Origin of the sequence: Caballeronia sp. BR00000012568055, assembly GCF_029439455.1 — a bacterium.
Taxonomy (GTDB): domain Bacteria; phylum Pseudomonadota; class Gammaproteobacteria; order Burkholderiales; family Burkholderiaceae; genus Caballeronia.
Map to the genome: position 1 here is coordinate 1 of NZ_JAQFVG010000304.1, position 48,310 is coordinate 48,310.

The window sequence follows — 48,310 nt, forward strand, 5'->3', positions numbered from 1 at the left end:
GCCAAAAAAACCGCTAAATCGTCCGCGCAGGCAGAAAAGCCGGCGCGCGTCGCGAAAACATCGCTGAAAGCGCCAAAGCCGGTGAAAGCCGTCAAGGTCGCCGCCGCTGAAGACGACGATGCACCGCGCGCCTCGAAGCATCGCGCGCGGTATCGGATGGACAGTCATTCGCGTCGTGGTGCCGTGCACGCGGTTGCGTACCAGCCGCGTGCGACGTCGGTCGGTCAGGCGTTCGGCCTGCACGAGACGCCCGACAGCCTCGCGCTGCGTTCGAGCGTCGCGTACGTGGTCGATCAGAACACGTCGGAAACGCTGTTCGACAAGAATTCGCGCGCCGTGGTGCCGATCGCCTCCATCACCAAGCTGATGACGGCGATGGTCACGCTCGACTCGCATCTGCCGCTCACCGATGAAATGACGGTGACCGACGAAGATCGCGATTATGAGAAGTTCACCGGCTCGCGTTTGGCAGTGGGTTCGGTGCTGAATCGCGAAGATATGCTGCATATCGCGCTGATGGCGTCGGAAAATCGCGCGGCGGCGGCGTTGTCGCGTTATTACCCCGGTGGCCGTCCGGCGTTTATCGCCGCGATGAATGCGAAGGCGAAGTCGCTCGGCATGACCGACACGCACTTCGAGAACTCCACGGGTCTCACGAGCCTGAACGTGTCCAGCGCGCGCGATCTCGTGAAGATGGTGAACGCGGCGTATCAGTATCCGATCATCCGCAGGTTCTCGACGGACCGGAGCTATGAAGTCAATACCGGCAAGCGCAATATTGCCTACAACAGCACGAATGCGCTGGTGCGCAATCAGTCGTGGGATATCGGCTTGCAAAAGACGGGTTTCATCAACGAGGCGGGTGAGTGTCTCGTGATGCAGGCGACCGTGAATGGCCGTCCGGTCGTCATGGTGCTGCTGGATTCGTACGGCAAGTACTCGCGTTTCGCCGATGCAGGCCGTCTGCGTTCGTTCCTCGATACGCTCGGCGAGCCGCATATCATGAGCGCGGATATGGGCAGCAGCGCCAATCCCTGATTGCGGTTGCTTAGAAGCGAAAAAGCCGGATTCGTTGAAGGACGAATCCGGCTTTTTCTTTGCGCTTGGGTTTCAACGATGCGCCGTGTGGTGCTGCTGCGCTTCCGCTGCGGCCTGCTCGGGGTGATAACCAAGCGAGCGCGATATTTCCAGCGCCGTGTGACTCAACTGCTTGAGCCACGCATCCTGCAAACGATCCGCCGGCGCGGACAGCGACAATCCGGCGACCAGCCGCCCGGTGTCATCGTAGATGCCGGCTGCGATGCAGCGTACGCCCAGTTCAAGCTCCTCGTTGTCGCGCGCGCATGACTGCTGGCGCACGAGCAACAACTCGCGTTCGAGTTTGCTCAGATCCGTGATGCTGTTCTGCGTGTGACCGGAGAGACCTGTCCGCATGGCATAGGCGCGCACGCGGGTGGCTTCGTCGGCGGCGAGAAAAAGTTTGCCGACCGATGTCAGATGCAAGGGCGCGCGTCCGCCGATTGCGCGCACGACCTGCATACCGGATCGCTCGGAATAAGCTCGCTCGATATAAACGATTTCGTCGCCCTGACGCACGGACAGATTGACCGTCTGGCCTGTTTGCCGATGCAGCTCGCGCATTGGCGGCATCGCGGCTTCGCGCACGGAAAGGCGCGCTTTGACCAGATTGCCAAGTTCCAGCAGACGCATGCCGAGACGATACGTGCCCGGATCGGAGCGATCCACGAGGCGGCACAGCACCATATCGTTCAGAATGCGGTGCGCCGTCGATGGATGCAGGTCCGTGCTCTGCGAAAGCTCTTTCAGGCTGACGGGATCGGTGTGATCGGCGAGGGCATCGAGAAGGCGCATCATGCGCTCGATGACCTGAATGGAGGTTTTGGATTCCGGGTTCGTATCGCTCATCGTGGCCATCGGTTGATGCGGGTTGATGCGTCAAACAGCGGAAATGCAATTGTATCTCATAATGTGAAAAAGCGAAGGGCGAACAAAAATGGCGTTTTGGCCTATGCCATTTGGACGAGTCGTCAGCACGAAGATTTCGCGGATAATCGAGGTGCGTTCACATCAATTTATAAAAGGAAACGCCCACAATGCGAGTCGGTTTATTCGTCACTTGCTTGATCGACATGATGCGGCCGGAAATTGGCTTTTCGGTCATCAAGCTGATCGAGAAGGCAGGTTTTCAGGTCAGCGTGCCGGACGCGCAGACCTGCTGCGGCCAGCCGGCATACAACTCGGGCGACCGGCCATTGGCGCGCGATCTTGCTGAAAAAACGCTGCGCGAATTCGAGCAGTTCGACTATGTGGTGGTGCCTTCCGGTTCCTGCGGCGGGATGATCCGCGCGCATTACGGCGACCTGTTTCGTGATGATCCCGAGTTGATGGGCCGCTATGCGCGCCTGCAACCGCGCGTGTTCGAGCTGACGGATTTTCTGGTGAATGTCGCGAAAATTCAGCTTGAACCGGGCGCGTTCGAAGGCGCGGTGACGTATCACGATTCCTGTTCCGGCCTGCGTGAACTCGGCGTCAAGGCGCAGCCGCGTGAACTGCTTGCGCAAGTCGGCGTCACGGTCAACGAGATGAAGGGCTGCGAGCATTGCTGCGGCTTCGGCGGCACGTTCGCGGTGAAGTACGGCGACATCTCGACGGCGATCGTCGATGAAAAATGCGCGAACATCAAGGCGAGCGGCGCGGAGACTGTCGTGCTCGGCGATCTGGGCTGCATGCTGAATATCGAAGGCCGCCTGCGCCGCACGGGCGATACGTCCACGCGCGTGCTGCATATCGCACAAGTGCTCGCGGACGACGTACCGCGCAACGCATCATAAGAGGCCGACATGCAAGTCCAGACGATGCACTTCAAGGCGCGCGCCGGCAGCAAACTCGCCGATCAGCGCTTGCAGCAGAACCTCACGAAGTTATCGACCAAGTTTGTCAGTGCGCGGGCGAGCGCGGTGCTCGATATCGACTTCGAAGCCACGCGCGCCGCGTTGAAAGAGCGACGCAATCGCGCGCTGGATAATCTCGACGTGTGGCTCGATACCTTCGAGCGCGAAGCCACGCGACGCGGCGCGACCGTGCTCTATGCTGAATCGACGCAGGATGCCGCGAAGCTCGTTGCGGAGATCGCGCGCAAGCATGAGGTGAAGAAGGTCATCAAGACCAAGTCGATGGTCTCCGAGGAGATGCAGTTGAATCGCGTGCTCGGTGAAATGGGCGTGCAGTCCATCGAAACCGATCTCGGCGAATACATCCTGCAGATCAACGACAACGAACCGCCGAGCCACATCATCGCGCCGGTCGTGCATAAGGATAAGGACGAGATCGCGGACCTGTTCGCGAAGACGCACAACAAGCCGCGGCTGACCGATATTCCTGAGATGACGCGAGAGGCGCGTGAAGTGTTGCGGCCGCATTTCATGTCGGCGGATATGGGCGTGACGGGCGGCAACTTTCTGATCGCGGAAAGCGGGTCGGTGGCGGTGGTTACGAACGAAGGCAACGAAGGCATGTGTACGGTGATGCCGCGCGTGCATGTCGCGGTAACAGGCATCGAAAAGGTCTTGCCGACGCTCGAGGACCTCGCCACCGCAATGCGTCTGCTGCCGCGTTCGGCAACCGGTCAAACCATCTCCAACTATTTTTCACTGCTCACCGGCCCGCGCGCGGAGGGCGAGAAGGACGGACCGGAGCACATGTATTTCGTGCTCGTCGATGGCGGGCGCACCGGGCTGATCGGTGGCGAGTTTCAGGAGATGCTCCGCTGTATCCGATGCGGCGCGTGTATGAATCACTGTCCGGTGTATCAAAAGATCGGCGGACATGCGTATGGATGGGTGTATCCGGGACCGATGGGTTCGGTGCTGACGCCGGCGTACGTGGGAATCGAACGTGCGCTCGACTTGCCGCAAGCCGCGACGCTGTGCGGCGAGTGCAATAGCGTGTGTCCGGTGGGAATTCCGTTGTCCGACCTGCTGCGCAAGCTGCGCGAGAAGCAGACCGAGCGCCAGTTGCGGCCACGAAGCGAAAGGCTGGCGCTGGCGGCATGGGGTTATCTGGCGAAGCGGCCGACCGCCTACGCGCTGTTCACGAAGCTCGCGGTGCGCGTGCTCGAACGCATGGGCGGCAGCGGAAAGTCGATCTCACGATTGCCATTCGGCGCAGGCTGGACCGGCACACGCGATATGCCTGCGCCGGTCGGTCGAACCTTCCGCGAGTTGTATAAGGCGCAGCGTTCGCATATCGGCTGATTGGCGAACGAGTGCGCTGGATTTAATGCTGTAGAGGCTGCACCGACCCATTCCGTTCGATGCCGCGATTTCCACCGCCGCCGCCACCGCCATTCTGCGCGGCAGGCGCGGGGGGACGGCCTGGCGGCACGCCACCGACCGCGCGTGGCAGTGGCGCACCACCGCCGCCGGCTTGCGGAGGCGGTCCACCCGCTGACGGACGTCCACCGCCTTGCTGCGGTGGTTGTCCGCCATAACCACCATGACCGCCGCCCGGCGGCGGCCCGCCCGGACCACCCGCGCGCGGCGGAGGCGGTTGACCATGCCAACCATAGCCGCCCGGCGGACGACCACGCCAGCCGGGACCATCGTCCCAATAACGATTCGGTCCCGGACCGTAGTAGTAGCTGCCGCCGCCGAACACGACGCCGGGTTGCACCACGGGCGGCGCGCCGTAGTAGCCGTAGCCCGGATCATCGTAGACGGGTGCGTAGCCGCCGCCATAGTAGCCGGGCGCATCGGGATAGGCCGCGCAGCCGCCCAGTGCGAGGGCGGAGGAAACGAGCATTACACCAGCAAGCGCGGATTTCATGATCTGATGGAAAACGGTTGAACTATTAAAGATTCAGACAGCAATCGCGTGTCGAAGTCCCGACAAGTTTGTAAGGTTTTATGACGGCGAGATTCGTCAGTGGAAATACTTGTTGTCGGAAGCGCAACAATCCTTTGTTCTTAGGCGGCTTTTTAACTTCAGTGAAAACGCCTATTATCCTAAATATCTGATAGTGAGGCTCTACTCACAAAGAACGACGTTTCGATACAAAGGCGGTCCCATGAAAAAGACAATATCGACCTGGTGGCCTGTGGCCATACTTCTTCCGATCGCACTGACGATCTGCATGCACGCGCACGACGGCGCATCCTTGAAAAAGCCGGATGCGCATATGGGCGTGTCCAGCGTCAGCGCGGAACTCGCACGCGCGATTTCGTACGGTTTGATCGACGATGCAAGCGCTGCGCCAGCGGATAAAACGCTCTGAAGCGCGCTTCAGCCGACAGAATCAGCAGCCGGCAAGCAAAAAAAATGGCGCCCACGAAGGGCGCCATTTTTATTGGCAAAACGCAGCGGATCGATGCGCGCTTACTTCAGCACAGCGGCAACCGCGTTGGCGACGGCATCGAGGTTACGCGTATTGAGCGCAGCTACGCAGATACGGCCCGTGCTCACCGCATAGATGCCGAACTCTTCGCGCAGACGATCGACCTGCGCCGACGTCAGGCCCGAGTACGAGAACATGCCGCGCTGCTTGCTGACGAACGAGAAGTCGCGATCCACGCCGCTTGCGATCAGACGCTCGACCAGACCATTACGCATCGCGCGGATGCGATCGCGCATTTCGCCGAGTTCCTGTTCCCACGTCGCGCGCAGTTCCGGCGATGCCAGCACGGCCGCGACCACCGAACCGCCATGCGTCGGCGGGTTCGAATAGTTGGTGCGGATCACGCGCTTGAGTTGCGACAGCACACGGCCCGATTCTTCCTTGCTCGTCGTGATGATCGACAGCGCGCCGACGCGCTCGCCGTACAACGAGAACGACTTCGAGAACGACGACGACACGAACACGCTCAGTTCAGCCGCAGCGAACAGACGAACCGCCGCAGAATCAGCGTCAATGTTTTCGCCGAAACCTTGGTACGCGATATCGAGGAACGGCACCAGATTCTTTGCCTTCACCACCTCGACGATCTGCTTCCACTGCGCATCCGACAGATCCACGCCCGTCGGGTTATGGCAGCACGCGTGCAGCACGACGACTGTGCCCGCTGCATAGCCGTTTAGCGCGGCGAGCATTTCCTCAAACTTCACGCCGTGCGTGGCTGCGTCGTAGTACGGATAGTTGACGACTTCGAAGCCCGCGCCTTCGAACAGCGCGCGATGGTTTTCCCAGCTCGGATCGCTGATGGCGACCTTCGCGTTCGGGTTCAGACGCTTCAGGAAATCCGCGCCGATCTTAAGCGCCCCCGTGCCGCCCAGCGCCTGCGCCGTGACGACGCGGCCCGCTGCGATCAGCGGCGAATCGTTGCCCAGCAGCAGCTTTTGCACGGCCGAGTCATACGCGGCGATACCGTCGATCGGCAGATAACCACGCGGCAGCGCGGCATCGACACGCGCTTTTTCGGCTTCGCGCACGGCGCGCAGCAGCGGAATCTTGCCTTCTTCGTTGGTGTAGACGCCGACGCCAAGGTTGACCTTGGTCGTGCGCGTATCGGCGTTGAAGGCTTCGTTCAGGCCCAGAATCGGGTCGCGGGGAGCGAGTTCGACGGCAGAGAAAAGAGACATGATGTATCGGCTTGGAAGCGGCAGAAGAGAAAAGACGTACGGCAAGGACGCGACTGCAACGGGCGCCTTTGGCAGAAACTCAGTCGCACATTGTAGCGAATTCGGGATAGGCAATTCGACCAATCTTGTGCGAATGCGCGTGCTTTTTGGCCCTTTTTCGTGCGTGCATGCCATAGACGGCGCCAAAAATGGGCGCGGATCAGCATGCTTGAGATCGCGTCTGATCGCCTCATCTTTGACGCTCAAGCGCCGCAAGCGGACGATATGCGCCAGCCGCTAGAATAGGTGTTTGCTCCCGGCGCAGACTTTCGATCTCTCATGTCCGACACTCTCATCGAATCTCCCGACGAACTGGACGAGTCGAAGTTCATCACTTTCGACGGCTCGCCGTTCCAGCTTTATCAGCCGTATCAGCCGGCGGGCGACCAGCCCGAAGCCATCGCCAAATTGTGCGAAGGCGTGGACGATGGACTCTCGTTCCAGACGCTGCTCGGCGTGACCGGCTCCGGCAAGACTTTTACGATGGCCAACGTCATCGCGCGCCTGGGCCGTCCGGCCATTGTGTTTGCGCCGAACAAGACGCTCGCCGCGCAGCTTTACGCGGAGTTCCGCGAGTTCTTTCCGCGCAATGCGGTCGAGTACTTCGTCTCGTACTATGACTACTACCAGCCGGAAGCGTACGTACCGCAGCGCGATTTGTTTATCGAGAAGGATTCGTCGATCAACGATCACATCGAGCAGATGCGTCTTTCCGCCACGAAAAGCCTGCTGGAGCGGCGCGATGTGGTGATCGTGGCGACGGTCTCGGCGATCTACGGTATCGGCAATCCGTCCGAGTACCACAAGATGATTCTGACGCTGCGCACGGGCGACAAGCTCGGCCAGCGCGACGTCATCGCGCGGCTGATCGCGATGCAGTACACGCGCAATGAAGCCGACTTCTCGCGCGGCACGTTCCGCGTGCGCGGCGACACCATCGATATTTTTCCGGCGGAACACGCGGAAATGGCGGTGCGTATCGAATTGTTCGACGATGAAATCGAGTCGATGCAACTCTTTGATCCGCTCACTGGCCGCGTGCGCAATAAGATTCCGCGCTTCACCGTCTATCCGTCGTCGCATTACGTGACGCCGCGCGATACCGTGATGCGCGCCGTCGAAGCGATCAAAGACGAACTGCGCGAGCGGCTCGAATTCTTCTACGACCAAGGCAAGCTGGTCGAAGCGCAACGTCTGGAACAGCGCACGCGATTCGATCTGGAGATGCTTCAGGAACTTGGCTTTTGCAAGGGCATCGAGAATTACTCGCGGCATTTCTCTGGCGCGATGCCCGGTGAGCCGCCGCCGACGCTTGTTGACTATTTGCCGGCGGACGCGATCATGCTGCTGGATGAATCGCACGTGTTGATCGGCCAGTTGAACGGCATGTACAACGGCGACCGCGCGCGCAAGGAAAATCTCGTCGATTACGGGTTCCGGCTGCCGTGCGCGCTCGACAATCGGCCGTTGAAGTTCAACGAATTCGAACGCAAGATGCGGCAGGCGGTGTTCGTGTCCGCGCCGCCCGCCGATTATGAAAAGGGCAAGGCAGGGCAGGTCGCCGAGCAGCTCGTTCGTCCGACCGGTCTGGTCGATCCGGAAATCGAAGTGCGTCCGGCGCGCTCGCAGGTTGACGATGTGCTGTCCGAAATCAACGCGCGCGTCGCCGTTCACGAGCGCGTGCTGGTCACGACGCTGACCAAGCGCATGGCCGAACAGCTCACCGAATTCCTCGCCGATCACGGCGTCAAGGTGCGCTATCTGCACAGCGATATCGACACGGTCGAGCGCGTGGAAATCATCCGCGATCTGCGGCTCGGTACGTTCGATGTGCTCGTCGGTATCAACCTGCTGCGCGAAGGTCTCGACATTCCTGAAGTCTCGCTCGTCGCCATTCTCGATGCCGATAAGGAAGGCTTCCTGCGCGCGGAGCGCTCGCTGATCCAGACCATCGGCCGGGCGGCGCGGAACGTGAACGGCAAGGCGATCTTGTACGGCGACAACATGACCGACTCGATGAAGCGCGCCATCGACGAAACCGAGCGGCGGCGCGCCAAGCAGATCGCGCATAACGAAAAAATGGGCATCACGCCGCGCGGCGTGGAGAAGCGCATCAAGGACATCATCGATGGCGTGTACAACGCCGACGAAGCGCGCGCGGAACTGAAGGAAGCGCAGACGCGCGCCAAGTTCGAGGATATGAGCGAGAAGCAGCTTGCCAAGGAAATCAAGCGTCTTGAAAAGGCGATGATGGATCACGCCAAGAATCTCGAATTCGAAAAGGCGGCGCAGACCCGCGACCAATTGGCGCTCCTGCGTCAAAGGGTTTTTGGTGCGAACGTCGGCGATCACATCGCTAAGTAGGTTAAATGTAAGGTGTATCGCTCGGAAGGGGCGGCGAACCGCGAGGTTTGCCGCCCTTTTGTCTGCCTGAAAGCTACCTTCGATCCGGCTTAAACCCTTACTGCGCTTAGGTCTGAAAGCTCGCCCAAATTGTTCCCGATTTCGAACGATGTTAAACTGATGGAAATTGAGAATGGTTCGTATTAACGTTCGCAGGCTTGCGTAACGTAGCCGTCCGCCGGACTCACAGAAAAGGCAGCGAAGCGTGGCGATGCCTTGAGTGCCGGTATTTCCTGAAGGGTTCGCGACTCGACAAAACGAGCGCGCGGGCGATAACAACAAGGAGTTTCAAGATGGGTTCAACGTTGGTGCGCGGTCTGGTGGCCGTCGCAGGTCTGAGCGCGATGATGGCGGCGTCCGCTGCCGAGTATCCGATCGGCAAGCAGCATATCGAAGGCGGCATGGAAACGGGCGCAGTCTATCTGCAACCGATCACCATGGCGCCGGAAGGCATGATGCGCAAGGCATCGGACTCGGACATCCACTTGGAAGCGGATATCCACGCGGTCAAGAACAACCCGACCGGTTTCGCCGAAGGCGATTGGATGCCGTATCTGCAAGTGACGTATGAACTGAGCAAGGTCGGTTCGACGCAAAGCATCAAGGGCGATCTGATGCCGATGGTCGCCAACGACGGTCCGCACTACGGCGACAACGTCAAGCTGTTCGGTCCGGGCAAATATCACCTGAAGCTGCATGTCTCGCCGCCGTCGCAGGAAGGCCATATGGCGTTCGGCCGTCATACCGACAAGGAAACCGGCGTGGGTCCGTGGTTCAAGCCGTTCACGATCGAGTACGACTTCCCGTTTGCGGGCATCGGCAAGAAGGGCGGGTACTAAAAGTAGAAGTCCGGTCGCGCTTTCGCTCTCGAGTGCAGAGGCGGGCGCGGCCAATCTCAGGAAGTCCGAATGAAATTCAAAAAGCAGTTGATCGCGCTGGCGGCCGCACTCGTCGCCATTACGGCTCACGCCGCCGATCTGCCCACGTTCAAGCTCGAAATGAACGACGGCAAGCTGAATCCGGCGCGTATCGAAGTGCCGGCGGGGCAACGTATCAAGATCGAAGTCCATAACATCGGCAAGGGCGCGGCCGAGTTCGAAAGCGTGCAGTTGCGCAAAGAGAAGGTGCTCGCGCCGGGCGCGGATTCGTTCGTGGTGATCGCGCCGCTCGATCCGGGCGAATACAAGTTCTTCGACGATTTCCATCAGGAAGCGCAGGGCGTGATCGTCGCGAAGTGATTTTCAAAGCTGCGTTCGAAACTGGACGAGCGCGGTTGAAATTGAAGTGCAATCTGGAGGTTCTGAAATGGGGCAGGTCCTTTTCATCGTATGGCGTGAGAGTGTCGAGGCGCTGCTCGTCGTCGGCATCTTGTACGCATGGCTGAAGAACGGCGATCAACAGGCGCGCCGTGGCCTGCCTTATCTGTGGGGCGGCGTGGCGATCGGTCTGATCGCGGCGATCGCGCTGGGCGCGGCGCTGGTCGGCTTCACCGAAGTGCTGTCGGGCAATGCGCAGGATTACTTCCAGACCGGCATGGTGCTGATCGCGTGCGTGCTGATCGTGCAAATGGTGCTGTGGATGAAGAAGCACGGCCGCACGCTCAAGAAGGACATGGAATCGTCGCTGCAGAAGAGTACGCAGGACGGGCATTTCTGGGGCATCGCGGTGCTGGTCGCGCTGGCGATTGCGCGTGAGGGCAGCGAAACGGCGGTGTTTCTGTACGGCGTCGGCTTCGGACAGTCGGGTCATGTGGATGCATCGCAGTATCTGGCGATTCTCATCGGCTTCGCGCTGGCGCTGCTGACGTTCTATATCCTCCAGCTTGGCGGCAAGATCTTCTCGTGGCGCTCGTTCTTCCGCGTCACCGAAATCATGTTGCTCTTCCTGGCTGCGGGCTTGTTCGAAACCGGCGTCGATAAACTGATCGATATGGAAGTGCTGCCGGTGATCGTCAATCAGGTGTGGAATACTTCCGCACTGCTCGACGATTCGAGCACCTTCGGTTCGCTGGTCGCGACGCTGACGGGTTATCGCGCGCATCCGGCGGGCATGAATCTGGTGGCGTACGCGGTGTACTGGATCGTCATTTATCTTCTGCTGCGCCGGACCAATACCCAGATGGCGCAAAAACAAAAGGCGGCAAGCCGTCCAGCATGAGTTCCGTTTTGCAAAGACCCAGCCGGCTTCAACAAGCCGGCAACTGGATGCAACGTCACGGCAGCACGATCCGCGGAATTCAGTGGGTCGTCGTTGCCGTGTATGCGTTTCTGATCCTCGTGCCCGCCGTGATGCCGCTGCCGGATGGCTCGGCGCATCTGTGGAATAACCTGACGCTCGCGGCGCAGTTCGTGTTCTGGGGCATCTGGTGGCCGTTCGTGCTGCTGTCGATGGTCATGCTCGGCCGCGTCTGGTGCGGCGTGCTGTGTCCCGAAGGCGCGCTGACCGAATTCGCCAGCAAATGGGGACGCGGCTGGGCGATTCCGCGATGGATGCGCTGGGGCGGCTGGCCGTTCGTCGCGTTCGGTCTCACGACCATTTACGGGCAGATGGTCAGCGTCTATCAGTATCCGAAAGCGGTGCTGCTGGTGCTCGGCGGATCGACTGTTGGCGCGATGATCATCGGCGTGTTGTATGGCCGTGAGAAACGCGTGTGGTGCAAGTATCTGTGTCCGGTGAACGGCGTGTTCACGCTGCTCGCGCGTCTTGCGCCGTTCCACTTCAAGGTCAGCGAAGACGCGTGGCGCAAGTCGTATAAGGAAGGCGAGCACGGTCATCGCGTGATTCCGATCAACTGCGCGCCGCTGGTGCCGCTGCGCAATATGAAGGGCGCGCAGGACTGCCATATGTGCGGCCGATGCAGCGGCCATCGCGATGCCATCGCGCTGACGTGGCGTTCGCCGGCGGAAGAAGTCGTCAAGCTCGGTGACAAGGCGAGCAATCCGTGGGATACGGCGCTGATTCTGTACGGTCTGCTCGGTATCGCGATCGGCGCATTCCACTGGACGGTGAGCACGTGGTTCGTCGATCTGAAGCAGTATCTGGCGGGCTGGCTGATCGATCACAACATCCTCTGGCCGCTCGATACCAACGCGCCGTGGTTCCTTTTCACGCATTACCCTGAACAGAACGACGTCTTCTCGTGGCTCGATGGCACGATGATCGTCGCGTATATCCTGGTGACGGGCTTCGTGTACGGCACGGCGTTGCTGGCGTTGCTCGCGGCGGGCGCGCGCATGCTCGGCAAGTGGGACGCGAAGCGTCTGCATCATTTGACGCTGTCGCTGATTCCGCTTGCGGGCGTCGGCGTGTTTCTTGGTCTTTCGGCGACCACCGTTTCGCTGTTGCGCGCGGAACAGGTGCCGCTGGGTTGGGTGACGGGTTTGCGCATCGGTCTGCTCGCTGCGGCGAATCTGTGGAGCGCGTGGCTCGCGTGGCGCGTGACCGGCCGCTATGCCGCGACACTTGTTCCGCGCCTTCTCACGATGGTATGGTTTATCGCAGCACTGGCCGTCGCCGACAGCGCCTGGTGGCTGATGTTCTGGGGCGGCTTCACCCGATAAACCCTGCTGCGAGATTCCACGTGAGATCCAAACCCGTACTAACCGACGACGACGTCAAGGCGATGGCCGCCGCTGCCGAATCGCATGCACGCGAGCACAACTGGAACGTGACCATCGCCATCGTCGATGACGGCGGGCATTTGCTGCATTTGCATCGGCTGGATGGCGCGGGCGCGAGTACCGCTGAAATGGCGACGGGCAAGGCGCGTACCGCTGTGCTCGGCCGGCGTGAAACGAAGGTGTATGAAGACACCATCAAGCAGGGCCGCACGGCGTTTCTCAGCGCACCGCTGACCGCCATGCTCGAAGGCGGCGTGCCGATTTTCGTCGGCGCGGATATCGTCGGAGCGGTGGGCGTGTCGGGCGTGAAGTCGGAGCAGGATGCGCAGATCGCCAAGGCGGGGATTGCGGCGCTGGGTATCGAAAACGCTTAAAGCCGCAGCAAACAAAAGCGGCATGTTTTCATCGCGAAAACATGCCGTTCGATATCCAGGCAGGAACCAAAAAAAGCGGCTTCGCTTGCTATCGACGACTGGCTGGTGTTTGCACGAAGGGGTCTAAATTCTCGCGTGCAAGTCGTCCTCGCTGGCTAATGCCAAACACCTCTTGGTGAGGTGGTCCCCACAATACACGGTACTACTGCAATTCGTTTCTGCTCACTTCGTCAGCTCATTTGGTCAAAATCAGCTTTCCGAGACGCGTGGCGCGCAACTGGTAGGTCTCCCCGTTGTGCATGATGCTCACATGGCTGCGTCCTTGCAGCAGCGCGTCGCTTTTGAGCGAGCGCTCGCTGGAGGCATCGGCTGTCACGGTTGCCGTCGATGCGCGCACCGTTGTGATGGCGGCCGACTTAGGGCGGGTAATCGCTGCGTCCCGAGCAACCGGGCGGCGCAGCCTGAGCGTGGAGGTTCGCGTCGTATCGGTCATGTCGAAGAATGCGTTCGTTGATTCGATGGGCCTATAGTAAATGATAACTATTCCTATTTGCAACAACACCTTTCCGATCAACGCGCAACATCTGATAGCTAAATCCGATGCTGCGGCGAAGCATTCACTCCCCGCAGCGGTTTCTTCGATGCTCAGTGCAACCGGCCTTCGTTCTTGCGTCCGTGCGCGTACTGGCGAATGAGCCGCACCGTATCGATATCCGATTCGCGATACGCCGATTTCACGATTTCTGACGTCTGCAATTCATCCTGCGTCGGGTTCGGGTTATCGGGCAGGGTGGTGCTGTAGGTGAAGCGCAGGAAAAGTTGCAACGCATCGGGCTGTTCGATCGCCATCGTCAGCGAGCCGCCGACGTAGTCTGCGGTCGGCAAGATGTCGTATCGCACGCGATCGCCGGGCGTCAGCGTCACGCGATCCCGCACGACGGCTTGCCCGTAATGCAGCTCGCGCTCCATCACATCGCCGTCGCGCGAGAGGATGGTGCAGCTATCGAGACCGATCACGAACAACTGTGGCTGTTCAGCACGCAGCACGAGCCCTTCCCACAGTTGATCGCGCGTGAGCGAATCGACCAGCGGGTTGGTCGGATCGTTGATCTGGATGAGATGTTCGAAATTCAAGACTGCGGTTTCCTCTGTTCGTTTCGTTTAGCGATGTCACGACCGGACGCCGGCATCCACGCGCGAATCGATGCGAATCGTGCCCGACAAAATCTTGTGCACCGGGCACGCATTGGCGATTTGCAATAGCCGTTCCCGCTGCTCGTCGTCGAGCGGGCCGGTAAGCGTGATTTGCCGGTCGATGGCCGTACCTTCCGCGCCGGTCGTCATCGAAAGCAGCACGCCGACCGCTTCGAGCGGCCAGCCTTTGCGCTTCGCATACATCCGCAAGGTGATGTTCGTGCACGCGCCCAGACTCGACAGCAGCAGCGAGTTCGGCGTCGGTCCCGTGTCCGCGCCGCCGAGGCTCGCGGGTTCATCGGCAAGCCAGGTGTGCGTGCCGTCTTCGAGACGAACCTGAAAGTCGGCATTGACGCTGACGGCGGTGACGGACGTTCCGGACATGCGTGGCTCCAAAAAATTAAGGCGCGGCGGAACGGTCATTGTGACGCAATGCATCCGTTCCTGCCGCGCCGTTTCGCTTTATTTCGATTCGACCGCGTGTATGTGTGCCACGCTCAGTGCGTGATCGCGCCCATCCGTCCCGCTTGAAAATCGACCACGGCCTGACGAATTTCGTCTTCCGTGTTCATCACGAACGGGCCGTAGCGCACGACCGGCTCTTGCAGCGGCACGCCGCCGATCAGCAGGACTTCCACTGCTTCGTCGCCAGCGGCGAGCGTGATGGTATCGGCATCGTCCTTGAACAGCACCATTTGCTGCGCACGAACCGGCTGCGCGTGCGGACCATACAAACCAGTGCCCGATAACGCATACGCGAACACGCGATATTCCTTTGGCACGCGCGTCTCGACCTTTCCGCCCGGCTGCAACGAGAAATGCTGATACAGAATCGGCGTACGCGTTTCGATCGCGGCCTTCACGCCGAGCGCTTCGCCCGCGATCACTTTCACGCTGACCTTGCCGTCCTCGCTCGTCGCCACCGGAATGCCCGCCGACGGAATTTCCTGATAGCGCGGCGCGATCATCTTGTCGCGCTTCGGCAGATTTACCCAAAGCTGCAAACCATGCACGCGCCCGCCATTGCGGGTGAATTCCTCGCCCGGCATTTCGCTATGCACGACGCCCGCGCCTGCGGTCATCCATTGCACATCGCCGGGGCGCAGCGTGCCGGAATGGCCTGCCGAGTCCTTGTGGCCGAACTCGCCTTCGAGCATGTACGTCACCGTTTCGAAGCCGCGATGCGGGTGATCCGGCGCGCCTTTGGCTTCGCCGGGCGCGTAATCGATCGGTCCCATTTCATCGAGAAGCAGGAACGGATCGAAGTCCATCAGCATGCGAGTGGGAAATGGGCGATGCACGACGAAGCCGCCACCTTCGACGGTGCGGATCGCCGGAATGATGCTGGAAATAGAGCGGCTCATGGCAATGTTCTCTCGTCTGACAAATGTGTGCCCCGAAGGGGAATAGCGATAAATTTGAAACACAGAGCTATTATATGGGCCGGATTTGAGGCAAAAAGACGCCGCGGCGCAATGGATTGTCCCGCTGGCGTTAACAACCAATATCGAACACAAATAAGAACAAACCACGTCACCTACGAGCGCCCGATGAAAGCCGACTCGCACGACCTCAATGATCTGATGTACTTTTCGCACGTCGTCGAGCACGGCGGATTCTCGGCGGCAGAGCGCGTGCTGGGCATATCAAAGTCGCGGCTGTCGCGGCGCGTGTCGGAATTGGAGGCATCGCTGGGCGTGCGGCTGTTGCAGCGCTCCACGCGCAAGCTGGCGCTGACCGAAGCGGGGCAGTTGTTCTATCAGCACTGTCAGGCGATGCTCGCCGAAGCCCGCGCCGCCGTCGATGTGGTGCAAAGCCTGCGCGATTCGCCGCGCGGCACAGTGCGCGTGAGCGTGCCGGTGACCATCGCGCAGACGTTTCTGTCGATGGTCATGCCCGATTTCATGCATCGCTATCCTGAGGTGCGCGTGGTGCTGCGCGTGACCAATCGCGTGGTCGATCTGTTCGAAGACGCAATCGATGTCGCATTGCGCGTGCGCTCGGAACCGCCCGCAAATTCGAACATCGTCGCGCGCCCGCTGTGGCGCACCGAGCAGATGCTGGTCGCCGCGCCTTCGCTGCTCAAACCCAACGCGCCGCCGATGACGCCCGCCGAACTCGCGCAATACGACACCATCGACGTGCCGTCCGCCGATGGCCGCCATGTGTATCGACTGATCGCGCCGGATGGCACCAAGCACGAATTCGAGCACGAGCCGCGTCTGGTCACCGCCGATCTTTCCATGATCCGCGAGGCGGTGATGCGCGGCGTCGGTATCGCTGCGTTGCCGGAGATGATGTACGGCGCGCCGCTCAGAACCGGCCAGCTTTCGCCCGTGATGCCGGGCTGGACGTTTCCCGCGCCGCAGCTTTATGCGGTGTTTCTGTCGCGACAAGGCATGGTCCCTGCAGTGCGCGCCTTCGTCGATTTTCTTGTCGAGTCGATCGGCAACGGACAACACTTCCCAGGAGAATGTCCTGTTCACGAAAGGCCCGAACGTGAGATGGTTTCATCGCATTGAGTGGTGGCATTCGTTTATGCCATTGAAGCGCGCGTTTGCGATGGAGAGATTCAATCGCGCGAATCTTGAACGTAAAAATATGCGGCAGTAGACTGAAGCTCCTTTCGCTAAGGAGCTCCTATGCGGAAACTCACGGCTACTCTGATAGTTAGCCTGATAGGGTTGATCGCGCTGTCCGTATCGAGTACGGCTGTCGCATGTGGCGATAACTCGAGCTATAACTCATCTGGCTCGAGTCCGAAGTAATCGCCTCGCCCGAATGCGCCGAGTGCGCACGAAAAAAGGCCTTCATCTGACGACGAAGGCCTTTTACTTTTTGCGGCTTTAAAGCGACTTTTTGATGCGGATTACTTCGCAGCGCCGCCTTTGGGCTCGGTGACGAAACCGATCTTCGTCAAACCGCCTGCCTGCGCCGCCGACATCAGATCGGCGACCTTTTCATACGCGACCGTGCGATCTGCGCGCAGGTGAATCTCCGGCTGCGGATTCTGCTGCGACGCCTGCGCGATACGCGCGGCGAGCGCGGCTTCATCGACCGGTTGATCGTCCCAGACGGTGGTGCCGTCGGCCTTGATCGCGACATCGACATGCGCGGGTTTTTCGTCCTGCGGCGCGCTGCTCGCGTGCGGCAGATCGACCTTGACCGCGTGATGCATGGCCGGAATGGTCACGAGGAAAATGATGAGGAGAACGAGCATGACATCGACGAGCGGCGTCATGTTGATCTCGCTCATCATGCCGTCGTCTTCATCGCCGGCGAAAGGGCTCATGGCCATGGTGCGTGCCTCCTTCGCTTACGACGATGCAGACGCGCGCGTGGCGAGACGCAGGCTGTCGTTGCTGCCGTTCTTCGCGCGCTTGGCCGACGAATTGAGCTTCGCGCCCGTCACGAAGAACGCGTGCAGACCGTGCGCGAAGCGATTGAGCTTCGTGACGATGCTCTTGTTCGCGCGGGTGAGCGCGTTGTAGCCGAGCACGGCGGGAATCGCGACGAACAGACCGAACGCGGTCATGATCAGCGATTCACCAACCGGACCCGCGACCTGATCGATCGAGGTCTGACCCGTCGCGCCGATGGTCAGCAGCGCGTGATAAATCCCCCACACCGTACCGAACAGACCGACGAACGGCGAAGTCGAACCGATCGACGCCAGCACGGCGAGACCCGCCTGCATGCGTCCGATGCTTTCGTCCATCACGTCCTTCAGGCAGCGCGTGATCCAGTCGGACACGTCCATGCGGTCATGCAGATGCGGTTGCGTCTGCGTGTGATGCTCGGCCGCTTCCTGACCGGCCAGCGCCAGCGCGAGATACGGATTGTCCGCCGGGCTCGACGACTGCGCGCCGAGCTTCTTGATGCCGTCGTTGAAATCGTCGGAGTGCCAGAAAGCGAGTTCGGCGTTCTTGGTCAGACGCTTGAGGCGCACCACATTCCACGCCTTCACGACGATCACCGTCCACGAAAGCACCGACATGATGACCAGCGTGAGCGCGATGGCGCGCGTCACGAAGTCGCCTTGTGCCCAGACGTGGGCTATCCCGTAGTTCTGCATTTCTTATTTCCTTGTATCTAAAAAATTGGCGAAATCAATCCGATTCAATCCGATTCGATCAGTCGGTGAGATTGAAGACAAAAGGCTGGATCGCGGGCGCCGCGATGGCCACACCGTTCTGCTTGTATGGATTGCAGGCGCTGCTGCGCGCGGCGTCGAGCGCCGCATCGTCCAGGCGCGACGATCCGCTGCTCTTTTGCAGCGTGATGTTCTCGATCTTGCCCGTGACGCTGACCGTCCAGCGAACCACGGCGGTGCCGGTTTCGCCGCGTCGGCGGGACATCGCCGGGTATTCCGGCTGCGCGATGCTGCACGTGATGCTGGCGACGTTCTTCGGTGCCTGAATCTCCATCGTCGGCTTGCCGATGGCGGGCGCGGCGGGCGGCGGCGTCGGTTGAGCGGGCGCGGGCGGCGTCGGATCCGGCGCGGGCGCCGCGATCTGCGATGGCGCTTCGGTGACCGGCATCGGCGTGGGTTTCGGCTCGACCTTGGGCTTGATCTTCGGCTTTGGTATGGGCTTTTGAATCGGCTTGGGTTCAGGCTTGGGCGGCGGCGGAGACTCGACCGCGACCGGCTGCGCAGGCTGCGGCGATTCGCTGATGATCATCGCCGTGATCGGCTTGGCTTCGATCGGACGCGGCAGCGGTTTATCGCGCATGCTGAGCGCGAAACCGAAAAGCGCGATATGCAGCGCCAGCACGATCGCGCAGGCCGCGATTACGCGCGAATTGCCGTTCCTGGTCGGCGCGGCAGGAAAAGTAATGGAAGAGGTAGTCGGGGCCTGCATTCTTATTGGTTGCTTGTCGTGCGGGGGTTCTTGATAACGCTGCCATTCAGAAAAAACGAAAGCGCGGGCTTGGCGCGGAATTTACCGGACGACGTCATTTTCGGAAAATCAGCAGGGAGATAAACTAGGTAGTCACGAAACCGATCAGCAATTCCATCTTTCCCTCCAGGGGTAAAGGGGCTGCATGGCTGGCTAGTGACCGGGTGCTCGAGGGTAACCTGGCTTGCGGAAGGCAATCAAACGACCGGACGGCTCATGCCGTGGCGTCGGCGAAATACCGCGAATGGCACTGCAGAACAAAAACGTCAGGCTGCCTTGCGCTCGTAGAACGTCAGCGGCGCAACCGACACAGGTTGCTCGACGCCGCAGCGCGACGCGCACACGCCGCTTTGTTCCATGACATCGCGAACGCTTTCTTCACACTTGCCGCAGCACATGGCCACGCCAAGCTCGAATTGCAGTTCGTCGAAGGAGTTCATTCCTTCGGCGATGGCGGCCCGAATTTTTCGATCGGAAACAGATTTGCAGACACAGACAATCATGGTCGTTCGCGATAGCCTACGTTAATGCGAATTATTATCATTCAGTATGGAAGGCTTTGCAAGCGGAGGTCTGTGTTTTTTGTAACACATGCAGCACGTTAGCGAGCTTATTGCTAGCAAGCCAAGGCGGGCGGGGGAAAACGGCCGATCGTACGCTTTTAAACGCGCGAAAAACCCTCAGGCGATGTCGGGTTCCGCGAGGCGCGTACGGCGCGAGGGAATACTGACGTGCTCTACCGGCGCGTCGATTTGCAGGAGGGAAGCGGCGAGTTGCCGCTGGGATTCTCCGTCGGCGGTGGAGCAGAAACGCGGCACGTTGTCCGTGTCGGGCGATGCCGCGTGCTTCAGCGTATGCGCATCGAGCAGGCGATCGAGCTGTCGCGCAATGGCGACGCTCGTATCGATGATATGCAGCCGTTCGCCCGCAATCTCGCGGATCGCGCGATCCAGAAACGGGTAGTGCGTGCAGCCGAGCACGAGCGTGTCGGCGTGGGCATCGAGCATGGGCGCGAGGTAGCTTTCGAGCAGCGCCATGAGTTGCGGCGATGACGTATCGCAGCGCTCGACGGCCTGAACCAGACCGTGCCCCGGCTGAAGAATAAAGCGGCAATCGGCGGCGTAGCGATCCAGCAGCGACTGAAAACGCGCCGAGCGTAGCGTCACTTGCGTCGCCAGCACGCCGACCACGCGCGACTTCGAAACCGCCGTCGCCGGTTTGATGCCCGGTTCCACGCCAACCAGCGGAATCGGCAAGCGCTCACGCACCAACGCGATGGACTGCGCCGTTGCAGTATTGCACGCGACGACCAACGCCTTCGCGCCTTGCGCGACGAGCCATTCACCAATCGCCAGCGTCCGATCGACGATAAAGTCGTCGTCCTTTTCGCCATAAGGCGCGTGCAGGGAATCAGCGACGTAGATCAGACGTTCGTGCGGCAACACCGCGCGCACCGCGCGCAGCACCGACAAACCGCCCAGACCGGAATCGAAAATGCCGACCGGCGCGCTCGCATCAGCGTCAGCACGCGTGGTCGGATTCAACAGAGTTACAGCGGAAGCAGACATTTAAAGCAGAAGAATTACTCGCCTTCGCCCATCATAGTCTGTTGGTAGTTCTGGATGCCAACCTTCTTGATCAGGTCGAGTTGCGTTTCCAGCCAGTCGATATGCTCTTCGGTGTCGTCGAGGATTTTCTCGAAGATTTCGCGCGACACGTAATCACGCACCGACTCGCAATACGCGATAGCTTCCTTGCAGGTCGATTGGGAGATTTGCTCCAGCTTCAGATCGCAGCCGAGAATCTCTTCGGTTTCTTCACCGATCAGCAACTTGTGCAGGTCTTGCAGATTCGGCAGGCCGTCGAGCATGAACACGCGCTGAATAAGCCAGTCGGCGTGCTTCATTTCGCCGATGGACTCGTCGTATTCGTGCTTGCCGAGCTTTTCGAGGCCCCAGTGCTTGTACATCCGTGCGTGCAGGAAGTACTGATTGATCGCGGTCAGTTCGTTTTTCAACTGCGCGTTCAGATATTCGATGACTTTAGCGTCGCCTTGCATAATTGTTCCTTTTTTTGTGACCTAGGGCTGTTGCAAAGATAAACCTTGGACGTGACAAAGCCAAGGTTGAGAGAAAATTTTTCGCTTCGGATAAAACTGAGAATGAAAACCTTTCTCGACTGGCGTTCTTCAAAAGAAAAGAGCCGGGCGAATTGCCCGGCTCTCGTCAATGTATGGCGGCAATAAACCGCTTTCATTCAAGCATCAAACGGTTGCGACCGGAATCTTGCCGATCTTTGCCTGCCATTCCGCCGGGCCGGTCTTATGCACCGACGTGCCGCTCGAATCGACGGCGACGGTCACGGGCATATCCTGTACGTCGAACTCGTAAATGGCTTCCATGCCGAGATCTTCGAACGCGAGCACCTTCGCCTCGCGGATCGCCTTCGAAACGAGATACGCTGCGCCGCCGACGGCCATCAGATACGCCGCCTTGTGATTCTTGATCGCCTCGATGGCGACCGGGCCGCGTTCGGCCTTGCCGATCATCGAAATCAGGCCGGTTTGCGCGAGCATCATTTCGGTGAACTTGTCCATGCGCGTGGCCGTGGTCGGGCCTGCGGGACCGACGGCTTCATCGCGAACCGGATCGACCGGGCCGACGTAATAGATCACGCGGTTGGTGAAATCGACCGGCAGCTTTTCGCCCTTCGCCAGCATATCGGCAATGCGCTTGTGCGCGGCGTCGCGGCCCGTGAGCATCTTGCCCGACAAGAGCAGCGTCTGACCCGGCTTCCACGATGCGACTTCTTCCGGCGTCAGCGTGTTCAGATCGACGCGCTTGCTCTTTTCCGTGTCCGGTTCCCACTGCACCTTCGGCCATGCGTCGAGCGACGGCGCTTCGAGCTTGGCGACGCCAGTGCCGTCGAGCGTGAAGTGCGCGTGACGCGTCGCGGCGCAGTTCGGGATGATCGCAATTGGCTTCGATGCCGCGTGCGTCGGTGCGGCCATGATCTTCACGTCGAGCACGGTGGCCAGACCGCCAAGCCCTTGCGCGCCGATCCCGAGCGCATTCACTTTCTCGTGCAGCTCCACACGCAGTTCTTCGATCCAGTCCTGCGGGCCGCGCGCGATCACGTCCTGAATATCGATCGGGTCCATCAGCGATTCCTTCGCCATGACCATCGCCTTCTCAGCCGTTCCGCCGATACCGATGCCAAGCATGCCCGGCGGGCACCAGCCTGCGCCCATCGTCGGCACGGTCTTGAGAATCCAATCGACGATCGAATCGCTCGGATTGAGCATGGCGAACTTCGACTTGTTTTCCGAGCCGCCGCCTTTCGCCGCGACCTGAACATCGACCTTGTCGCCCGGCACGATTTCGTAGTGGATCACGGCCGGCGTGTTGTCCTTCGTGTTCTTGCGGCCACCTTCCGGCGGCGACACGATCGACGCGCGCAGCACGTTGTCCGGATTCAGATAACCACGGCGCACGCCTTCGTTGATCATGTCGGTGACGCTCATGGTGGCGCCGTCCCAGCGCACATCCATACCGACCTTCACGAACACCGTGACGATGCCCGTGTCCTGACAAATCGGGCGCTTGCCTTCGGCGCACATGCGGCTGTTGGTCAGAATCTGCGCGATGGCGTCTTTCGCGGCGGGACTCTCTTCGAGTTCGTACGCGCGGCCGAGCGCCTGAATGTAGTCGAGCGGATGGTAGTAGCTGATGTACTGGAGCGAATCCGCGATGCTCTGGATCAGATCTTCCTGCTTGATGACGGTCATGGCTGTATGTGCCTTGGGGACAGAATTTTTTATCTGAGCGTTCTGGGCGACGCTTCAGTCTTCAAACGTGCTTAAGTGAGCTTGCGAGCTTCAATCGAGCGCACTGCGCGGCGCGTCGAGAGTCTCACTATGAAAATGCCGTGGATGCGTATGCGTGGTCAGCTTATCGACATAAGCCATGATCAGCGCCGACAGCAGGAACGCGACATGAATAATGACTTGCCACAGCACGGTATGAAACGTGTGCTGATCCGGGTTGATAAACGTTTTCAGCAGATGGATCGACGAGATGCTGATAAGCGCCATCGACAATTTGACTTTGAGCACGCCCGCGTTGACGTGATCGAGCCATTCCGGTTCGTCCGGATGGCCTTCCACGCCGAGCCGCGACACAAACGTCTCATATCCGCCGACGATCACCATGATCAGCAGATTCGAGATCATGACCACGTCGATCAGGCCGAGCACGACGAGCATGATGTTGGTTTCGTCGAGCGTCATGGCATGCGTGACGAGATGCCAGACTTCCTTCAGAAACAGCACGACATACACGCCTTGCGCGACGATCAGCCCGAGATAGAGCGGCACTTGCAGCCATCGGCTCATAAAGATGAATCGCGGCAGCGCTTTCATCGGGCCGGACGGGGCGGGTGTGGGCGTGTGCTTGGGCGCGGACATGGGCGGCGTTGAGTGCGTGTCGGAACGGCTCTGATAATGACGGACCAATATGACGGCCGCAGCAAACATGCGCGGCCGCAAAAGAAGGCACTACGGGAAAGCCCGGTATTGTAACGTGTAGACACATCTGCCGGCCGAAAGCTTTCGGAAAGCGCTGAAGTTGGCGGCTGCCAATCAGTTCGATCAGAGTCCGCTTTCGCGCGATACCGTTTCCGCATCGCGCGCCTTCAGACTGGCGAGCGCGATGCCAACCACTACGCACGTCAGCGCAATGCCATGCGCAATCGTAGGCCGTTCGCCGAGAAACGCGATGCCGTACAACGCCGCCGCGATCGGCAACACGGCGCTGAACACACCGGCGAGACTGCCATCGACATGGCGGATGCCCTTCATCCACAGCCAGAACGAGAAGATGCTCGCCGATAGCCCGTACCAGATCACCAGCGCCCACGTGCTCCAGCTCACGCTATGCCACGCGAAGCCGACGAACGACGTCGCGCCGAGCGGCAGCATCAGCAATAAACCGATGGTATGCGTGTACGCGCAGATATCGATGGCGGGCAGCGTCTGCGTGAGCCGCCGCGACAAAATCACGTAAAGCGATTCGCAGCACACCGCGCCGAGCACCATCAGATTGCCGCTGAGCGAACCGGCGTCGCTGTCACCGCTTTGCGCGACGTTGATGACCAGCACGCCCGCAATCGCCAGCACGATCGACGCCCACGCGCGGCCGCCCGGTTTCTCCTTGAGAAAGATCCACGCGAACAGCGCGACCACCGCCGGAATCGTGCTCGTAATCACGCCCGCCGCGACCGCGCTCGTACGCGCGACGCCGTTGAGCATCAGCAAGGTAAAACCGAACGTGCCGAACAAGGCCTGCAAGAACAGATTGATCCACTCGCCGCGCGCCACGCGCTTCATCTTCGATAGTCGCAGCAGCGGCCACAACACCGCCAGCGCGATCACGAAGCGCAGGAGCGCGAACAAAGGCACCGGCACGGACGCGACAATCGATTTGCCGATACCGACATTGCTTCCGACCAGCAGCATGGCCGCGATAAGGAGAAAGGCGTAACGATTCAATCTGGATACCGCGCGGCGAGTTCAGTTACGATTAAGGGGGTCTTATTGTAGAAGCCGCGCCGACTCCGCGCTGACTCCGCGTATACCCCGTGCTTTTCAGGCGCGGCACGTAAGAAGCGGGTAAGTTGACCGGCTTATCGTGCAGTCAACGGAGACAGGGTTCGGCCAGGGAACGCATCGCGCTTTCCGGCTCTCGAACCTCATAACATGCGGCGCGCGTCCCTGCATGCGCGACGAGCGCCGCCGAATTTCGAATCACCATCAGAAGGGGTTGTCGATGTCTGCGATCGAATCGGTTCTTCATGAAAAACGCGTGTTCCCGCCGTCCGCGAAAGCCACGTCGGGCGCGGCTATTTCCGGCATGGATGCCTACCAGGCGCTGGCTGCGGAAGCCGAAAAAGATTACGAAGGTTTCTGGGCGCGTCTTGCGCGCGAGAATCTCGCCTGGCACAAGCCGTTCACCAAGGTGCTGGATGAATCGAACGCGCCGTTTTATACGTGGTTCGAGGACGGCGAACTCAATGCGTCGTATAACTGTCTGGATCGGCATGTGGAAGCCGGTCGCGGCAACGACAACGCCATCATCTTCGAAAGCGACGATGGCACCGTCACCAATGTCACGTACAGCGATCTGCTCGAGCGCGTCTGCCGTCTCGCCAATGCGCTGAAGAAGCGCGGCGTGGAGAAGGGCGACCGCGTGGTGATCTATCTGCCGATGTCGGTGGAAGGCGTGGTCGCGATGCAGGCGTGCGTGCGAATCGGTGCGACGCATTCGGTGGTGTTCGGCGGCTTCTCGTCGAAGTCGCTCAACGAACGTCTGGTCGATGTCGGCGCGGTTGCGCCCATCACCGCCGATGAGCAGATGCGCGGCGGCAAGGCGCTGCCCTTGAAAAGCATCGCCGATGAAGCGCTGGCGGCGGGCGGCTGCGACGCCGTGAAGAACGTCATCGTTTATAAGCGCACGGGCGGTAAGGTCGCGTGGACGGAAGGGCGCGACGAGTGGCTTCAGGAAATCGTCGAGAAAGAAGCGCCGACGTGCGAGCCGGAATGGGTGAGCGCGGAGCATCCGCTGTTCATTCTCTATACGTCCGGTTCGACGGGCAAGCCGAAGGGCGTGCAGCACAGCACGGCAGGCGTGTTGCTCTGGTCCGCGCAGACCATGAAGTGGACCTTCGACATGAAGCCGGGCGATGTCTTCTGGTGTACGGCGGATATCGGCTGGATTACGGGTCACAGCTACATTGCGTACGGGCCGCTGGCGATCGGCGCGACGCAGGTGATGTTCGAAGGCGTGCCGACTTATCCGCACGCGGGCCGCTTCTGGGAGATGATCGCGCGCCACAAGGTCACGATCTTCTACACCGCGCCGACCGCGATCCGCTCGCTTATCAAGGTATCCGAAGCGGATGAAAAGGTGCATCCGAAAAGCTATGACTTGTCGACGCTGCGCATTCTCGGCACGGTCGGCGAGCCGATCAATCCGGAAGCGTGGATGTGGTATCACGAGAACGTCGGTCGCGGCCAATGTCCGATTGTCGATACCTGGTGGCAGACCGAAACCGGCGGCCATATGATTACGCCGCTGCCGGGCGCGACGCCGCTGGTGCCGGGTTCGTGCACGCTGCCGCTGCCGGGCATCATGGCCGCCATCGTCGATGAAACCGGTCAGGACGTGCCGAACGGGCAGGGCGGCATTCTGGTCGTCAAGCGTCCGTGGCCGTCGATGTTGCGCAACGTCTGGGGCGATCCGAAGCGCTATCAGACCAGCTACTTCCCGGAAGAACTCGGCGGCAAGCTGTATCTCGCCGGCGATGGCGCGGTGCGCGACAAGGACACCGGCTACTTCACCATCATGGGCCGTATCGATGATGTGCTGAACGTCTCCGGTCACCGTCTCGGCACGATGGAAATCGAGTCGGCGCTGGTGGCGAATCCGATCGTCGCGGAAGCGGCCGTCGTAGGCCGTCCGGACGATACGACCGGTGAAGCCGTGGTCGCGTTCGTCGTGCTCAAGCGCGAGCGCCCGGAAGGCGATGAAGCGAAGCAGATCGCCAAGGAATTGCGCGACTGGGTCGGCAAGGAAATTGGTCCGATCGCCAAGCCGAAGGACATTCGTTTCGGCGAGAACTTGCCGAAGACGCGTTCGGGCAAGATCATGCGTCGCCTGTTGCGCTCGCTGGCGAAGGGCGAGGAGATCACGCAGGACGTGTCCACGCTTGAGAACCCCGCGATTCTCGATCAATTGGGCGAGGCGCGTTAATCGCTTTAATCGACCGCTGCTTCCGAGAAAGACGCAGCGGTCGATCCCGATTGCCCTTGCCACGCGGTTTTGTTAAAAAACCGCATGTCCGATTCGTCCAACGCCACCGTTCCCGCACCGCCGCCCGTATCGGCGGCGTTGGCGCGTGCGCATCGGATTTACTGGCGGTTCAATATTGTGCTGGTCGCGGTGCTGATGGCGATCGGCTTCATCGTCTCGTTTGGCGTGCCGTTGTTCGCGGGGCGCTTGCAGTCGGTGCGTGTCGGCGGCTTCCCGCTGCCGTTCTACTTCGGCGCACAAGGCGCGATCCTCGTCTATGTCGCGCTGATCGCCATCTATATCGTCCTGATGCAAGTCGCCGATGCGCGTCTTCTCCGCGCGGTCCGACAAGAGTCAAGCGACGCCGCATGAAGCTCACGAATCGGCTGATCGTCTCCTACGCGCTTTACACGCTCGGCTTCCTGCTGTTCATCTTTCTGATGGAGCGCATCGAGCGCACGACCGGACCGGGCACGTGGATCGGCTACGTGTTTCTGTTCGTACCGATCGCGGTGTATGCGGTGATCGGTCTGCTGTCGCGTACTTCCGATCTGGTCGAATACTACGTCGCGGGGCGGCGCGTGCCGTCCGCGTTCAACGGCATGGCGACGGCGGCGGACTGGCTGTCGGCGGCATCGTTCATCGGACTGGCGGGGTCGATCTACGCGAGCGGTTACGACGGCCTGGCCTATGTGATGGGCTGGACCGGCGGCTATTGCCTCGTCGCGTTCCTGCTTGCGCCGTACGTGCGCAAACTCGCGCGCTACACCATTCCCGACTTTCTCGGCACGCGCTACTCCAGCAATCTCGTGCGCGGACTCGCGGCTATCGCGGCGATTCTCTGTTCGTTCGTCTATCTGGTCGCGCAGATTCAGGGCATCGGATTGATCGCGTCGCGGTTTATCGGCATCGAATTTTCGATCGGGATTTTCTGCGGGCTGGCGGGCATTCTCGTGTGCTCGTTTCTCGGCGGCATGCGCGCGGTGGCGTGGACGCAGGTGGCGCAGTACATCATCCTGATCGCGGCGATGCTGATTCCCGTGTCGATGATCGCGCATCGCGAAGGGCTGGGCTGGCTGCCGCAATTGAACTATGGACGCGTGATGGAGCGCGTCGAGAAGCTGGAGCGTGAAGTCGCCGCATCGCCCGATGAAGCGCGCGCGCGTGCCGATTACGCGCGCCAGGCCTCGCAAATGCAGACGCGCATCGACGCCTTGCCGCAGTCTTTCTACGATGAACACGCGCGTTTGGTCGATGAAATCGCCGAACTGCGACGCCATAACGGCCCGCTGCGCGAGATCAACGAGCGCGAACGCGAACTCGCATCCTTCCCGCACGATCCCGCCGATGCGCAAGTCAAATGGTCCCGCGACCGCGATGCGTTGACCGATCGCGTCGATGCGCCCGTGCCCATGACCGAACCCTTCACCGACGACAACCCGCGCGCACACAAGCTCAACTTTCTGTCGTTGCTGCTGTGTCTGTCGATCGGCACCGCGAGCTTGCCGCACATTCTCACGCGCTATAACACGACGACGTCGGTGGCATCGGCGCGGCGCTCGGTCGGCTGGACGCTGTTTTTCGTCGCGCTGTTTTATCTGACGGTGCCGGTGCTGGCGGTGCTGATCAAGCACGAGATATTGAGTGGAATCGTCGGCCACCGATTCGCCGATCTGCCGCAATGGGTCACGCAATGGCGGCGCGTGGAACCGTACCTGATCCGCATCAGCGATATCAACGGCGACGGCATCGTGCGATGGGCGGGCATTCAGATGCAGCCGGATATGGTGGTGCTGGCCGCGCCGGAAATCGCCGGGCTGCCGTACGTGATCTCCGGGCTGATCGCGGCGGGCGCGCTGGCCGCCGCGCTTTCCACCGCGGATGGTCTGCTGCTGACCATCGCCAATGCGCTGTCGCACGACGTCTATTACTGCATGGTCGATCGCCGCGCGACCAGTCAGCGGCGCGTGACGATATCGAAGATTTTGCTGCTGGGCGTGGCGCTGCTGGCGTCGTATGTGGCGTCGCTGAATACGGGCAATATTCTGTTTCTGGTCGGCGCGGCGTTTTCGCTGGCGGCGTCGAGTCTGTTTCCGGCGCTGGTGTTGGGCGTGTTCTGGAAGCGCACCACGCAGCGCGGCGTGGTCGCTGGCATGATCGCGGGGCTGGCCGTGTGCGTGTATTACATCGTTTCGACCTATCCGTTCTTCGTGCAGTTGACGGGCTTCGCCGGGCCGCGCTGGTTCGGTATCGAGCCGATCAGTTCGGGTGTGTTCGGCGTGCCGGCGGGTTTCGCGGTGGCCATCGTCGTCAGTCTCTTCGATAAAAAGCCCGACGCGTACACGCGCGCACTGGTCGATTACATTCGTCACCCATAGGGGTGGCGGGCGTTCAGGAAATTGGTATAATCGCGGTCTTGCCGGAGAGATGGATGAGTGGTTTAAGTCGCACGCCTGGAAAGCGTGTATAGGGTAAAACCTATCGGGGGTTCGAATCCCCCTCTCTCCGCCAGCATTCAAAGCCCTTGAAATTATCAAGGGCTTTTTCTTTTCCCGCGTTTTTCGCCGTCACTTTTTCTGCGACACTAGGCTCGCCTTACCCGCCCGAAACGCGCAGAGCGTGATTCATCTGAACTCGGCGTATGTTGCGACGGCTCATTCCATCGAACTACTGACCTTCGCGCCTGATCGTTCCACTCGATGCAAAATTCCGTCAAAGTCTCTCGCAATTCGATTCGAACCAAAGACTCGCGAACGCGTCCCACGTTAAGCTGCACATCGCTCGATTTCGTATCCCGAATCCACGGGCGATTCGAAGCAGCATTCCGTAACTGACAAAGGACAGACACCATGAGCATCTTCGGCGATATCGTCAACAAGATCTTTCATCGGGCCAAGCCGGCCGAACAAGCACCGGCCGTCGAGCCGCAACCCGTTCCCGCGCCGGACGCAGCTGCTGCGGCCTCGCCCGCGCCCGCAGCACTGTCCGACGTCGATGTCGCAGCCGTGATGGATCAGCTCGCGAGCGAAAGCAGCCAGACGCTCAACTGGCGTGTTTCGATCGTCGATATGATGAAACTGCTCGGCGTCGACAGCAGCCTCGATCATCGCAAGCAACTGGCGACCGAGTTGAAGTACAGCGGCGATATGAACGATTCCGCATCGATGAACATCTGGTTGCACAAGCAACTGATGCAGGCGCTGGCGGCCAACGGCGGCAAGCTGCCGGCCGATCTGCTGTAACGAAGGCGCAGTCGGGCGATTGATTGATCGCGCCGCTGAAGCAAAAAGCAAAAAGCCCGTGGACTTCGGTTCACGGGCTTTTGTTTTGGCGGCAATAAAACCGCAATAAGCGGCAATCAGCGTCGTAAGAGTGATGGGACGACGTCATGATGAAGCCTCTAATAATGCCCGATGATTTCAGGCACATGGCAGGGCGGCTCAGCGTCGTCCCATCTCTTACGACATCGCTAAGAATAGTCGATCGGTATCAGAATGGAATCAGATAAATCGCGATCTATTCGTTTCGGCTCGCCGATTATTTCGATGGTTTCGACGACGTTCGCGGATGCGCGAATGCGGCGATCGGATCGTCATCGACATGCTGCGTTGCGGTGGCATGCCGCGCGCTCGTTTTTTTGCTCGTGGCAGCCGGATGTCCCGCGGCTTTGGCGATATCCGCGTTGCTCATCCACTGTTCCGAATAGGCGGCGAAAGCGGGCGCGATGATCGCGAGCAGAACGCAAAAGAGTGTGCTTCGAATCCACATGATATGAGCGGTCGGTAAACGAAAAACCCCGCGTGACGCGGGGCACAGGCATCTTGATCGAGGTTGGTATTTGAACCAGTCGAAGCGCCAATTTCGTTCGGACGAATCCTATTCACGCGAATAAAAACGAAGCATTACGTTCGCCGCGCTTATCCGTCAAAAAGGCTCAGCCGAAGAGACGCGCAATCGCAAGTCGAAACGCGCGCCAGCGGCTCGGCGCGGCAACGCTCAGCGCGTTGAGGTCGCGCTTCCACGGTTCCTGATCGTGTTCGTGTCTGGCTTGCGTAACGAGTGTTCCGAAGTACATGGCAATCTCTCCGCGCGTTGGCGTTCTCCGAATGGCGCCGCTCGATGCGACTGCCATGCGTTGAGATTGCCCGAGGGCGGCCGCGCCCGAAACCCGCATTGCCGATGCAGTCTCGAGCGGGGAGTGACGGCCGCGTGCGAAGACCATCAAAAGGAGGGATCGGACGCGCCGATGCAGACGCCGTGCTTTCACAGTCCGTGCGGCAACGCGCGCAGCCGCTTGAGCGCCGCGCGCGACTGGCCGCGCCGTTCCTTGCCAAGCCAGCGCACGGCCTGATCGACCGCGTGTTTGTCATCGAGCGATGATCCGAAACGCCGCACCACGGCTTCGCTTGCCAGCACGTCGCCGAGTTGGCCGAGCGCTGCCTGCGCGTCCGCCAGATGGTCGATTGCATGCCGATGGCCACGCTCGAGCACCGGCGCGAATAACTCCAGCAGACAGTGCAGCTTGTTCGCGGCTTCTTCGATGCTGCGCAGCGTCTTGGCATCGACATGCTTCATGCGGGTGGCGCGCTGCTCTTTCTTGCTGAGCGTTTCGTCCGCCAACGACACGCGTTGCCGCGCAAACTCTTCCAGCGTGCGATCTTCCGTCCGCGCTTCCAGACGACGGCGCGCATCGGCGAGGGCGCGGCGCAGCAGCAAATCCACATTCGCCTTGCGGATCGATACGCAACTCGCCATCGATGCCTCGCGGCGTTCTCCCTTCAGCGTGCGCACCACCGGTCCGACACGCGAACAAGTCTTGCGCGCGCGACTAAGCAGATCGCAGGCGGCGTCGAGTTCGTGCGGTTCTCCGGCGATCTCGGCCAGACGCTTGAAGCGCTTGCGTACGATGCGTGCTTCCTTCTCGTCGAGCAGCGGTTCGAACGCCCACCACAACGCGCGCAGGCGATCGAGCGTCAGGCGCAAGCCATCGAGCACGGCGGCGTCGCTGCGTTCGGCCATTTGTTCGGTCTGGTGGAAAGCATCGCTTGCGAGCGGGGCCGTCAGCACGACGAAAGCATCGGCGACAGGCTGGTCGCGCAACGAAAATCCGGCGGATGACGATGACGTGCGTAGTGTGTTGTGTACGGTATTGCGTACGGCCGTTAGATCGAAGTTCAGTGTCATCGTCTCGGTATGCACTTATATCGCCCGATCTTTTTTATTCTGATGGCGTGATCGCGCGCTTCGTTTATTGAGGTGTTAGCCCGTTAAGCTAATCCGCCCGAATGTCATGCAGATGACAGCGTGAAGAAATTTTATTGAAGCGCAGATTTGATTTTCATTTAGGTTAACTATCCGTAAGTTCGATTCTTCATTCGAAACGCTGACATAAAAGATTCACGAAGCGCCTTGTTTCCACGACGTACTCTTGCACGGCTACGGCAAATCGAGCGAGGCACGCCATGCCAGATATCGCATTTCCCCAGCAATCAGGCTCGAACGAACGTACGCGCCGTTCCGGTCTCATCGTCTTTTTCCTGATTCTTGCAATTGGTCTCGGTTATGTGGCATTGCATCTCGCCAATGATCTGGAGTCCACGCAACAAAGTTCAGTACTCGCTTATTTTCTGCTTGGTATCGCACTATTGATTGCGCTCGGTTTCGAGTTCGTCAATGGCTTTCACGATACCGCCAATGCCGTCGCCACCGTCATCTAAACGCATTCGCTGACACCGAATATCGCGGTGGTCTGGTCGGGCGCGTGGAATTTTCTGGGCGTGCTGGTATCGAGCGGGGCGGTCGCGTTCGGGATTCTGCAATTGCTGCCTGTCGAGCTGATTCTGCAAGTCGGCAGCAGCGCGGGCTTCGCAATGGTGTTCGCCTTGCTGATCGCCGCGATCATCTGGAATCTGGCGACGTGGTATTTCGGCTTGCCGTCGTCGAGTTCGCATACGCTGATCGGCTCGATCATCGGCGTGGGTCTGATGAATCAATTGATGCGGGGTCCGAACGGTACGAGCGGCGTGGACTGGTCGCAGGCGGCGGGCGTCGGCAAGTCGCTGCTGTTTTCGCCGGTGGTCGGATTTATCGCGTCGGCGTTGTTGTTGCTTGCGCTCAAGGCGGTGGTGCGCGTGCCGGCGCTTTATAAGGAGCCGAAGCAGAATCGGCCGCCGCCGTTCTGGATTCGCGCGCTGCTTATTCTGACGTGCACGGGCGTGTCGTTCGCGCACGGATCGAACGATGGTCAGAAGGGCATGGGCCTCATCATGCTGATTCTGATCGGCACGGTGCCGACGGCCTACGCGCTGAACAAGGCCGTGAATCCCGCCGAAACGCAGACGTTCGTGGCGATCGCGCATGACGCTTCGTCGGTCTTCGCCAAGTACGCCAATAACGCGCCGCCTTCCGGCAATGCGCGCGACGACGTTCAGGCTTACGTGCGCACGCGTCAGCTTTCGACAGCGAGCGTGCCGGCGCTCAAACAGTTGACCGATACCATTGCGAATCAGGTCAAGGGATCGGGTTCGCTCGCGCAAGTTCCGCAGAACGACGTGGATAACGTTCGCAACAACATGTACCTCGCGTCCGAGGCCATCCGCCTGATGGAGAAGTCGAATCAGCCCGCGTTCGCACCCGCCGATAAAGCCGTGATCGACAACTACAAGAAGCAGCTCGATCACGCCACCAAGTTTATTCCGACCTGGGTGAAAGTCGCGGTGGCGATTGCGTTGGGACTCGGGACGATGGTGGGCTGGAAGCGCATCGTCGTGACGGTGGGCGAGAAGATCGGCAAGCAGCATCTGACGTATGGTCAGGGTGCATCGGCCGAACTCGTGGCGATGCTGACCATCGGCGCCGCCGATGCCTACGGTCTGCCGGTCTCGACCACGCACGTGTTGTCATCGGGCGTCGCCGGGACGATGGCGGCCAATGGCTCGGGTTTGCAGTGGAGCACGGTGCGCAGCCTGATTCTCGCGTGGGTGTTGACGCTGCCGGTGTCGATCGCACTGGCAGCGGTGCTCTACTGGGTGTTCAGACACCTGTTCTGAACACGAGCGGGAAGACGGGCGTCAGGCGTTCGCCGGGCGTCCGGTCTTCACTTCTTCCAAAGCCTTGACCGCTTCGACGATCCGCTTGTCGGTAGCGGCATCGAGCATGGAAAGGGCGGCGCGCAGCAGTTCGCTTTTCTTCACGCGCAGGCCGTTATCCAGACACTTCTGCTTAATCGACGCTATTTTCGCGTAGTCCGATTTGGGCATCGTGAAGCTGTCGCGCACGACCTTTTCTTTCTTCACGCGCTTGGTTTTTGCGGCTGGTGTTTCTGCTGCGGCGGTTTTTGGCGCTGCGGTTTTGGCAGCAGGTTTGACGGCTTTTTTAGCGGCCGGCTTTGCGCTCACGGTTTTCGCTGCGCTCTTGGTCGCCGGCTTTTTCCCCGCGCCCGAACCGGTGGATTGCGACTTCGGCCTGGATGCCGCGACGGCCCTGTCCTGAGTCTTTTTGCTGGTCTTGCTCGCTGCCTTGACCTCGGTCTTCGACTCGGCCTTGGCGGTCGCTTTACCTTCGCCGTTCTTGGGGAAGTTGAACGCCTTCTTGGTCGGCGGATCGATTTGAGGTGTAGTCGTCATCCGTTCTCTCCTTCGTGTGGAGAAAACAGTATATACGGTTTTATTTGTTGCGGAAGTGTGGCGCGATCCGATGCTGCGCGGAAATTTGCGTTGCGGCTCAGAGAGATAGCCGAGCGAGCCGAAAGTTATCACCACGCTTGTCCATCGAATCTGTGGACAAGCGTGATGCTTTCAACGATCAGCGATCAATGACCGTGATGGTGGTGATCGTCGTCATCATCGTGAGCGCGGCGGCATGCGCGTTCGTCGTTGCCGGCCAGACGTTGCGCGACGTATGCGGGCAGATCCGCCGCATCGACCGAAAAGACGAAGAAGCGGTTCGGATTGTCGATGCCGTTCGGATGATTCGTGTCCGTCACCGTGCCGACGAAGTCGTTGTCGTTGGCGACGAACAGCGTGTGCTTGAGCACGCCCTTGACGCGGATATCCGGCCCGAAGGCGAGGCTTTCGAGCTTGGCCGGGATGTCCGTGTACGCGAAGCCGTTGGCATGCAGCACGTCGGCGATATCGAGGAACAGCGTCTTGCTGAGCGCGTACGGTGCAAGGCCCGCCGCGCCGCTTGCCTGGCTCACGTCCTGCGCGCCGGTCAGATCGACCTTGAAGACCTTTTTGAACGCGGCGGTGGAGTTGTCGCCGAGACCTTTGCCGTCGCGCTCGTCGAGCAGCAGTTCGTGATCGTTGATGGCGACGATATCGCTGATGGTCGGATAGTTCGGCTTCGCATCGGTGCCGATGTTGGTCAGCGGATATGCGAACTGCGTGCTTTTGCCCGTGCGCAAATCGATCCGCAGGATGCGCGTGTAGCCGCCGCTGGTGCCGCCATCCTGAATCAGCGGGCTTTGCATCGCGCCGAACAGCGTGTCGCCGTCGGGCGAGATCGCGAGACCTTCCATGCCCTTGTTGGCCACGCGGCCCGACGTGTTCTGACTGATTTCGGTGGCGCCGACGGAAGAAAGCGTCGTCACCGCGAACGATGACGGCACGCGCACGACACCGGTCCGCTCGCCGGTGCGCCGGTCGAATCGATAGATATACGGACCGTACTCGTCCGAGATGAACACGCTCGAACCATCGCGCGATACGCGCACGCTTTCGGGATCGAAGCGGGCGTCGCGCGGATAGGTCGATGACTGCGTCGGCGTGAAGTTATCCGAACGTCCGGTGAAATAGTGCGTGCGATGCGCCGCGTTCAACGCGGGCGCGCCATTGCCGACGCCTGCCGCCGCGCCATCGCCATAGACCAGCGGCTCGCGCGTGTGGAGCAGGGTGGTATCGAGCAATTTCGGCGTGAGGGAATACGGCAGCGTGCCGCCTTTCGATGCTTCGAGCTTCAGGCTCAGCGTCTGAAATCGGTTGATGTACGACGCGGTATCGTCGAGCGCCGCGTTGTAGGAAATCGCGTTCGGTCCGCGATCGGGCACCGCGACGAAGGTATCGCAACCGGCGTAGGCCAAACCCGAGCCGAGACCGCCCAGCAAATTGCCTGGTGCGCCGTTTTCCAGCGGCGCGGCGGTTGCCGCCGAACGGTCGCCGATCGTGCCGCTCAACTGACCGATCGCGATCAATTCGACTTTCGCCCATGCAGAGGTGCAGGCGGCGGACAGCACGAGACTTACGGCAAATGAGCGGGCAAACGAGCGGGCAAAAGAGCGTGCAAGCACGGGTGCTCGAACCATTGAACATCTCCTTCGATTGATGAGTTATTTGGATGCGCCGAATGTCGGACGCGGCGCGTCGGGAAGACAGCCTGCTTCGCCTTCATCGCGCTGTCCGTCGGCTTCGAATATGCCTGCGCATTATTACGATCAGGCGGTGACCGTAGTGTGAACGTTTCGCGAACGTGCTTAAGCTGCTCACTGTGATGTCAGCTTCGCGTTCGCTACGCGTTGGGGAATCGAATTTTTCCCAGATTAGTCCATCGCTGATTGTGCAGACGAACTACGATAATTAAAGTGCATTCCGAACTTGCGATGTTTCGTTACAAATCGCGGTCTCGAATAAAGTCCAAGTCAATTCCGTATCAATGCACTACACCGAGTGGAGTGTTTCATGTCGATTACCCTGAACGATTTACTGGCATGGAGCGAACGCTTGCCGGATCCGACGAGTGAGGAAGCGCGAATGCTGCGCGCCATGATCGAGCGCCGCGAAGCCGAATTACGTACGCGTATCGCTGATCTGATTGCCACGGTGAGCCAGCGCGAAAACTGGAAACTGCATCGGTGCGCGGCCACGGCGCGGCGCGTCGAACAGACGCCGACCGATCGACTCGAATCCGTGTTCGACTATTTTCATGACCGCAGCTTGGGCCGCCTCCCCGCCGATGCCCGCGAGCCGCTGAAGCATGACGGACACGAGGTCGAGCAGCAGGCGTCCGCGCCGGCGGTGCCGATCACCCTGACGCCAGCGAGAAACGTGGTGACCATGCCCATCACGATCTCCGAACCGGTGAGCGCGCTTTACAGCAGAATGCGCTCGCTCGAATCGCTGGTGGCGCCTACGCCGGGAATCGGGTGCGGCGTGCAGGGGATTCGAATCATGCGTATGGTCGCGTTGATGTCCAAGGCGCGTTCGGCGCGCATGGCGCAAATGCGAATCAGCGGTACGCAATTCGTGTATCGCCATGCATAGAAAATAAAAAACGAAATTCGATGTATTAAAAAACGGCGCGAAAAGTTTCGCGCCGTTTTTATTTTTGAAATTGCGTAATCGGAAATGGCGTGATCTATTGGCTTGCCAATAGAGCGCCTGCTCTGGCGCGCTTGCGGCGTCTTTTGAAAGCGGGTATCCCTCGGCTATACTGAATTCAGCAGCTTATTTCGACGACCACAATTCGACGGCCACACGCGCGGTTATTCGTTATTCGCAATGAACGGTATCGTCCGGAGCGATTCGATTATTTTCAGGCGCATGCGCGGCATTTATCGCGTTTCCGGCGGCGGGACAGTGGCCATACAGGGAGTCACCGTGAAAAGCCTGCTCAGCAGAAAGGGCACCTTGCTCGACAATGCGCCGTCGTTTCTATTGCGACAAAAATCCAGTGGACCCATTCGCTTCGCCGCCCCCGATATGCCCGACGAAAGCACCGACGATCTTCCCGTCAAAGCCCATGCCGCAAAGCCCCAACCCAACACGCGCGTGACGCCGCTGCGCGCGGTCATGCCCTCCGCGCCGCAGACCGGTGCGCATCCGCTTCAGACCGCGCAGATTGCCGAAGTCGAATGGCTGAGTCAGCAAAGCTCGCTGACCACGTTCCGCACATTCAACAGCTTCGCCTTCACCGCGTCGTTGCTGTTTTATCCGCGCGATCTGGCGTACTACGCCGTGCTGTATCACGAAGACGCGGTGTGGCGCGTGCTGAAAGCCGTCGATATCGAATCCGCCGAACCGGCTTTTCATCACTTCGTCGAACAGGCGATGCGCCTTGCCGAAGCGGAAATGCGGCGCGTTCATCTCGAAGCCCAAAACGAACAACTCGCGCGCATGATTGCCGAGTCCGATGCGCAAGTCGAACGCATTCGCGTGGATTTGCAGCGCGGCAGTTCGCAGGATCAGGAAGTCGCGCTGAAGCAACAGGAAACGCGCAAACAATTGACGCAACTCGAAGCGCGCCGCGTTGCCGCTCAGGTGCAACTGACCAAGCTTCAGCGCCAATTGCATCAGTTGAACGCGAGCAGCAACGAGTCGATTCCGCATCTTCCCTCCACGCGATGATGCGGGCGAATTCAGGCGTGCTTCGCAAATCGTTTAAAATGGCTGTATTGCGCGCTCAGGCGATTTTTTCGGCATACTCGCCGCCGAACCGTGCAATATATGTACTGAGACCGCGCCCGGCCTGCGCCAGCCGCTTCATATTCTCGACATGCGCGCGCCCCGGCACGCGATAGTCATACAAATACGTCCCGCCGTTGACGAAGCGCACTTTGATGCCGTCATGCAGGATATCGAATGCAGTGACGCCGGAGTTTCCGGCGAGATTCCCGTAGGTTTGCATAGGGTTTTCGTAGTGTCGCTGGCCGAATGACGCACCGGTTGCAACCGGCTTCGCGGAACATGCCAGCGTGCTGTTTCACTGCATTCGTAGTCTGCCGGCGCGCCCTAAAGTTTTCTTCACACGCGCCGTTAAGGTGTCATCGATAGCCCGCCGATCTAGGTGCCATGGATAAAGATCAACTACCGCTGCCATTTTTGGATTCCAACGATCCGCATTTTCAGCACGCCCGCGCGCTGAGCTTGTCCGTCGGTGCGATCCGCCGTGCGCAGGGCAAAGCCAATCCCAATGACTTCACGGTCGGTTCGATCGAATGGCACTTCGCGATCGAAGATTTCGCGGGCGATGTGCTCAAGGCATTGATGGACGACGAGTCATCGCAAGGCGCGGACGTTCATGTGGACGAGCAGCGTCCGCGCGACTGAGCGCCTGTCGTCCGCGCCTACGCCTCACAGTTTCACGCCGCCGGCCTCCGGCGCATCGACGCCTTCGGGCGGGATCGCGCCGGTGGGACTGACATCGTTGCTCCAGTACGGCTCGCGCCCGTAATGCTGATGCAGCGTGGTCGCCCAGGTGCGATCGGCCATCGACGGCCACGCGTCCTTGTCGAAACCGGGCGAATGGCGCACTTCCTCGGCCGTCGCGGCAAGGCGGAAGCACTTGTTGTCCGTATCCAGCGTCAGCGCGCTCCACGGCACCGCCAACAGTTTGTCGCCGATTCCCAAAAATCCGCCGCTCGACAACACCGCGTAAGCGATTCGCCCGCTTCCCACATCCAGCATGATTTCCTTGAGCGAGCCGACGTCGTGACCGTCGCTGCTCAGCACGGAATTGCCATCGAGCGTGCTCGCGGCCATCACGTCCGGTCCGGGTCCTGCCGCCGTCGCCGCGCCTTTACCGACGATCGTCGCGCCGTCGCCTGTTTCCATCGGTTGATTCATGATCCGCTCCTTAGGGCCGTCTGGGCTGCATAGCATCCAGCAACGTGCGTTCCTATTCGCAGGCGTCTGATAAGCTCAGGATTCGCTGAATTCACCGCTCGCTCATGATCGATTTCGAGGAATTGCTGGCCGTCGCGTACAAGAAAGAACGGATGCAGAGCCGTCGGCTGGCGAAGGGCGCGTCTCTGCCGGAACACGATGCGCTCGTGCGCACGCTGACCAAATCGGCGGGTGTGCGGTCCTTGCCGGAACTGGTGAAAGAACGGCGCGCCGAGCAGGCCAGAACCGCCGAAGGGCAGCAGGCGCGGGCCGCGCGCCGGGTGGATCGAATAAGCCGTCCCAAAACCACGCAAGCACCCGTCGATGAAACCGCGTGGCTCGGCTGGTTCGACGGCTCCGCGACGCCGAATCCGGGACGAATCGGGCTGGGCGGAGTGCTGAGGAGTCCGTCAGGCGATCAACACGAAATCAGCGTGACGGCGGGCCACGGCGACTGCAACGCGGCGGAATATCTGGCGCTGGTCGCGTTGCTGGAAACGGCGCTGCGCAAAGGCGCGCAATCGCTGACGGTTCACGGCGACAGCCGCGTCGTGATCGACGATCTGCTTAAACCGCAAGGCGAGGGCATCGGCGCGCTGGCGCATCACGCGGCGCGCGTGCGTGCGCTGATCGCGGATATCGGCGATGTCCGCTTGCAATGGATTCCGCGCGGACGCAACGCAGACGCCGATGCCCTGTCACGCCGCGCGTTATCAGCAATGGCGATGCCGACCGCGGCCTAGTTCAACTCGCGCACGTCGGCGGTTGGCGCGCTGCCGAAAGCATCGCTGAGTAAGTAGTCGATGAGTTTGGCGGCGGACGCTTCCGGCGTCGCGAGCTGGCCGTCGCGTTTGAGTGCATCGAAACGTTCGCGCATCGGAAAGCGATCGAGTCCCGTGCTGCGGATTTCGGCCTGCATGTCCGTATCGATCACGCCGGGCGCGACGCTGCAAATGCGCAGACCGGCGTGATCGTCGAGAGCGACGGCGCGCGCGTGATGATCGAGCGCCGCCTTGGTCGCGCAGTAGATGCTCCAGCCGGGATAAGCGTTGCGCGCCGCGCCGCTCGAAATATGCGCGATGCGCCGATCCGCAATATCGACGCTCTGCGCGGCAAACGCGGCGGCGAGCATCAGCGGCGCGGCGACATTCACGCTGACCGCGCGCGCGATGGCTCCGGCGTCCTGATCGGCCAACGGACCGACCGGCGCAAGCAGACCGGCATTGTTGACCAGCAACACGCGATCGGCATCCGCTAGAAAGCCGCGCAAGATGTCCTGCGCGAGCCAGCCATTCAGCGCGTCGAGATCGGAGAGGTCCAGTTGGATCTCATGCAATGTGTCCGGATACCGCGCGGCGAGCGCCGCGTTGCGATTACGCGATATCGCGAGCACGCGGGTATCGAGCGAAAGCATTGTGTCCGCGAGCGCCGCGCCGAGGCCGCGCGTGTGTCCGGTGACGATGGCAACGGTCTTCTGTGTCATGGCAGCGATCATTCCTTTGAAGTAAGCGCCCCGATTCTAAAGCCACTCAAACGTGCTCGCCGAATACACGCATTGGCGCAAAATCGGCAAGTGCAAAATCACGAAAGCGCGGGTTCGTTGGGTTCTGGTCACACTCACGATTCAGCATGCTTTCGTATGTCCGAAGCGTTTTCTAGAATCGATCATCGATTCAAAGTTCGTTCGGGGAAATCCGATGCCGACATATCAAACTAAAAAAATCAACGTGCGATCGGATAGCCTCATGGCCGTTTCGTCGAACGCAATCAAGGCCGCGATCGCTGCATGCGTGGCGTTTATCGGCGTGCCGCACGCGGCGTCGGCGCAGAGTTCCGTGCAGCTTTATGGCGAGCTGGATGCGGGCGTCGCGTACCTCAATAACGTCGGCGGACATTCGCAGTATCAATTGACGTCCGGCACCATCGACGGAAGTTACTGGGGTTTGCAAGGCTCCGAAGATCTGGGCGATGGTACCCGCGCGATTTTCCGGCTGGAGCGAGGCTTTTCCGTGGCGAACGGCCAGGGCCGCAACGATCACCCGTTCTACGTGGGAATTGGCAGCAGTACGTTCGGCACGCTGACGCTCGGCCGTCAATACGATTCGATTCACGACTACCTTGCGCCGTTCACGCTGACCGGCAGCAACGGCGGCACGGCATTCGCCCACGTGCTCGATAACGACAACGCCAATAACTCGTATCTCGCGGCGAACTCGGTGAAGTACACCAGCGAGGAATACGGCGGCTTCAGCTTCGGCGGTTTGTATGCGTTGTCGAATCAGGCGGGCGGCTTTTCACAGAATCGCGCGTACAGCATCGGCGCGAATTACTCGGCCGGTTCGCTCAAGGCGGGCGCGGCCTGGCTGCACGCAAACGGACGCGGCGACAACACAAGCGGCGCGTACGATCCGCTCGCGCTGCCGGGACCGGCGAACAGCGTCGTCACGACGAGCATTCAGACGCAGAACATCTTCGGCGTCGGCATGAACTATCAGTTCGGCGCGTTCACGCTGGGCGGCGCGTTCTCACGCTCGATCAGCAGCGGCGTAATCGATACCGACACCAACAACGCGCTGCCATCGCTTGCGCTGAACAACTACGAGATCAACGGCATCTATCAACTGACGCCGGCGATCGCGCTGGCGGGCATGTACGTGTACACGAACGGCGGCGGGGCGCATTGGCATGAAGGCGCGCTGCAAGTGGACTATCTGTTCTCCAAACGTACCGACGTTTATCTAGAATCAATTTATCAGCGTGCCTCGTCGCAGTCGCCTGCCGTAATCAACGGCTTCGATCCATCCGGCGGGCGCAATCAACTGATGTTCTCGACGGGCATTCGGCATCGTTTCTGAGTTTCGAGCTTATGACGATCCTGACCTTCTCGCTGTTCTTGCCGGCTTGCTTCGCCATCAATATGGCGTTCGGGCCGAACAATGTGCTGTCGCTGTCCAACGGCGCGCGCGAGGGCGTGCGCGCGTCGGTGCTCGCGTCGTCCGGACGCCTGCTGGCGTTTGCGATCATGATCGCGATTGCGGGGCTGGGATTGGGCGCACTGCTGCTGGCATCGCAGACGCTGTTTTCGGTGATCAAGTTCGCGGGCGCGGCGTATTTGGTGTGGATTGGTATCAAGCTGATCCGCTCGGGACCGGCGCTGGTCATCGATCAGGCGAAGCGCGGCCCGGTGAGTCTCGCGCGTCTGACGAAGCAGGAGTTCTGGGTCGCGGCGGGCAATCCGAAGGCCATTCTCGTGTTCACCGCATTCTTCCCGCAATTCGTCGATCGCGATGCTTACGCGGCGAGTTTCGCGATTCTCGGCGCGACTTTCCTGACGTTCGAAGTCGTGGCGATCGTGATTTACGCGTCGCTGGGCGCGCGGCTCGGAACGCTTTCGCGTGGGGCGGCGGGGTTTAGGTGGTTCAATCGGATCAGCGGAACGCTGATGATTGGTTTTGGCGTGATGCTGGCGTTTGTTCGACGGCCGGCTACGTGATCTGACGTTTGGATTTAGACGCGGATTCAGACGCACAAAAGCGAACAGCCCGGATAGTCCGGGCTGTTCGCTTTGAATCTTGGTTGCGGGGGTAGGATTTGAACCTACGACCTTCGGGTTATGAGCCCGACGAGCTGCCAGACTGCTCCACCCCGCGTCTGAAGAATTGAATTATAGACTGTTTCGGATCGCGGCGTCAACAGAGTTTGCAATCAAGCTGCAGAAGCCGGTTGCGCGGTGCGGCCACTGGTCTTATCGACGGAAAACGCTTCTTCCACTGCACGCTGATGTGCGCGCGACAGCTTGCCGAGCAGCGGCAACAGCGCAATTGCGACGGCCGCGCCGCCTGTTGCAAGCCAGCCGAGACCGAAGAACAGATGCGTGTAGAGCGGCAGCGACTGCATCGGATCGAGCGTGCCGGACGGCATCTTCGCGAAGTTGGCGACTACGCTGCCAAGGTACTGCGACACGCCCGTCGCGACGAAATACGCGCCCATCATGAAGCCGCTCATGCGCGCGGGCACGTAGCGCGCGATCATCGCGAGGCCGAGGCCGGATACCAGCAACTCGCCCAGCGAATACAGACCGTAGCCCGCCACCATGAACCACGACGACACGCGCCCATCCACGGCATAGCGGCCACTCAGCCCGAACACGAAGAAGCCCACGGCGACCACGACGAAGCCGAACGCGTATTTTCCGGCCACCGGAATATCGCGCCGACGACGTGCGAGCGAGGTGTAGGCGTACGCGAGAATCGGGCTGAGCAGCATGATCCAGATCGGATTGAGCGCCTGGAACTGCGCCGCGCTCCACGTGAACAACTCGACGCCCGCAATCGAAAACGACGGATCGACATTGCGCAGCGCGAACAGCGTCAGCGATGTCGACATCTGCTGATAGAACACGAAGAAGAGAATCACCTGCAGCACGAGAATCAGCGCGGCGAGCAGTCCGGCGCGTTCGCTGCGGTCACATTTTGTCAGCATATAGCCGAAGATCGCGAGAATCGCGACGCCTGCAGCGTACACGCACGCCACCGCCACGGCCTTGTGCTGAAGAATGAACACCGTCGATGCAGCCAGCGCCACGCTTCCCGCCAGCACCGCGAACAGCGCATTCCAGCGAATCGGCGCTTCGTCCGGCGCGGAGCCGATATGGCCGAGCGTCTTGCGCATCAGCGCGAAGTTGACGAGGCCCAGCAGCATGCCGCCGCAGCACACCGCGAACGCCGCGTGCCAGCCCCAGTGATCCTTGATCCACGGTGTCGCCAGCATCGAAAAGGTCGAGCCGATGTTCACCGCCATGTAGTAGATCGTGAACGCGCTGTCGATGCGCGCATCATCGCCTTCGTAGATGCGGCGCACGAGATTCGCCGCGTTGCTCTTGAACAGCCCGTTGCCGACCACGATCACGCCGAGCGACGTGTACATGAAGCCGAGCGTATCGACGGGCAGGGCGAGCATCAGATAACCGAGCGCCAGCACGATTGCGCCGATTGTCATGGTGCGGCGCGCGCCGAGCACCTTGTCGCCGATCCAGCCGCCGATCGACGGCGCGGAAAACACCAGCGCGGTAAATGCGCCCCACGTGAGATTGGCCTGATCGTCGGCGAATCCGATTTTATCGACCATGAACAGCACGAGCAGCGCGGCCATACCGTAATAGCCGAAACGCTCCCACATCTCGATCAGAAAAACTGTCGTGAACGAGCGCGTCTGCGACGTGCCGGGCGAGTGATTATTCATTGGGAAAGTCCTTCAACATCGAAATGCGGAATGCATGTAGGTCGCGGCCTCGCTTGATATCAACAAGCAAGAGTCTCGCTATTAAAGCAGAGAGCGACAGAAAATATATGACGATAATCAGTGATTATCGCAAATCGGCGCGGCCATTCGGCGCGATCGATGAAACGATGCGTGTCAGCGCGGCGGCGGGCCGAATCGGGAGGGGGAAACAGCGGAGTGCAGTGCGGATAGGAGGTTCATTGCGCTTCCAATGATGCGGGCAAAAGGATCGCCTTTGCGCGCATTCGTGATTGAAGCGAATCGCAAGCTTATTGCGATTCACGAGCAGCGCATTTTGTGGATTTTCGTGGATCAGGTCACTTCGGGATAGCCCTAAGCGGATAACGTGACCTTATTCGGCATAAACGCATGTAATCGATTTACACAGATTCACGTTAAAAGCGAAATAATCGCGCTTCGAAATATGGTTTCGATAAGCACGAAAAGCCTGCATGAGCGATAACTCATGCAGGCTTTTTTGCGATCTTGTCAGCCTTTATCGGACAAGGGCGCACGATTCGAACCGTGCAGACACTTGCGAACTATCGCGCATTCGAGCGCAAAACCGCGATCCGATCCAACTCAGGCTGTGATGCCGAACTTCCCGAACTTCCCGAAAGACCAGGGCGCGTGCCCTGCATCGATCAATAGAACTTCTTCGGCAGTTGCGCGCGACGGATTTGCTTACGCAGACGGGCGACAGCAGCAGCTTTCTTGCGCTTGCGCTCGGTGGTCGGCTTCTCGTAAGCCATGCGCGACTTGAGTTCTTGAATCAGGCCCGTGCGTTCGACGGTACGGCGAAAACGACGCATGGCGACGTCGAAAGGCTCGTTCTCTTTCAACAGTACTTTAGTCATTGAAATCTCGGTTGATCTGGCCCTGCCAGAATTTAGGGCAAAGCGCAATTGTACACTTTTTGAGAGCAGGACTGCATCCTCTATGTGCGAAAACCCGCTAATGCGCTGCCGGGACTCCTATCGTATGTCGTTGATAAGAAACAACAATCCCGAAATACCCGCGTTCGCGCTTCTCTTGTCAGAAGCCGCGCGAACGGGCCGGGCGCGGCGGCGGCGCGGGCTGCGTGTCGGGCTGGTCGATGGTTACATCGGATTGCGCAACGGCTACGCACGGCAGAATCCAGCCTTCGGTCTTTTCTTCCGCCGTCAGTCCCGGCCATTCGATCCGATACGTCACCGCGCCGCTGGAAAGGCGGCACATGCACGCGCGGCAGGTGCCGTTGCGGCACGATCGCGGCAGCGACAAACCCGCGCGCAACGCTGCATCGAGCAGGGTTTCGCCGTCGCGCACGGTGACGAAGTGTCCCGCCGGATCGATGGTCAGCGCGTACGCGTCGTCTTTCACGATTGCAATTCGACCGTGGCGCGGCCATTGGTCAGATCGCGCAATTCGGCGGCAGCCGCTTCGCGCGCGGCGGCGGGCAGGCGCATAACGAAACGCACCGTCATCCCGTACGCCGTCTCCATCAACTCGGCCGCGTTCTGTTCGATCCACCGTCGCACGCGCGCCTCGTCCGCATAATCCATTTCGATACCCATCAGCCCGCGCTCGATGCGCTCGATTCGCTCGGCAAGCTGCATCGCGGTGGCGATGGCGTCGGTGTAAGCGCGCACCAGACCGCCCGCGCCGAGCTTGATGCCGCCGTAATACCGCACGACCGCCGCCAGCACGCCATCGACTTCGTGATGCCGCAGCACCTCGAGAATCGGCCGGCCTGCGGTGCCCGACGGTTCGCCATCGTCGGACATGCCCGACTGGCCGCCCGCGAGCAGCGCCCAGCAAATATGCGTGGCCGCCGGATGCTCGGTGTGCAGGCGTTCGAGCTCGCGCATGGCGCTATCGCGATCGGCGACGGGCAGCGCCCACGCGATAAAGCGGCTCTTGCGGATATCGATTTCAGCGCTCACGGGCGCGGCGAGGGTGTACGTCGGCAAGGCTAATTACAAACGGTTGCGTGAATAGCGAATGGTAGCGGCAAACGTCCTAAGTACCGAGCAGCGCCCGCTGCATCAACACGGTATCGACCCATCGGCCATGCTTGAAGCCGACTTCGCGCAGCACGCCGACATGCTCGAAACCGAGCTTGGCGTGCAGTGCAATCGATCCCGCATTGCCGCTGTTACCGATCACGGCGATCATCTGCCGCCACGGTCCGCGCTCGCATCGCTCGATCAGCGACGTGAGCAGCGCATAGCCGATGCCGCGTGCGCCGAAGCCATCGGCGAGATAGACCGAATCTTCGATCGTATGCCGATAAGCCGACCGCGGCCGATACGTCGAGGCATACGCATAACCCGCCACCGCGCCATCCACTTCCGCGACGATATACGGCAGGCCCAACGCGGTAATGGCCGCGTGCCGCGCGCGCATTTCATCGACGGACGGCGGGACTTCTTCGAACGTGGCGAGCGCGTTCAATACGTAATGCGCATAAATGCCGGCGATGGCGTCGAAGTCGGCGGGCGCAGCGTCGCGGATCAGCGGTGAGGAAGTCATATCAAAAGAGTGGTCATGGCACGGAAGGGCCGCATTCGAACGACATGAAGCAGGCGATTGACGCCATTTTCGAAACGCCGATTTTCGCACGGTGCGCGGAGGCAAAAAAAGATCCTGCGAGCCGTGCGGAAGCCCACCAAGCCGGCGCGTTTTAGAGCAAAGAAAAGATTGAACCGGGAACGCGCTGGCCCCTACACTGAGTCGTTTGTCCGGCACCGCGACGGACGCGCGTTCGCGCGCGCATCCACGGGGTGGAGCAGACGATTCGAGCGACCAGAAGAATCGTAACCAGTCGGTACAAAAAACGCGCGTGCAGAACCATAAGAATGCGCGGCGCGGACCATAACACGCAATGAATAATTTCCAACGCGGGGCGCTGATCGCGCTCCTGATCGTCGTCGTGTCGATTGCCGCGATCGTGCCGGTGGGCATCGGCTATGTGTTCGCGCGACGCACGCAGTTTCAGGAAGACGCCGCACGCCTTTCGGTGGTCGCGGACGCCGCGCTTTTTCATGCCGAAGACGTCACACGCCGCTTGTCCGGCGCGCTCGGCGATATCGGCAAAGTGGCCGCGCTGCCGTGTTCGACGCCGTATCTGCACGAGCTTCGGCGCATTACGCTGGCGCATCAGCAAGTGCGCGATGCAGGCGCGTACGACCGCGACGGCAACTGGCAATGCTCGTCGCTGCTGGGCGCGGTATCGGCGGGAACGCTGGATGGCCTGCATCTGCCCGCGCCCGACTGGCGTTCGCGCGATGGCGTGAGCGCGTGGTACGGACTCGCGCGGCTTCCGGGCGGCAAGGAGTCGGTGGTGATGGGCCGCAATGGTTTCTACATTGCCGTCGATCCCACGCTGTATCTCGAAGACCGCACCGCGACGAGCGGTAATCTCGCCGTCATCAACACCGAAGCGAGCCGCGTGATCGCGCGCTCGCCCGCCACCGATGC

Annotated in this window: 51 protein-coding genes, 2 tRNA genes and 1 pseudogene; 24 read left to right on the top strand and 30 right to left on the bottom strand. The window is 60.4% G+C overall.

Translation table 11 applies throughout. The features are described 5' to 3' along the window. Positions 1 to 1,038 (top strand): D-alanyl-D-alanine endopeptidase (gene pbpG / locus P7F28_RS20350; RefSeq protein WP_277186391.1); only part of this gene is annotated, 1,038 nt, incomplete at its 5' end. A gap of 72 nt (positions 1,039 to 1,110) precedes the next feature. Here the strand turns inward: pbpG and P7F28_RS20355 are convergent. After that, the gene (locus tag P7F28_RS20355) at positions 1,111 to 1,926 is read right to left on the bottom strand and encodes an IclR family transcriptional regulator (RefSeq protein WP_277186392.1); all 816 of its coding nucleotides are present in this window, start codon (positions 1,924 to 1,926) and stop codon (positions 1,111 to 1,113) included. Positions 1,927 to 2,114: 188 nt separating this feature from the next. Between P7F28_RS20355 and P7F28_RS20360 the strand changes: the two genes are divergently transcribed. Both P7F28_RS20360 and P7F28_RS20365 read left to right on the top strand, forming a co-directional pair. Next, positions 2,115 to 2,852 (top strand): (Fe-S)-binding protein, encoded by a 738-nt coding sequence (locus P7F28_RS20360; protein WP_277186393.1) that lies wholly within the window; start codon positions 2,115 to 2,117, stop codon positions 2,850 to 2,852. Positions 2,853 to 2,861: 9 nt separating this feature from the next. Next, positions 2,862 to 4,274, top strand: coding sequence for a lactate utilization protein B (locus tag P7F28_RS20365; protein WP_277186394.1), 1,413 nt, complete (start codon positions 2,862 to 2,864; stop codon positions 4,272 to 4,274). Between the two features lie 22 nt (positions 4,275 to 4,296). Here the strand turns inward: P7F28_RS20365 and P7F28_RS20370 are convergent, their stop codons facing one another. Beyond that, positions 4,297 to 4,845, bottom strand: coding sequence for a hypothetical protein (locus P7F28_RS20370; protein WP_277186395.1), 549 nt, complete (start codon positions 4,843 to 4,845; stop codon positions 4,297 to 4,299). 241 nt (positions 4,846 to 5,086) lie between these two features. Here P7F28_RS20370 and P7F28_RS20375 point away from each other — a divergent pair, with 241 nt between their 5' ends. Further along, entirely contained in the window at positions 5,087 to 5,293 is a 207-nt protein-coding gene (locus P7F28_RS20375; protein ID WP_277186396.1) for a hypothetical protein, read from the top strand. 101 nt (positions 5,294 to 5,394) lie between these two features. On the opposite strand, the gene P7F28_RS20380 is transcribed toward P7F28_RS20375, so the two are convergent. Further along, entirely contained in the window at positions 5,395 to 6,594 is a 1,200-nt protein-coding gene (locus P7F28_RS20380) for an amino acid aminotransferase (protein WP_277186397.1), read from the bottom strand. A 318-nt stretch (positions 6,595 to 6,912) separates the two neighbouring features. Here P7F28_RS20380 and uvrB point away from each other — a divergent pair, with 318 nt between their 5' ends. The 6 genes from uvrB (at position 6,913) to P7F28_RS20410 (ending at position 13,030) form a co-directional block, all read left to right on the top strand. Beyond that, positions 6,913 to 8,997 (top strand): excinuclease ABC subunit UvrB, encoded by a 2,085-nt coding sequence (uvrB, locus tag P7F28_RS20385; protein ID WP_277186398.1) that lies wholly within the window; start codon positions 6,913 to 6,915, stop codon positions 8,995 to 8,997. A 332-nt stretch (positions 8,998 to 9,329) separates the two neighbouring features. Next, entirely contained in the window at positions 9,330 to 9,875 is a 546-nt protein-coding gene (locus P7F28_RS20390) for an iron transporter (RefSeq protein WP_277186399.1), read from the top strand. 69 nt (positions 9,876 to 9,944) lie between these two features. Further along, the gene (locus P7F28_RS20395; RefSeq protein WP_277186400.1) at positions 9,945 to 10,274 is read left to right on the top strand and encodes a cupredoxin domain-containing protein; all 330 of its coding nucleotides are present in this window, start codon (positions 9,945 to 9,947) and stop codon (positions 10,272 to 10,274) included. Between the two features lie 67 nt (positions 10,275 to 10,341). After that, complete coding sequence (locus P7F28_RS20400; protein ID WP_277186401.1) at positions 10,342 to 11,193, top strand: FTR1 family protein; 852 nt, start codon at positions 10,342 to 10,344, stop codon at positions 11,191 to 11,193. Beyond that, a complete protein-coding gene (locus P7F28_RS20405; RefSeq protein ID WP_277186402.1) occupies positions 11,190 to 12,596 on the top strand; it encodes a 4Fe-4S binding protein in 1,407 nt (468 codons plus the stop codon). The genes P7F28_RS20400 and P7F28_RS20405 overlap by 4 nt, the downstream gene beginning before the upstream one ends. A gap of 20 nt (positions 12,597 to 12,616) precedes the next feature. Beyond that, on the top strand, positions 12,617 to 13,030 hold the full coding sequence (locus P7F28_RS20410; protein ID WP_277186403.1) for a heme-binding protein: 414 nt from the start codon (positions 12,617 to 12,619) through the stop codon (positions 13,028 to 13,030). Between the two features lie 235 nt (positions 13,031 to 13,265). Here the strand turns inward: P7F28_RS20410 and hemP are convergent, their stop codons facing one another. The 4 genes from hemP to P7F28_RS20430 form a co-directional block, all read right to left on the bottom strand. Further along, complete coding sequence (gene hemP / locus P7F28_RS20415; RefSeq protein WP_277186404.1) at positions 13,266 to 13,523, bottom strand: hemin uptake protein HemP; 258 nt, start codon at positions 13,521 to 13,523, stop codon at positions 13,266 to 13,268. A gap of 152 nt (positions 13,524 to 13,675) precedes the next feature. Further along, a complete protein-coding gene (locus P7F28_RS20420; RefSeq protein ID WP_277186405.1) occupies positions 13,676 to 14,164 on the bottom strand; it encodes an SRPBCC family protein in 489 nt (162 codons plus the stop codon). 36 nt (positions 14,165 to 14,200) lie between these two features. After that, entirely contained in the window at positions 14,201 to 14,608 is a 408-nt protein-coding gene (locus P7F28_RS20425) for an OsmC family protein (protein ID WP_277186406.1), read from the bottom strand. Positions 14,609 to 14,721: 113 nt separating this feature from the next. Further along, positions 14,722 to 15,594, bottom strand: a complete 873-nt coding sequence (locus P7F28_RS20430; RefSeq protein ID WP_277186438.1) for a pirin family protein — start codon at positions 15,592 to 15,594, stop codon at positions 14,722 to 14,724. Between the two features lie 180 nt (positions 15,595 to 15,774). On the opposite strand from P7F28_RS20430, the gene P7F28_RS20435 reads away from it, so the two are divergent. After that, positions 15,775 to 16,746, top strand: coding sequence for a LysR family transcriptional regulator (locus P7F28_RS20435; RefSeq protein ID WP_277186407.1), 972 nt, complete (start codon positions 15,775 to 15,777; stop codon positions 16,744 to 16,746). Between the two features lie 347 nt (positions 16,747 to 17,093). Here P7F28_RS20435 and P7F28_RS20440 read toward each other — a convergent pair whose 3' ends face one another. The 9 genes from P7F28_RS20440 to P7F28_RS20480 all read right to left on the bottom strand — a co-directional run bounded on the left by P7F28_RS20440 (position 17,094) and on the right by P7F28_RS20480 (position 24,673). Continuing rightward, positions 17,094 to 17,522, bottom strand: a complete 429-nt coding sequence (locus P7F28_RS20440) for a biopolymer transporter ExbD (protein WP_277186408.1) — start codon at positions 17,520 to 17,522, stop codon at positions 17,094 to 17,096. 18 nt (positions 17,523 to 17,540) lie between these two features. Further along, entirely contained in the window at positions 17,541 to 18,299 is a 759-nt protein-coding gene (locus P7F28_RS20445; RefSeq protein WP_277186409.1) for a MotA/TolQ/ExbB proton channel family protein, read from the bottom strand. A 58-nt stretch (positions 18,300 to 18,357) separates the two neighbouring features. After that, positions 18,358 to 19,086: an energy transducer TonB gene (locus tag P7F28_RS20450; protein ID WP_277186410.1), complete on the bottom strand. Its 729-nt coding sequence runs from the start codon at positions 19,084 to 19,086 to the stop codon at positions 18,358 to 18,360. Between the two features lie 305 nt (positions 19,087 to 19,391). Next, on the bottom strand, positions 19,392 to 19,628 hold the full coding sequence (locus P7F28_RS20455) for a bacterioferritin-associated ferredoxin (RefSeq protein WP_277186411.1): 237 nt from the start codon (positions 19,626 to 19,628) through the stop codon (positions 19,392 to 19,394). Between the two features lie 177 nt (positions 19,629 to 19,805). Further along, positions 19,806 to 20,693: a glutamate racemase gene (gene murI, locus P7F28_RS20460; protein WP_277186412.1), complete on the bottom strand. Its 888-nt coding sequence runs from the start codon at positions 20,691 to 20,693 to the stop codon at positions 19,806 to 19,808. Between the two features lie 14 nt (positions 20,694 to 20,707). Next, entirely contained in the window at positions 20,708 to 21,184 is a 477-nt protein-coding gene (gene bfr / locus P7F28_RS20465; protein WP_277186413.1) for a bacterioferritin, read from the bottom strand. A gap of 204 nt (positions 21,185 to 21,388) precedes the next feature. Then, on the bottom strand, positions 21,389 to 22,912 hold the full coding sequence (locus P7F28_RS20470) for a fumarate hydratase (RefSeq protein WP_277186414.1): 1,524 nt from the start codon (positions 22,910 to 22,912) through the stop codon (positions 21,389 to 21,391). Positions 22,913 to 23,002: 90 nt separating this feature from the next. Continuing rightward, positions 23,003 to 23,590 (bottom strand): TIGR00645 family protein, encoded by a 588-nt coding sequence (locus P7F28_RS20475; protein WP_277186415.1) that lies wholly within the window; start codon positions 23,588 to 23,590, stop codon positions 23,003 to 23,005. A 183-nt stretch (positions 23,591 to 23,773) separates the two neighbouring features. After that, on the bottom strand, positions 23,774 to 24,673 hold the full coding sequence (locus P7F28_RS20480; protein ID WP_277186416.1) for a DMT family transporter: 900 nt from the start codon (positions 24,671 to 24,673) through the stop codon (positions 23,774 to 23,776). 277 nt (positions 24,674 to 24,950) lie between these two features. Between P7F28_RS20480 and acs the strand changes: the two genes are divergently transcribed. The 5 genes from acs to P7F28_RS20505 all read left to right on the top strand — a co-directional run bounded on the left by acs (position 24,951) and on the right by P7F28_RS20505 (position 30,214). Continuing rightward, positions 24,951 to 26,933 (top strand): acetate--CoA ligase, encoded by a 1,983-nt coding sequence (gene acs / locus P7F28_RS20485; RefSeq protein WP_277186417.1) that lies wholly within the window; start codon positions 24,951 to 24,953, stop codon positions 26,931 to 26,933. A gap of 84 nt (positions 26,934 to 27,017) precedes the next feature. After that, a complete protein-coding gene (locus P7F28_RS20490; protein WP_277186418.1) occupies positions 27,018 to 27,344 on the top strand; it encodes a DUF4212 domain-containing protein in 327 nt (108 codons plus the stop codon). Then, positions 27,341 to 29,350, top strand: a complete 2,010-nt coding sequence (locus tag P7F28_RS20495) for a sodium:solute symporter family protein (protein ID WP_277186419.1) — start codon at positions 27,341 to 27,343, stop codon at positions 29,348 to 29,350. Before P7F28_RS20490 ends, P7F28_RS20495 begins: the two co-directional genes overlap by 4 nt. A 43-nt stretch (positions 29,351 to 29,393) precedes the next feature. Continuing rightward, positions 29,394 to 29,483: transfer RNA gene (locus P7F28_RS20500), tRNA-Ser, on the top strand. Positions 29,484 to 29,821: 338 nt separating this feature from the next. Beyond that, positions 29,822 to 30,214: a DUF3597 domain-containing protein gene (locus P7F28_RS20505; RefSeq protein ID WP_277186420.1), complete on the top strand. Its 393-nt coding sequence runs from the start codon at positions 29,822 to 29,824 to the stop codon at positions 30,212 to 30,214. A 295-nt stretch (positions 30,215 to 30,509) separates the two neighbouring features. Here P7F28_RS20505 and P7F28_RS20510 read toward each other — a convergent pair whose 3' ends face one another. From P7F28_RS20510 to P7F28_RS20520, 3 genes are all read right to left on the bottom strand, one after another. After that, positions 30,510 to 30,740 carry a hypothetical protein gene (locus tag P7F28_RS20510; RefSeq protein WP_277186421.1) on the bottom strand — a complete coding sequence of 77 codons (231 nt, stop codon included), beginning with the start codon at positions 30,738 to 30,740 and terminating at the stop codon, positions 30,510 to 30,512. A gap of 166 nt (positions 30,741 to 30,906) precedes the next feature. Further along, positions 30,907 to 31,047, bottom strand: a complete 141-nt coding sequence (locus tag P7F28_RS20515; RefSeq protein WP_277186422.1) for a hypothetical protein — start codon at positions 31,045 to 31,047, stop codon at positions 30,907 to 30,909. A gap of 188 nt (positions 31,048 to 31,235) precedes the next feature. Then, complete coding sequence (locus P7F28_RS20520; RefSeq protein ID WP_277186423.1) at positions 31,236 to 32,156, bottom strand: CHAD domain-containing protein; 921 nt, start codon at positions 32,154 to 32,156, stop codon at positions 31,236 to 31,238. A 278-nt stretch (positions 32,157 to 32,434) separates the two neighbouring features. On the opposite strand from P7F28_RS20520, the pseudogene P7F28_RS20525 reads away from it, so the two are divergent. Further along, positions 32,435 to 34,021: pseudogene (locus tag P7F28_RS20525) on the top strand (inorganic phosphate transporter). A 21-nt stretch (positions 34,022 to 34,042) separates the two neighbouring features. Here P7F28_RS20525 and P7F28_RS20530 read toward each other — a convergent pair. Together P7F28_RS20530 and P7F28_RS20535 are read right to left on the bottom strand one after the other, a co-directional pair. Beyond that, entirely contained in the window at positions 34,043 to 34,729 is a 687-nt protein-coding gene (locus P7F28_RS20530) for a hypothetical protein (protein ID WP_368860343.1), read from the bottom strand. Between the two features lie 53 nt (positions 34,730 to 34,782). Beyond that, positions 34,783 to 36,273 (bottom strand): esterase-like activity of phytase family protein, encoded by a 1,491-nt coding sequence (locus tag P7F28_RS20535; RefSeq protein ID WP_277186424.1) that lies wholly within the window; start codon positions 36,271 to 36,273, stop codon positions 34,783 to 34,785. A 373-nt stretch (positions 36,274 to 36,646) separates the two neighbouring features. On the opposite strand from P7F28_RS20535, the gene P7F28_RS20540 reads away from it, so the two are divergent. Beyond that, positions 36,647 to 37,228 (top strand): hypothetical protein, encoded by a 582-nt coding sequence (locus P7F28_RS20540; protein ID WP_277186425.1) that lies wholly within the window; start codon positions 36,647 to 36,649, stop codon positions 37,226 to 37,228. A 336-nt stretch (positions 37,229 to 37,564) separates the two neighbouring features. After that, positions 37,565 to 38,311 (top strand): DUF2968 domain-containing protein, encoded by a 747-nt coding sequence (locus P7F28_RS20545; RefSeq protein WP_277186426.1) that lies wholly within the window; start codon positions 37,565 to 37,567, stop codon positions 38,309 to 38,311. A gap of 55 nt (positions 38,312 to 38,366) precedes the next feature. On the opposite strand, the gene P7F28_RS20550 is transcribed toward P7F28_RS20545, so the two are convergent. After that, the gene (locus P7F28_RS20550) at positions 38,367 to 38,591 is read right to left on the bottom strand and encodes a hypothetical protein (RefSeq protein WP_277186427.1); all 225 of its coding nucleotides are present in this window, start codon (positions 38,589 to 38,591) and stop codon (positions 38,367 to 38,369) included. A gap of 164 nt (positions 38,592 to 38,755) precedes the next feature. On the opposite strand from P7F28_RS20550, the gene P7F28_RS20555 reads away from it, so the two are divergent. Beyond that, on the top strand, positions 38,756 to 39,013 hold the full coding sequence (locus tag P7F28_RS20555; protein WP_277186428.1) for a hypothetical protein: 258 nt from the start codon (positions 38,756 to 38,758) through the stop codon (positions 39,011 to 39,013). Between the two features lie 24 nt (positions 39,014 to 39,037). Here P7F28_RS20555 and P7F28_RS20560 read toward each other — a convergent pair whose 3' ends face one another. After that, a complete protein-coding gene (locus P7F28_RS20560) occupies positions 39,038 to 39,529 on the bottom strand; it encodes a PRC-barrel domain-containing protein (RefSeq protein ID WP_277186429.1) in 492 nt (163 codons plus the stop codon). Positions 39,530 to 39,633: 104 nt separating this feature from the next. Here P7F28_RS20560 and P7F28_RS20565 point away from each other — a divergent pair, with 104 nt between their 5' ends. Further along, positions 39,634 to 40,311, top strand: a complete 678-nt coding sequence (locus P7F28_RS20565; protein WP_277186430.1) for a ribonuclease HI family protein — start codon at positions 39,634 to 39,636, stop codon at positions 40,309 to 40,311. On the opposite strand, the gene P7F28_RS20570 is transcribed toward P7F28_RS20565, so the two are convergent. Further along, positions 40,308 to 41,051: an SDR family oxidoreductase gene (locus P7F28_RS20570; RefSeq protein WP_277186431.1), complete on the bottom strand. Its 744-nt coding sequence runs from the start codon at positions 41,049 to 41,051 to the stop codon at positions 40,308 to 40,310. The genes P7F28_RS20565 and P7F28_RS20570 overlap by 4 nt on opposite strands. A gap of 262 nt (positions 41,052 to 41,313) precedes the next feature. On the opposite strand from P7F28_RS20570, the gene P7F28_RS20575 reads away from it, so the two are divergent. Continuing rightward, positions 41,314 to 42,423: a porin gene (locus tag P7F28_RS20575; RefSeq protein ID WP_277186432.1), complete on the top strand. Its 1,110-nt coding sequence runs from the start codon at positions 41,314 to 41,316 to the stop codon at positions 42,421 to 42,423. Between the two features lie 11 nt (positions 42,424 to 42,434). Continuing rightward, on the top strand, positions 42,435 to 43,061 hold the full coding sequence (locus P7F28_RS20580) for a LysE family translocator (RefSeq protein WP_277186433.1): 627 nt from the start codon (positions 42,435 to 42,437) through the stop codon (positions 43,059 to 43,061). Positions 43,062 to 43,141: 80 nt separating this feature from the next. Here the strand turns inward: P7F28_RS20580 and P7F28_RS20585 are convergent. From P7F28_RS20585 to P7F28_RS20610, 6 genes are all read right to left on the bottom strand, one after another. Further along, a tRNA-Met gene (locus tag P7F28_RS20585) sits at positions 43,142 to 43,218 on the bottom strand. A 55-nt stretch (positions 43,219 to 43,273) separates the two neighbouring features. Beyond that, positions 43,274 to 44,809, bottom strand: a complete 1,536-nt coding sequence (locus P7F28_RS20590; RefSeq protein WP_277186434.1) for a peptide MFS transporter — start codon at positions 44,807 to 44,809, stop codon at positions 43,274 to 43,276. Between the two features lie 683 nt (positions 44,810 to 45,492). Further along, a complete protein-coding gene (gene rpsU, locus P7F28_RS20595) occupies positions 45,493 to 45,705 on the bottom strand; it encodes a 30S ribosomal protein S21 (RefSeq protein ID WP_006999077.1) in 213 nt (70 codons plus the stop codon). Positions 45,706 to 45,883: 178 nt separating this feature from the next. After that, a complete protein-coding gene (locus P7F28_RS20600) occupies positions 45,884 to 46,183 on the bottom strand; it encodes a 2Fe-2S iron-sulfur cluster-binding protein (protein ID WP_370467368.1) in 300 nt (99 codons plus the stop codon). Between the two features lie 23 nt (positions 46,184 to 46,206). Then, entirely contained in the window at positions 46,207 to 46,800 is a 594-nt protein-coding gene (locus P7F28_RS20605) for a YigZ family protein (protein WP_277186435.1), read from the bottom strand. A gap of 49 nt (positions 46,801 to 46,849) precedes the next feature. Further along, positions 46,850 to 47,362: a GNAT family N-acetyltransferase gene (locus P7F28_RS20610; protein ID WP_277186436.1), complete on the bottom strand. Its 513-nt coding sequence runs from the start codon at positions 47,360 to 47,362 to the stop codon at positions 46,850 to 46,852. A gap of 352 nt (positions 47,363 to 47,714) precedes the next feature. On the opposite strand from P7F28_RS20610, the gene P7F28_RS20615 reads away from it, so the two are divergent. After that, positions 47,715 to 48,310, top strand: a 596-nt coding sequence (locus tag P7F28_RS20615; protein WP_277186437.1) for a CSS-motif domain-containing protein, incomplete at its 3' end; no start/stop codon positions are given.

What these genes read in the sequence shown, in the direction of transcription:
- P7F28_RS20355 (WP_277186392.1), bottom strand. Translation starts at nt 1,926, where the DNA reads ATGAGCGATACGAACCCGGAATCCAAAACCTCCATTCAGGTCATCGAG.
- P7F28_RS20360 (WP_277186393.1), top strand. Translation starts at nt 2,115, where the DNA reads ATGCGAGTCGGTTTATTCGTCACTTGCTTGATCGACATGATGCGGCCG.
- P7F28_RS20365 (WP_277186394.1), top strand. Translation starts at nt 2,862, where the DNA reads ATGCAAGTCCAGACGATGCACTTCAAGGCGCGCGCCGGCAGCAAACTC.
- P7F28_RS20370 (WP_277186395.1), bottom strand. Translation starts at nt 4,845, where the DNA reads ATGAAATCCGCGCTTGCTGGTGTAATGCTCGTTTCCTCCGCCCTCGCA.
- P7F28_RS20375 (WP_277186396.1), top strand. Translation starts at nt 5,087, where the DNA reads ATGAAAAAGACAATATCGACCTGGTGGCCTGTGGCCATACTTCTTCCG.
- P7F28_RS20380 (WP_277186397.1), bottom strand. Translation starts at nt 6,594, where the DNA reads ATGTCTCTTTTCTCTGCCGTCGAACTCGCTCCCCGCGACCCGATTCTG.
- uvrB (WP_277186398.1), top strand. Translation starts at nt 6,913, where the DNA reads ATGTCCGACACTCTCATCGAATCTCCCGACGAACTGGACGAGTCGAAG.
- P7F28_RS20390 (WP_277186399.1), top strand. Translation starts at nt 9,330, where the DNA reads ATGGGTTCAACGTTGGTGCGCGGTCTGGTGGCCGTCGCAGGTCTGAGC.
- P7F28_RS20395 (WP_277186400.1), top strand. Translation starts at nt 9,945, where the DNA reads ATGAAATTCAAAAAGCAGTTGATCGCGCTGGCGGCCGCACTCGTCGCC.
- P7F28_RS20400 (WP_277186401.1), top strand. Translation starts at nt 10,342, where the DNA reads ATGGGGCAGGTCCTTTTCATCGTATGGCGTGAGAGTGTCGAGGCGCTG.
- P7F28_RS20405 (WP_277186402.1), top strand. Translation starts at nt 11,190, where the DNA reads ATGAGTTCCGTTTTGCAAAGACCCAGCCGGCTTCAACAAGCCGGCAAC.
- hemP (WP_277186404.1), bottom strand. Translation starts at nt 13,523, where the DNA reads ATGACCGATACGACGCGAACCTCCACGCTCAGGCTGCGCCGCCCGGTT.
- P7F28_RS20425 (WP_277186406.1), bottom strand. Translation starts at nt 14,608, where the DNA reads ATGTCCGGAACGTCCGTCACCGCCGTCAGCGTCAATGCCGACTTTCAG.
- P7F28_RS20435 (WP_277186407.1), top strand. Translation starts at nt 15,775, where the DNA reads ATGAAAGCCGACTCGCACGACCTCAATGATCTGATGTACTTTTCGCAC.
- P7F28_RS20440 (WP_277186408.1), bottom strand. Translation starts at nt 17,522, where the DNA reads ATGGCCATGAGCCCTTTCGCCGGCGATGAAGACGACGGCATGATGAGC.
- P7F28_RS20445 (WP_277186409.1), bottom strand. Translation starts at nt 18,299, where the DNA reads ATGCAGAACTACGGGATAGCCCACGTCTGGGCACAAGGCGACTTCGTG.
- P7F28_RS20450 (WP_277186410.1), bottom strand. Translation starts at nt 19,086, where the DNA reads ATGCAGGCCCCGACTACCTCTTCCATTACTTTTCCTGCCGCGCCGACC.
- P7F28_RS20455 (WP_277186411.1), bottom strand. Translation starts at nt 19,628, where the DNA reads ATGATTGTCTGTGTCTGCAAATCTGTTTCCGATCGAAAAATTCGGGCC.
- murI (WP_277186412.1), bottom strand. Translation starts at nt 20,693, where the DNA reads ATGTCTGCTTCCGCTGTAACTCTGTTGAATCCGACCACGCGTGCTGAC.
- bfr (WP_277186413.1), bottom strand. Translation starts at nt 21,184, where the DNA reads ATGCAAGGCGACGCTAAAGTCATCGAATATCTGAACGCGCAGTTGAAA.
- P7F28_RS20470 (WP_277186414.1), bottom strand. Translation starts at nt 22,912, where the DNA reads ATGACCGTCATCAAGCAGGAAGATCTGATCCAGAGCATCGCGGATTCG.
- P7F28_RS20475 (WP_277186415.1), bottom strand. Translation starts at nt 23,590, where the DNA reads ATGTCCGCGCCCAAGCACACGCCCACACCCGCCCCGTCCGGCCCGATG.
- acs (WP_277186417.1), top strand. Translation starts at nt 24,951, where the DNA reads ATGTCTGCGATCGAATCGGTTCTTCATGAAAAACGCGTGTTCCCGCCG.
- P7F28_RS20490 (WP_277186418.1), top strand. Translation starts at nt 27,018, where the DNA reads ATGTCCGATTCGTCCAACGCCACCGTTCCCGCACCGCCGCCCGTATCG.
- P7F28_RS20495 (WP_277186419.1), top strand. Translation starts at nt 27,341, where the DNA reads ATGAAGCTCACGAATCGGCTGATCGTCTCCTACGCGCTTTACACGCTC.
- P7F28_RS20505 (WP_277186420.1), top strand. Translation starts at nt 29,822, where the DNA reads ATGAGCATCTTCGGCGATATCGTCAACAAGATCTTTCATCGGGCCAAG.
- P7F28_RS20510 (WP_277186421.1), bottom strand. Translation starts at nt 30,740, where the DNA reads ATGTGGATTCGAAGCACACTCTTTTGCGTTCTGCTCGCGATCATCGCG.
- P7F28_RS20515 (WP_277186422.1), bottom strand. Translation starts at nt 31,047, where the DNA reads ATGTACTTCGGAACACTCGTTACGCAAGCCAGACACGAACACGATCAG.
- P7F28_RS20520 (WP_277186423.1), bottom strand. Translation starts at nt 32,156, where the DNA reads ATGACACTGAACTTCGATCTAACGGCCGTACGCAATACCGTACACAAC.
- P7F28_RS20535 (WP_277186424.1), bottom strand. Translation starts at nt 36,273, where the DNA reads ATGGTTCGAGCACCCGTGCTTGCACGCTCTTTTGCCCGCTCGTTTGCC.
- P7F28_RS20540 (WP_277186425.1), top strand. Translation starts at nt 36,647, where the DNA reads ATGTCGATTACCCTGAACGATTTACTGGCATGGAGCGAACGCTTGCCG.
- P7F28_RS20550 (WP_277186427.1), bottom strand. Translation starts at nt 38,591, where the DNA reads ATGCAAACCTACGGGAATCTCGCCGGAAACTCCGGCGTCACTGCATTC.
- P7F28_RS20555 (WP_277186428.1), top strand. Translation starts at nt 38,756, where the DNA reads ATGGATAAAGATCAACTACCGCTGCCATTTTTGGATTCCAACGATCCG.
- P7F28_RS20560 (WP_277186429.1), bottom strand. Translation starts at nt 39,529, where the DNA reads ATGAATCAACCGATGGAAACAGGCGACGGCGCGACGATCGTCGGTAAA.
- P7F28_RS20565 (WP_277186430.1), top strand. Translation starts at nt 39,634, where the DNA reads ATGATCGATTTCGAGGAATTGCTGGCCGTCGCGTACAAGAAAGAACGG.
- P7F28_RS20570 (WP_277186431.1), bottom strand. Translation starts at nt 41,051, where the DNA reads ATGACACAGAAGACCGTTGCCATCGTCACCGGACACACGCGCGGCCTC.
- P7F28_RS20575 (WP_277186432.1), top strand. Translation starts at nt 41,314, where the DNA reads ATGGCCGTTTCGTCGAACGCAATCAAGGCCGCGATCGCTGCATGCGTG.
- P7F28_RS20580 (WP_277186433.1), top strand. Translation starts at nt 42,435, where the DNA reads ATGACGATCCTGACCTTCTCGCTGTTCTTGCCGGCTTGCTTCGCCATC.
- P7F28_RS20590 (WP_277186434.1), bottom strand. Translation starts at nt 44,809, where the DNA reads ATGAATAATCACTCGCCCGGCACGTCGCAGACGCGCTCGTTCACGACA.
- rpsU (WP_006999077.1), bottom strand. Translation starts at nt 45,705, where the DNA reads ATGACTAAAGTACTGTTGAAAGAGAACGAGCCTTTCGACGTCGCCATG.
- P7F28_RS20610 (WP_277186436.1), bottom strand. Translation starts at nt 47,362, where the DNA reads ATGACTTCCTCACCGCTGATCCGCGACGCTGCGCCCGCCGACTTCGAC.